The organism is Paenibacillus sp. FSL H8-0260, assembly GCF_045040625.1.
Taxonomy (GTDB): Bacteria; Bacillota; Bacilli; order Paenibacillales; family Paenibacillaceae; genus Paenibacillus_AQ; species Paenibacillus_AQ odorifer.
This window is the reverse complement of the sequence record NZ_CP150298.1, coordinates 115,343-173,013: the sequence shown is the minus strand read 5'-3', so window position 1 is coordinate 173,013 and position 57,671 is coordinate 115,343. Positions and strand designations below refer to the sequence as shown.

The following is a 57,671-nucleotide window of genomic DNA, read 5'->3' as shown; positions in this document are numbered from 1 at the left end:
CCAGACTGCAGCAGAAGGTATTAGCTTCATTCAACCAGTTCACAAAACCTTCTCCAAGATTCCACAGCTCAGCATATTTCAAAATAACCTTTTTGAGCTCATCACCATTCCGGTCAATCAGCTCGCATGGAATGATGATAAAACCTTTAGAAGCCTCCCCATTAAAAGTTTGATAACGTTTGTACAATAAGGCCGTCAGCTTGCCTGGGAAACTACTCTGCGGCGTATCGGTTAACTTGTCGCCAGCTTCAAAAGCAATTCCCGCTTCAGTAGTATTAGACACGATAAAGCGCAGCTCAGGGTTCTCAGCCAGCTTCATATACTCCTCATGCTGTGAATAGGGATTAAGCGTCCGCGTAATACAATTAATTACCTCGTGTTCTTTTACAGCCGCTCCGTCTTTAATGCCTTGCAGATAAAGGGTATACAGCCCATCCTGATCATTCAGCATTTCTGCCAGTCCGTTAGCCAATGGCTGTACAACAACCACTCCACCATTGAAATCCGTTTTTTGATTCATGGTATGAATCTGCCAATCTACAAAGGCGCGCATGAAATTGCCTTCGCCAAATTGTAGAACCTTCTCAGGATACTGCTTGTAAGCTGTCCAATTATCACTATTTAATCTTTTCATATTAACGCCTCCTAATAGTAAATGCACACGATAAACTTATTAAATAAACTATATAAAATCATATTTATATTACTAATTAATTAAATATATGCACACGTGAAAATTTTAAATAGCAACCCTTTACGAAGGTAAAGGATTAGGCTGCTATGCGCAGCCTCTACTTCTGCAACTTCCTGACTGATTCTCTGGCAATAAGCTCTGTCTCGATCGAGATTCGCCCGTCTTTTTCTGAGGGTTCCTTGACCAAGCTTAACAGCTGGCGAGCGCCTTGCTCACTAATCTTCTCAATAGGACGTTTGACCGTGGTGAGTGAAGGATTGGCAAAAAGTGAAAACCCAATGTCGTCAAAACCAACAACAGAGATATCATTTGGCACCTGCAGCCCTCGCTCAAACACGCCTTTCATAGCCCCGATCGCCATATCATCATTGGAGCAAAACACAGCAGTCGGTGGCTTCTCGAGATCCAGCAGCTTGCCCATCGCCTCATATCCACTTTGCATATCATAACTACCGCTTATCATGTAGTCATTACGAACAGGGATATTATGGTCAATCAAAGCTTTTATAAAGCCATCTCTGCGTTCCTGTGTGGATTTAAAGCCCTCGACACCTTCAATAATTGCAATGTCTTGATGCCCGTTTTCGATCAGGTATTTGCCTGCATTATAAGCACCTTCCCGGTCGTTCGAGATGATGTTGATAATGGAACGGTCATCAATTTGCCGGTTCAGCACAACGATTGGAATGCCTTGCTGGACAACATGGTAAATGAATTTATTATCTGCTTCACTCTGGCTCATTAGAATAATTCCATCAAAACGTTTGCGATGAATAGAGGAGTAATCCGCATAATCGTCGATCCCACGGATGAACAGATTGTACTCTACATCTATGACCCTATTTACACCACGAATCGTATCAGAGAAGAAACCAGAAGTTGTGCCGTTGGCAATACTCGTGAAGAACAGACCAATGGTATAGGATCGCTGCATCACAAGGCTTTTGGCATTGTAATTAGGGACGTAACCCACTTGCGCAGCGATCTCGGCAATTTTTTTACGTGTGACCTCTTTAATTAGTGGACTATTGTTAAGTGCTCTCGATACAGTTGTATGCGATACATTCGCCAATTTGGCGATATCCTTGATTGTAGGTGCCATGGGTCAACCTTCCTTATTAAACGGGTTTGGCTCTTCCATGTAAGGATATCATAACGATTACCTAGTCACCAATGCCTGTTTCGAGAAATTAAAATAATGATCAGCGTTATTGTAACAGATGTTCTCAATCATACTGCCCATTAACTCCATATCATCCGGGGCTTCTCCAGCTTCAACCCAAGAGCCTACTAGATCACACAAGATTCTTCTAAAGTACTCATGTCTGGTATACGATAAAAAACTTCTGGAGTCTGTTAACATCCCAACAAATTGGCTAAGTACGCCTAGATTAGCAAGTGTCTTCATCTGTTCCAGCATGCCGTCTTTATTATCGTTGTACCACCATGCGGTTCCGAATTGAATCTTCCCTGGAATACCGCCGCCCTGGAAGCTGCCCATTAGACTGGCAATAACATGATTATCATTAGGGTTCAATGAGTACAAAATGGTCTTAGGCAACGCATTCTCACGATCCAGCGCATCGAGCAGACCCGCCAAAGGCTTAGCAATCACGCCGTCATTGATAGAATCATAACCCGTGTCAGGTCCGAGACGTCCGAACATTACGCTGTTGTTATTCCGTAGCGCATGAATATGGAATTGCATCGCCCAATCCAGCTCGTTATACAATTTGCCGAGGAATACTAGCGTGAATCCTTTATATTTCTTTTCTTCACTCTCACTTACAGTGCCTTCATAAAGTGCTTTAGCGAATATAGCTGTAGCTTCCTCCAAGGTAGTAGGCTCAAACATTACCGCATCCAAAGCATGGTCAGATACACGGCCGGCTCTGGCGTGGAAGAATCTCACTCTGCTCTCCAATGCTGCAAGAAACTGTCCGTAATTCTTAACAGCCATTCCCGAAACTTCGCTTAGCTGAGCTACCCAAGGCTGGAAGGTAGGACGGTTGATTTCAAGCGCTTTGTCTGGTCTGAATCCCGGCACAACGCTAGCATTGAACCCACTCAGATTACTGATTTTCTCATGATATTCCAGATTATCTACAGGATCATCGGTAGTACAAACCGTAGTTACCTTCGATTTAATGATCAAATCTCTTGCTCCGTATCCTTCACCCTGTAACTGTCTATTCACTTCATCCCAGATTTTTGGTGCGTTAGCTTCATTCAGCAACTCATATACACCGAAGAAACGTTGCAGCTCCAGATGCGTCCAATGGTATAGCGGATTCCCGATAATCATCGGAACCGTTCTAGCCCAGGCTAAAAATTTATCATAATCACTGGCATCGCCAGTAATAAATTTCTCTTCTATACCGTTAGCGCGCATCACTCTCCATTTATAATGGTCGCCATACAGCCAAGCTTCGGTGATATTGTTGAACGTTTTGTTCTCATAAATTTCTTTTGGACTGAGGTGGCAATGATAATCGATAATGGGCATGTCTTTCGCATGATGATGAAACAGCTTAATTGCGGTCTCGCTCGACAATAAGAAGTTCTCATCCATGAATTTTTTACTCATGAGGTTTGCTGCTCTCCTTTAAGTTCGAATGGGAGTTACACAAAGTTTAACGTGAACATTTATTCAATCGGTCGATTTCTTAATAAATATTTTAAACTTAAAATTATTGCTTATAATAGGGTTTGTGTAAATTGTTCACGTTAACATTATATCTTCATTGTAAACGTATTTTTAAAATGCGCAAGTCTTTTTATAAAGACATTGTTACAGTTATTTTAACTTCCGAGCGGTAATAAATAAACAACATATTTAATATCTGGACACGGCCCCGCCAATATTGAAAAAAGCAGGCAACCCTTTAGAAAAAGGATAACCTGCTTATATGTCATCGACTACGATTTCTCGCAAAATTAACTATCCAGTGTTTCGCTCCAGTCATGCACCATCGTGCCCTCTAGGTACTTCTCAGCATCCATTGCTGCCATACAGCCAGATCCCGCTGCGGAAATTGCCTGACGATAACGGGTATCCTGCACGTCGCCACAAGCGAATACGCCCGGGATGTTCGTTTCTGTCGTTCCAGGGTTGACCACAATGTAGCCGTTGGTATCGGTCGTAATTTGCCCCCCTAAAAATCCGGTGTTCGGCGTGTGCCCAATCGCGACAAACACTCCGTCCGCTTCGATGAGTTCATCAATTCCCGTCTCATTGTTGCGAACCGTCAGTCCCTTAACGCCAGACTCGTCGGTTGTAACCTCAAGCGGTGTACGGTTAAGAGCCCACGATACCTTACTGTTATCCCGTGCGCGAGCCTGCATAATCTTCGAAGCCCTAAGCTCATCACGACGGTGAACCAATGTTACATTAGAAGCGAACCGGGTTAAAAAGCTGGCTTCCTCCATCGCTGAATCTCCACCACCGACGACAATAATCTTTTTGCCACGGAAAAAGAATCCGTCACAAGTAGCACAAGTGCTGACCCCACGGCCCACATTCTCCTGCTCCCCGGGGATTCCTAAATATCTGGCAGATGCGCCGGTTGAGATGATCACTGACTCCGCCTCTAATACTCCCAATCCATCTACAGTCACTTTAAATGGACGCTGTGAAAAATCAACTGAATCCACCCAACCATTCTTAAATTCAGCCCCAAAACGTTCAGCCTGCTTGCGCATGTTGTCCATTAAATCCGGGCCTAGAATTCCTTCAGGAAAGCCTGGGAAGTTCTCGACTTCTGTCGTCGTTGTCAGTTGTCCACCTGGTTGCATACCTTCAATCACAAGTGGGTTTAGGTTAGCACGTGCCAAATAAATTGCAGCAGTAAGCCCGGCTGGGCCTGTTCCGATTACAATCGTTTTGTACATAACAGTGGCCTCCTCACAATAGGGTTTATTTAGAAGAAACGGGCCCTTTTTTGGCGAGCATAGACGCCTTCGATGTCCCTATAAGGAACATTAGCGTTACGCAAGACATATAAAAAGGGCTCCGTTTCTACGAAATACTACATGATCGATTTAGATATTCTCGGTAAATGGCGGAAGGCTGTCGCTCACACTTCCCTCGAAACTACATTCCTCATCTATGCGCCGAGCATAACGACTGACCATAGAAACGGAAACATTGTAACGCTGGGCTACTTCACGGTAGGTGACCGGCAGGTTATGCGTTTTAGCGATTAGATATTCTAAGGCAGCACACCAGCCATTCGCATGACGGATAAACGGAACATCCGGATAAAGGCTGCTCAGAAATTGCTTCCACAGTAATTCAGCATCTTTTTTGTGGATTGCATCATATCTTCGATCCATCATACTAAGGGTCTGGTCGATAACTTTCTGCCAATCCTCTCTCCATTCCGGCAGTCCCTTCAGACGCGGGGAAGAGGTTTCTTTGACTTCCTGAAGCACATTCTCTTCAGGAACACTTCCAATCAGCCGCTGCAGACTAAGAAGTGCCGCTTCTTGCAGCTTTTCTTCCTGCAAGGGCTGCTGCTTTAGAAGTCCTTGCAGAATTTCGGACATCTCTTCATCTTCGATCCACCGCAGAGCTTCTGTAACCTGAAGCTTCGTATTGGCATCCCCGTAGCGGAGCGCCCAGAAGAAGGAAGAGCGAAGCAGCGGATTGTTCCGTACCTCTTCGGTAAAGCTGCCCTTGTTGTCCTTCCACAGCTTCAGCTGCTCCTGAAAAGGAAGCTGATAGTTGTAGCTGACCAGCGACAGCGTTTTACCTTCCCCCTGCGCCTGCTGCAGCTGAGCAAGAAAAAATCTCGGCACAGCCGATTCCGGATCGAGCTTAGCCGCCTTCTGCCAGCAGCGCTGGGCTTCTGTATACAGGCCACTATTGCTGGCAGCTGCCGCACAGTAATGATAGAGACTGGCGTCGCCACCGACCTCTTCATCCTTCAACAGACGTCTAAAATGGCCATAGGCGGTTCTATGGCGTCCCAGAATCCCCATGGTGGTGGCCATTTTGAACAGATGCTCCTGATGAAACGGAATGGTGGTCTCCAGAAGGTGTAACAATCCATCCAGTTGCCCGCGGTCACCTTCATACTGAAGGAAGATCGCTAAGTTACAGAGTGCATGCAAATTCCCGGAATCCAGCTCCAGCACCCGCATAATACATTCCTTAGCTTTGGTAAAACGACCCATGTAAAAATACGCTAGGGCTAGGTTGTTATGTGCCGCCAGGAAGTCAGGCGTATTGCTCACAATCTCTTCAAGCAAAGTGACGGCTTGTGTAAACTTGCCCTCCTCCAACAGTGCTCGGGCTCGCTCATGCTCTATTACACCTTCCCGGCTTCTAATCCGGATAAGTGGAGCAGGACGGTCCAGCTCATATTGCAGCAGCTCCATCAATTCTTCCGATTCGGCCAGAAATTCACCGTTCACATCTTCTTCGAGATAAGTGACGAGTGAGCGTTCTGCCTCCTCATAGCTTTCCATATTGGCGAAGTTGTTAGCCATATAGAAATAACATTCCGTCATTGCCGGATCAATATTCTCCAGTACATGGGTTAAAATGTCGTTGGACGCTTCATAATTACCCATTTCTGATAATACGCCAGCCACGTTGCAATGATTGACCGGATTCTCCGGCTCGTACTCTACAGCTTTGCGAAAATTCTTTAATGCCTTATCATATTGAAAGCGATCCAAGGACCGAACGGCTCTTTCAAAGAAAAAATTGGCATTCAGAGTTACAGGAATCACATTATCATTCCCCAGTTCATACTCTGAAGTTCTCTCAATCATGGAAGCAAGGCACCTCCCTTATAAGAAGCTTCCTTATACTAACGAAAAATAGGAGGGCGGCGCCCTATGGGGTATGCCGGAGCTCCATCCTTAATCGCTATTCCGTTCCCTTATTGGGCGCGGGTATCTCCACACAGTATACCACATGTGACAGCGAGAATCTCAAGTTGAGAAAGACTCTACCACTCTGCTTACAACATCTTTTTTGACAAAAAATAAAAAAGACGGGGAATTAAATTCCCGCATCTCTAAATAGCTTATCGATTGAACCACCCTCAAGGATGATGTGCGTAGCCTGGGCAAGCATCGGTGCAACAGACAATACCGTAAACCGACTTGAATGGTCATCAGGCAGTGCAATAGAATCTGTCGTAACCACTTCCTGAATAGAAGGATGGTCAAGCCGCTGTAGCGCGGGCCCTGAGAATAATCCGTGCGTCGCGCAGACAATACTGTCCTTCGCACCTCTCTCCTTCAGACCTTCTACCACATTCACAATGGTCGTCCCAGTATCGATCAGATCCTCAATAATGATAGGTGTCCGTCCCTCGACATCACCAATGACATGAGTGATTACCGATTCATTATGGGCTGGGCGCTTCTTGATCATAATGGCAAAAGGTGAATCCAGCTTATTCGCCAGCTTCTCAGCCATAGACGCACGCCCTGCATCCGGGGAAACAATGACCAGATCAGACATTGCCTTGGCTTTCAAATGGCTGCTGATCAAATCGAGTGCAGTCAGATGATCGACCGGAATGTTGAAAAAGCCTTGAATCGCCGCTGCGTGCAAATCGATGGTGATTACGCGGGTTGCTCCAGCGGTCGTGAGCACATCAGCCACCATCTTAGCCGAGATCGGTTCACGAGGTGCGGACTTCCGCTCCTGCCGAGCATATCCATAATACGGCACAATAATGTTCACTGTACGAGCTGAAGCCCGTTTGGCAGCATCTATCATCACCAGCAGCTCCACGAACATCTCATTAATGGGATGCGAAAGGGATTGCACCAAAAATACGTCGCAGTTCCGGATGCTTTCTTCGTAATGCACGTAAATCTCGCCGCTCATGAAGCGGGTCAGCTTTATCTGCCCCAATTCAACACCAAGTCGCTCCGCAATATCAGCCGCTAACTTTGGATTCGACGAACCGGAAAAAATACGTAATTGTTGATGATGCATAATACCCTCCTGCGGATTATAAATTATTATAGTTTGAACTGAACAGTGGTACGGCGGCGTCCCTCAAATACAGCCAGCTCACGAAAACCAGTCTGCCAAAGCATACTACGCGCCTCTTGCAGCCCGTCCCCCAGCTTGGCAGGATCATGTGCATCGGAGCCTAATGTCAGCGGTATGCCGAGCTTTAGGGCCTCCTGTAGCAGATGCTCGGCCGGGAACATCTCAGCGCAAGGCTTCGTAAGTCCGGATGCATTCAGCTCCATGGCGATTCCGCTATCCGCTATAACCTTTAAGGTCTCTAGCTCCAGCGCCCTTACCTCAGCCGTGCCCTCCGGTGTTTGTGGGCCATAACCGAACCGTTTAATAACATCCATATGTCCTATAATATCATATAATCCCGATAACGCCGACTTCTTTACCGCATCGTAATAAAGACGATATACCTCTAGCGCATCTTTGCCTTCCCAACCATGAACCTGGCGGTGATCCGTAATATCCCACTCCCCAAGAAAATGTACAGAACCTATAAGATAATCCCATGGATACGGCGACAAAATCTCGCGGATTTGCTCTTCATAACCTTCGATATAATCGGCTTCCAGCCCCACCCGCAGATCTATGACTCCACGGTAACGCTCCTTTAAGGTTAGACATTCCTCCACATAACGAGGCAGTTCAGCCATTGGCATAGCCATTTCAGGATAATAGCTGGCGGGATCTACGTGGATGAGCGGCAAGTGGTCGGATAATCCCAGCTGCTGAAGTCCAAGCTCTATCCCGCGCTGTACATACTCCTCAAGCTTACCCACGGCATGGCCACAGCGTTCATGATGCGTGTGGTAATCAATGTGCATCACTCAGTCCTCCCTTAGTACTGATCCCGGCGTGGGCGTTCGTGACGGGTACTCAACTCTTCCATAATCTCATCCAGTGGAAGCTTGCGCTCTTGCAGCAATACCAACAGATGATAGATCAGATCACTGACCTCAAGGCGCAGCTCGGCGTTATCTTTATTTTTGGCGGCAATTATGGTCTCGGAAGCTTCCTCGCCTACCTTTTTGAGGATCTTATCCACGCCTTTATCAAACAGATAAGTGGTATACGCGCCTTCCGGGCGTTCCACTTCCCGTTCAGCAATCACACGCTCCAGCTCACCAAGAACAGCAAAACGCTCACCATCCGTCAGACTAGACACTGATTTCGAAGCATCCGTTGTTGGGTTATTCAAAGGAATCTCACGGAAAAAGCATGACGTAGCTCCAGTATGGCAAGCTGGTCCTTCAGGCACAACCTTCACGAGTAGTGTGTCGCTATCACAATCATAGGATATGGAGGTAATAGCTTGTGTGTTGCCTGAGGTTCCGCCTTTATGCCAAAGTTCGCTGCGTGAACGGCTCCAAAACCAAGTCTGACCACTCTCCAGTGAGAGCTGTAACGATTCGGAGTTCATATAAGCAACCATAAGTACCTCTAAACTGCTAGCATCCTGAACAACGGCAGGCACCAGACCCGCTTCATTCCAGCGAATGCCTGCCAGAGCTTCTTTTTGGCTTAATGTGGTATTGTTTTGTGTTTCGCTCATCGGATTTCTACCCCTTTTTGCTTCAAATCTGCCTTTAAATCATTAATTGCAATCTCTTTATAGTGAAAAATGGTCGCCGCAAGTCCCGCATCGGCTTTCCCTTCCGTAAATACATCGTAAAAATGCTCCTTCTTCCCAGCGCCGCCAGAAGCAATCACAGGAATACTGAGCAAATCGCATACTGCCGAGGTTAGCTTCAGGTCGAAGCCGTCTTTTGTGCCATCTGCATCCATGCTAGTGAGCAAAATCTCGCCTGCGCCCAGCTTCTCAGCTTCTTTAGCCCAAGCCAGAGCACGGATGCCGGTGGGCTTACGCCCGCCATGAGTGTACACTTCCCATTCACCAAAAGCCTCATTATATTTAGCATCTATCGCTACTACAATACACTGGGAGCCAAATCGGCGAGCACCGTCCAAAATTAACTGAGGATTAGTGATGGCTGCCGTATTAATGCCGATTTTGTCTGCGCCTGCACGAAGAATTCTTTTCATATCATCAGTTGTAGAGATCCCTCCACCCACTGTAAAAGGAATAGCAATCTCACCAGCGGTCTGCCGCACAACCTCGATCATCGTTGCTCTACCTTCTACGGAAGCCGATATATCGAGAAACACAAGCTCATCTGCGCCCTCGCGGTCATACAGCGCCGCTAGCTCTACCGGATCTCCAGCATCACGCAGATTCACAAAGTTAACGCCTTTGACTACCCGTCCATCCTTAACGTCAAGACAGGGGATGATACGTTTTGCTAACATTATGAAATCCCCCTTTCTTTAAAAAGCGTTTCAAGCACCTAAAGTGTGTCCGTCCCCCTAAAGCCCTCTTAGCCCCCAGGGGGAGCCCAAGGGCCCCTGCGCTTTGGAAACCTTCATTGTTGGCATGGCGGATCATAGCCCATCCGGCTGAACCATAGCCCACACGGCTGAACATGTGCTATGATCGCTAACCCCTTCGTAGCCAGCTTCCTTGACCCATAACACCTTCATGTTCCGCGGTTTTGGCCCTTATGTGGTCGGAAGGGCTCACGCCACCTGCAAGCCCACGAGTATTTAATTGCACAACGTGCAGTTATTTTATCACCCTTTTTGCAAGCTACTCTTTTAACTGCATTTCGTACAACTAAATCTGGGGATGAGCTTATAAATCAACTCATCTCTGAGTTATAGCTGCACGAAATACAACTAAATTAGCTAATCAGCTCTAAATGTGAAAAATAGCTGTATAAAGTACACTTAAATCATCATCCGAGGAAAAATACCCTTCCCGCCGCCTCATTACGCCTATTGTAGCAGATTGTGCAGCGGGTTTTAGCTAGCGGGTAACCTCTATCTTCACAGGTATTAAAATTTCACCGGATCCCTCGTTGAAACAGCGCCCAAGTCGTTACGCCATTCGTAATGAGATGAGATTTTTGCAAAGTGAAAACACATTAGCTAGTTGGGTTTGTTGCTTTATTGGCCAGCTGGTTTGTTTTAGCTCTTTTGTTGGTATATTGGTATATTGGTTTGTTGCTTTGTTATTAAGCCCTTTTGCTGGTTTGTTCGTTTAACTTTTGCTAGTTTGCTTCTCTGTGCGTTCATTTAATTATTATTAGTTACTCATTTACTGTTACGTCTATTTCTTTTATCCACTGCTCATGGCTTGCTCAACTGTTGTCTTTTTGTTCATTCGCTCGTTTATTAATTAGTTTGGTGATTTAGTGATTTTTGTTCACTACGTTACTGTTAAGTCTAATTCTTTAACCCACTGTTGGTTCTGTCTGTTTCATTGATCCACTATTCCTTGGCTAGCTCATGTCGTCTTTTTGTTCATCCGCTCATCAATTAGCGCGCTCGCCCAACGCTATTTCTGCCCAAGCGCTCGCAAAGCTCCAGAAAGATCAATATTGCCCGTATATAACGCCTTGCCAACAATAGCTCCGCCTACACCGCTGCCGCTGTGCACGTTCAGACGCAACAGATCATCAAGACTGGTGACTCCGCCGGACGCGATCACAGTTTTACCGCTGGCCTGCGCCATGGACAGGATACCGTCCACGTTCGGTCCCTGCATCATCCCGTCGCGGGAGATGTCGGTGTAAATGAATGTCTCGGCTCCTTTTGCCGCCAATTCCTTGGCAAGAGCTTCAGCACGTACTTCAGAGGTGTTCAGCCAGCCGTGTGTCGCAACATAACCGTTGCGCGCATCAATGCCGATCGCGACTTTATCGCCGTATTTTGCCAATACCTCTTCGGTAAAAGCATGATCATTAATCGCAGCAGTACCGATAATAACGCGGCTAACGCCAAGTCCGAGCAATTTCTCTACGTCCGCAAGATTGCGAAGACCGCCACCCACCTGCACAGGAACGTTAGCATTAGCAGCAATAGCACCGATAATCGCATCGTTCACAGGATGACCCGCTTTCGCACCATCTAAGTCCACCAAATGAATGAACTTTCCACCTTGCTCTTCCCATGATTTTGCCACCTTTAGTGGACTATCATTGTATATCGTTTCCTGATTGTAATCCCCCTGCTGCAGCCTGACGCATTTTCCATCCCGGATATCAATCGCCGGATATACAATAAAAGAAGACATTTGGCGCTCCCCACTTTCGTTACATTATATTTATAGCGTGACTTACGCCCGCTCTCTCTTAATCTTTAAAAAATTACCCAGCAGCTTGATTCCCAGCTCTCCGCTTTTTTCCGGATGGAACTGCATACCGAACACATTATCTTGCCCGACAATAGCTGTAACTGGGTAACCATAATCTGTGACGGCCAGCAGATCACTCTCTTTTGCTACAAGCGCGTGATAAGAGTGGACAAAATACACATGCCCCTCCTCAAGGCCAACAAAAAGCGGATTCTCCGGCTGTCTAAAGCTAAGCTTGTTCCACCCCATATGCGGCACCTTATAGCCATCTCTAGGAGCGAACCGCACCACTGAACCCGAGAGAATATCTAGCCCCTCATGGCTGCCATGCTCTTCACCGGTGCTAAACAACAGCTGCATACCAAGACAGATCCCAAGCAGAGGCTGCTCACCAGCGGCTACCTGTTTGACGACAAGATCCAAACCATTCTCCCGCAGATGCCCCATCGCATCGCCAAATGCACCGACACCTGGCAGAATGACACTATCAGCAGCGAGAATTTGCTCGGCATCACCCGTCACTACACACTCATAACCGAGACGTTCTACCGCCTTACTCACACTGTGCAGGTTGCCCATGCCATAATCGACGATTGCAACAGTCATCCTACAGCACTCCCTTCGTAGAAGGCACACCCTTCACACGGGGATCAATCAAAGTTGCCTCATCCAGCGCCCGTCCAAGCGCTTTGAATACAGCCTCAATCATGTGGTGTGTGTTAGAACCGTAGTGTACGATAACATGTAACGTAATCCGTGCTTCGAGCGCGAACTTCCACAGGAACTCCTGAACAAGCTCCGTCGAAAAGCTGCCCACCTGCTGTGAAGGATAGGTTGCACGATATTCAAAGTGCGGGCGATTGCTGATATCGATCACAACCTGCGCCAACGCCTCATCCATCGGTACAAAAACACTCGCATAACGTTTGATTCCTTTTTTATCACCCAGTGCTTCGTGCAGTGCCTGCCCTAGGCAGATCCCAATGTCTTCAACCGTGTGGTGGTCATCAATCTCGATGTCTCCACGTGCCTGTACAGACAGGTCAAATTGTCCGTGCTTCGTGAACAGATCCAACATATGATTCAGAAAAGGAACATCCGTCTCCAGCTCTGAAACTCCACTTCCATCTACGTTAAGAGACAACTTTATATCCGTCTCGTTTGTTTTACGGCTTAATCCAGCTTGGCGCAGGGCCTGTTCGTTATTGTTCTCCATATCCGTCTCCACCTTTTCCTTCGTTCTTGAGTCGAATCTCAATGGCTCGTGCGTGGCCTTCTAAGCCTTCGCGACGTGCCAGCTCTATAATGGTCTTCCCATCACGCAAGAGTGCTTCCTTACTGTAATAGATCAGACTTGATTTTTTAATAAAATCATCCACATCCACTGGTGACGAGAAACGTGCGGTCCCATTGGTTGGGATAATATGATTTGGCCCGGCAAAATAATCACCCACGGGCTCGGAGCTATACGCTCCCAGGAAGATGGCTCCAGCATTCTCAATGCTGCCTACGAGGCCCATAGGATCTTCGACAACAATCTCCAGATGCTCTGGTGCCAGTCTATTCACTACGGAGATCCCTTCCTCCATAGATTCCACAACAATGATCGCGCCGTAATTCTCTACCGAAGAACGGGCGATCGCCTGACGCGGCAGCTCTTGCAGCTGACGCTCCACTTCGGCCGCCACGTTATCCGCCAGGCTCTGCGATGGCGTGACCAGAATCGCCGAGGCCATCTCGTCATGCTCGGCCTGCGAAAGTAGATCCGCTGCGACATAAGCCGGCTCAGCGGTCTCATCTGCCAGCACGACAATTTCGCTTGGACCCGCGATACTGTCGATATCCACGGCGCCATATACCTCGCGTTTAGCCAGCGCAACGTATATGTTGCCGGGCCCACATATTTTATCTACCGGCGCTATGCTCTCCGTACCAAAAGCCAAAGCAGCTACCGCTTGTGCTCCGCCCACACGGTAGATTTCATTCACACCTGCTTCTGCGGCAGCAACCAGGATATAAGGGTCAATCCCTTCCTTGCCGCCGGTGGATGGCGGAGTCACCATGACGATCTCCGGCACACCCGCGATCTGTGCTGGGATCACGTTCATCAGCACCGAGGAGGGATAAGCTGCTTTGCCACCAGGTACATATACCCCTACCCGCTTCAGCGGACGAATAATCTGCCCCAGAATCGTGCCATCCGGCTGCAAATCCATCCATGAATTCCGTTTCTGTCTGGCATGGAACGCCCGGATATTGGCTGCAGCTGCTTGAATGGCAGATACGAAAGATTGCTCTACTCGGCCATACGCTGCCTGAAGCTCTTCCGGCGTTACCCGCAGTTGATTCGGCGTAAGTGCAACCCGGTCAAATTGCTCCGTATAGCGAAGAAGCGCTGTGTCTCCTTCTTTTTTAATGGCGGCCACAATTTCCTTTACCGCCTGATTTTGCTCTGGCGTACCATACTCCACTTCCCGCTCTAGCTTAAAGTCCTTGCTCGACACAACCTTCATCGCTGGTTCCTCCCTTTACCCCTAACATCTGTTGCCGCCTACCGCAAATTAGGTTGCCCTATAACTGCCTGTAGTCGGTCACACAGTTGCTGTATCTCTTCATTTTTCATCCGATAGCTCACACGATTTGCCACCAGGCGGCTTGTAATTTCGAATATACTCTTCATTTCGATTAATCCGTTGTCCCGCAGCGTTTGCCCGGTCTCTACCATATCCACAATACGATCGGCCAGACCAATCAGTGGTGCAAGCTCGATGGATCCATTTAGCTTCACTACCTCGACCTGTTGCCCCTGCTCCCTAAAATACCTTGAAGCTACATTCGGATATTTCGTCGCTACACGCTGCTGAATTCCCGGCTGCCAGTTCGGCAATCCGATGATCGACATCCGGCAGCGGGCAATGCCAAGATCAAGCAGCTCGTATACATCACGATCTTCCTCCAGCAAAACATCCTTGCCCACGATCCCAATATCCGCCACGCCATATTCTACATATGTAGGTACATCTACTGGTTTCGCCAATATAAACTCCATCCCTGCCTCAGGCAGCGGAATAACAAGCTTGCGTGATGCCTCACCGTCCGGTGGAATCGGAAGACCTGCCTGGCGGAACAGCTCAGCAGCCTTTTCGTAAATCCGGCCTTTTGGCATAGCCACCTTCAATATCTGTGCCATTGTTAAGTTGCCTCCTTTTCCATCTCCATGCAAAATTTATGTTAATCGCTTTTTGTACTAGCGATATCCTCAGCCATGCTCACTTACAAAAGATACGAATGTATAGATCTCACCGTACCGTACACCCTCTGCTTCAACCGTGTCCGTATCCAAACGCTTCACCGTTTCAAGCTCTTCTGGACCTGCAGCAAGTCTAGTAACGACTGCATGACCCTCTGACCGCAGGCGTGTTGCCTCTTCCAAGCCTTCTTTTCTGCGAATCGCATCATATTGGATCAAAATAGGCAGCTCTTCCTCTTCGGCCACTCCAGTTACACCATCCAGGATGCGATTCGTTTTTAAGGAAAATCCTGTGGATGGGATCGGACGCCCAAACTGTTGCAGCAGATTGTCATATCTACCACCACTGCATACCGGAAATCCTAACTCCGCTGCATAACCTTCAAAAGTCATGCCTGTATAATAGGAAAAGTCCCCGATCATCGTCAGATCAATCAGTACATGCTGTGATACGCCGTAAGAGACCAGCACCTCCCACACCTTGCACAAATGATCAATCGAATGACGCGCGAGCGGATGATTGCTCAGCTCTAGCGCCTGTCCACAAATCTCCTTGCCTCCGCGCAGACGCAGCAGCCCATCCAGTTCGTTCTTCTGCGCTTCTGTAAGATCCAGCCGCCGTAAAGTCTCCCGGAAAGAAACATAGTCACGGCCCAGCAAATGACTTTTCAGCTCCTCTTGAGCCTCAGGCAGTTCAGGAAGTGCCTCTTGAAATAACCCATTCAGAAAGCCTACATGCCCCATAGCGATCTTAAAAGACTTCACACCCGCGGCTTGCAGCGAAGAAATAGCAAGCGCAACTACCTCCGCATCGGCTTCAGGTGAATCATCACCTACCAGCTCTACACCTGTCTGGAAGAACTCCGCTTCCCGCCCCGCTTCTTCCTCAATGGCACGGAATACATTCGCGTGATATGACAGACGCAATGGCAGTGGCTCATCCTTCAATAGAGAGGCAACAACACGGGCAACCGGGGCAGTCATTTCTGATCGAAGCACCAAAGCCTGACCACGATTGTTAAGTAATTTATAGAGCTTCTGGTCCGACGTAGAGCTAGCCACGCCAACTGTATCGTAATATTCCAACGTTGGAGTCATCATTTGCTGATATCCCCAGCGACTCATGCAATGCAGTACATCGTTCTCAATTTTGCGCAATTTCGTTACGGCCCGGGGCAGATAGTCCCGAACGCCAGACGGCTTCTCAAATCCCTTTGGTTTGGACATCTTCATTGTTCACCTCGTCAGTTATCATTAGATACTGTTTATGTTTACTTTACTATGGTAAAGTGGTAGCAAATTAAAGTATTTTCAATATCGTATCATGTTCACTGCTTTTTCGTCAATCAAACCCTTAGTCGAGCGTTTGGCATTTTCTTTATTTTTGCCTCCCCGCTTATCGAATACTATAATGAGCTAATACGATTGTACTTCATAATTTTGTAATTGGTGTTCTAAAAATATACTTTCAACTAGAAAGAAGGGCTAACGCTTGACTAAATCCTATATGATTGGCGTTGATATTGGTACTACAAGTACAAAGGCAGTTCTCTTCGAGGAGAATGGAGCCATAGTTGCACAAGCGAATATGGGTTATCCCTTGCATCAACCCTCCCCTTCTATAGCGGAGCAGGACCCAGAGCAAATCCTACGTGCAGTCTTTCATACCCTCTCTAATGTCATGCGGCAAAGCGCCGTAACTCCAGATAAGATCCTATTCGTCTCCTTCAGTTCAGCCATGCACAGTGTCATTGCAATTGATCAGCTGGGTAAACCACTTACTGCCTGCATCACTTGGGCTGACAACCGTAGTGCCGGATCTGCACTTCGCCTGAAGAACGAGTTCAACGGACATGAGTTGTATTTGCGCACAGGAACGCCTATTCATCCTATGTCACCGATTACCAAGCTAATGTGGCTTCGGGAAGAGCAGCCTCAGTTGTTTCAACAAACCTATAAATTCATTTCTATAAAAGAATACATATTCGCTCGGCTGTTCGGCGAATACATCATCGATCATTCCATTGCCTCTTCTACAGGCATGCTCAACCTTGAACTTTTGGAGTGGGATCAAGAGGCCCTGGAGATAGCCCATATTTCACCAGGTCAACTCTCACGGCTTGTTCCCACCACAGAGATCATGCAAGGCCTGCTTCCCGGTCTAGCAGAGGAGCTACTACTGCTCCCGACGACACCTTTTGTCGTAGGAGCCAGTGATGGCGTCTTGTCCAACCTTGGCGTAGGCGCGATTAAACCCGGTGTAGTGGCCGCAACGATTGGAACAAGCGGAGCGATTCGCACCGTAGTGGATCACCCGCTTACCGACCCTAAAGGACGGACCTTCTGTTATAACTTAACCCCAAAACATTGGGTGATCGGAGGGCCCGTTAATAACGGTGGTATGCTGTTCCGCTGGGTACGGGATGAGTTCGCTGCTTCTGAAGTCGAAACCGCCAAACGTCTTGGCATTGACCCTTACGAGGTTCTAACGCGCATCGCGGAACAAGTTCCGGCAGGTAGCGGTGGTCTTCTATTCCATCCTTACTTAACTGGTGAACGGGCACCGCTGTGGAATCCTGATGCTCGTGGCTCCTTCTTCGGCCTTTCTATGAATCACCATAAGGAGCATATGATTCGCTCGGTACTAGAAGGCGTAATCTTCAATATGTATATGGTTCTGCTGGCTATGGAAGAGCAAATCGGGCGTCCTAGCAAAATTCTGGCTACAGGCGGCTTCGCCCGTTCCTCAATCTGGCGGCAGATGATGTCTGATATTTTTGATCAAGAGGTCATCATTCCGGAGAGTATCGAAAGCTCCTGCCTCGGAGCAGTAGTGCTTGGTCTATACGCAACGGGCCGTGTGGACTCCTTCGATGTTGTATTCGACATGATCGGTTCAACTTACCAGCATGATCCGATTGATGAACATACCAAAGTGTACAAGCAGCTGCTGCCGATTTATATTTCCGTCTACCGTAGTCTGGAAAGCCAGTATCAAGCTATTGCGGAGTTTCAGCGGGAACAAGCTGGAGAATAGACAAAAAATAAAAGCGCCGGTCAACCCGCATATACGGGAGACCGGCGCTTTTATATTACCTAGCAGTAGACTATGTGCTTATGGAGCCTGTTTTTGCTTTCTTTTGTGCGCCTGATCCGAAAATAATCCAAGACGCAGGCACATACCGGAAGACGAGAGCCACTGCCAGCCATGAAACCAGCAGCGCAACAAGCCATCCTCCTACAATCGCTGCGATGTACGCAAGAGAACCCCCGTGAAATGGTAATTTTCTATAGAAATACAGCAGCATAGGGTGCAATAGATAAATTCCGAAGGAGCATGCTCCCACAGATACCAAAAGTCTTGTCAGCAAGCTACGACCCGCCCCATAGAGCAAGAAGGAGATTTGCAACAGCACCACACAAGAGAGCAGCGCATGTAGATTAGAGAAACCCTCATACCATAAGCTGTTGATGACAGTTTTTTCCGTGTAATTGTTAAACCATAGCTCAACATGAACAACCCCTGCTACAATCCATAACAACCACAACGTAATCCAAACCGGACCTTTACCGGCGCGCCAGCCTTCACGTGAAGGCACTAACCATTTTTTCAAAGAAGAGTAATACACTGCAACCCCAGCACCCAGCAGGAAATACGAGAAATAAGTGATCGCCAGACTCCCCTTGGATAACTGCCAATACCCGTGATTGGTCATGTATTTATTCAGCAACACAAAACCCCACTGTAGTAATAACCCGATCAGCGGCGCCCAAGCCGCCAGATGACGAACCTTTTGCAAACACCACAAAATGAGCGGAAATAACACGTAAAACTGAATAATGATAATAATATAATACAGATGCGTATATGCCGTTCCTGTCCATAAATACTTCCATAGCTTAGAAGCCATCTCCCCCGGAGGTAAGCCCCAAGTATTCCCGGCATTCATTTTTAACGCAAAATACAGCAGTGAAAATACTACATAAGGCACAATAATATAAAGCAGCCTTCTAGTGTAGAACTTTCCTAGCGTTTTGCCACCCAGCGGACGGTCAATATAGTTATAGAAGAGCACGAACCCACTCAAAAATATGAATGAAGGTACGGCGAACTGGCTGAATTTATTAATAAATAAGAACGGATGAAACATGTTTGTACCTAGTGTCTCCGCCAACGTTCGTGAAGTAGCATGAATAGCCAGCACTGCAAAAATAGCAATCGCCCGAAAAATATCCAGCTGCGGAATTCTTTCTTTTTGTCTCATAATCTTTCCTCCTGTTAAGCTCCGCATCGAAATGATGCCTTTTTAATCAAATATTATGAAGGCTACTTCCCCACGTTTAAGCGTGTGCGTGTATCAGACCTTCTTCTAACGCTATTTCTCCTGCTGCACGAACCCCTTTGCCCGTTCCTCAGAGATATAACCTGACTTTTCCTGCGGATTGGATTCCAAAGAGCGAGGCACGCTTCCAAAAATAATCCATGAACCCGGAACTCGCCGGAAAGCAAACTGCACAATAAGCCAGCTCCCTCCCAGTGCGACCACAAGCCCTCCGTAGATGAACAAAACATATGTTAGCGACTCTAGGGGAATCTGATATCGGAACCTGCGATATACCGCCAGCAATAGCGGATGAACCAAATATATCGCAAATGAGAGTTCACCCAAACGTGTTAAAAAAGCAACAATCCCGCGAGAGGCCTTACGGTAGATCAGGAATGTAGCATACAACAGAACCAATGCTAATAACATCGTATGGACATTCCATAATAGCTCGTACCACAGCGAATCCGTCCACACCCCAAAATGGCGGGCCACATACCAAAGCTGCACATGGATAAAGGCTGCAATTAACCACCCGCTCACTAACAGGGCAGTCCATCCCTTTTGCTTGGCAGTTAGCTCCCTCCATGGCTTCATCAGCCACGTCTTCACCTTCTCAAAGTGAATCGCGATATAAGCACCCATCATATAATAAGCCAGATAAGAGATCGCCAGGCTCCCTTTTTCAACAATGTGCAGTTCGTATTTATTCCAGAAAATAAACCCCCACTGAAGTGCCAATCCGAGCGGAACCGCCCATTTAATTAAAAAGCGGGAACTCTGGAGTAGCTTAAGCAGTACTGGAAAAAGCAAATAAAACTGAATGCTGATAAATACAAAATACAAATGCGCATATGCGGAACCTGAGAATAACGCTCTAATAAAGCTGTACAGGTTGCCACCGAGGTTCTGGGTCAATCGTCCGTTCACATATAAGGTTAGTGCATAATAGCCCATAGAGGCTAGCAGATAAGGTAATAAAATATACTTTAATCGACGACGGTAGAAATTAATAATCAAGCTGCGTGTCACAGGACGCCCATAATAATTATAAAACAATACGAAGCTGCTCAGAAAAATAAATGAGGGCGTACCGAATTTAAAGAAAATGTTGATCCAGTTCAGCCAGTAATAATAAGGGGAATGCAGTGCCTGCTCTCCAGCCGCAAAAGATGAGGAATGCACATGCAATACGCCTAAGATCGCTAATGCTCTGAAAATATCCAGCTGGGGCAGCCTTTCCTGTCTCGCAGTGTTCATATTATATTCCTCTTCTCTACTATGATGGTTGTTCATAGAGACGCTAAGCGGAATGTGGAAACTGAAAATACCAGGAAGCCTGCACCTGCTGATTTTACATTCTGATATTTGAAGCTGAATGCCTAGCGTGGGATTCGCCTTATCACTAACGCTAATTATATCGAATGTATCTGTTCTAAAAACTTAAGAAGAACTTAAAGTTTCCTTAATAATCTTCTCTAAGACGCAAGAAACCCTGCAGAACCTGCGCTAAAAAAACGCAATATGTAACTGCAGGGTTAAAAAAGCATCGTTTACACTTGTTCCGCATGTTCTTCCGTTGAAGAGGGGCGCAGCTCTCGCAGAGGATTGCCTCCGACAAAAGAGCCAGCCGCCACATTTTTGTGCACCACGGAGCCAGCAGCTATAACTGCCCAATCTCCAATGGTTACACCGGGAAGAATCGTTGTATTCGCGCCGATCAATACATTTTCACCGATCACCACTTCGCCCAGGCGATATTCCTTGATCAGATACTCATGCGCCAGAATCGTCGTGTTATAACCAATAATAGAATTCTCACCTACCGTTATTTTCTCCGGAAAAAACACATCCACCATTGCCATAAGACCAAAAGCCGTGTGTTTACCAACCTTCATCCCCAGCATCCGTCGATAGATCCAATTCTTTAACGGTAGAATCGGACAATAGCGGGCAATCTGAATAAAAATAAAGTTGCGGACACCCTTCCAAGGGCTGACCGTACGGTAAATATACCAAAGTGAGTTATGACCTTCTACTGGATAACGGGTTACGTTTCTCACGATTCATTCGTTCCTCGCTCCATAATTTCTATAATATCCTTCATGTTATGGATGATAAAGTCCGGATCATACTTGCGGAGCGTATCCTCGCCCTTCAAAGACCAAGATACTCCAGCAGCGTATACACCGGCAGCTTTGGCTGATTGAATATCAACTGCACTGTCACCTATCATTAAGGTTTTGCGAGGATCAACACCAAGATTGTGGACCGCTGTCAGAACGGGCTCCGGATGTGGCTTTGGTTCAGTAACATCGTTCACAGTCACAATCGTATCCATGTACTTAAGCAAATCGAACCTTTCCAGGGTCTTGATCGTTGTTGGACGGATCTTAGTAGTTACAATCCCAAGTTTGATCCCACGACGCGAGAGCTCCTCAATAGTCTCCTTTACAAGCGGGAAAGAACGCACTAACTCATCATGATGCTCATTATTATAAGAACGATAGGACTTTTCTAACGTACCATTTACATCCTCTAGTCCAGAGAATACTCTCATCTGTTGCTGAAGGGTTGTTCCCATATGCGGAATTATCTCTTCTCTGGTCAGTGGAGCCAGACCATTGTCCTTCAGCGCGTACATAAATGAACTAATGATTAGCTCATTCGTATCGACAATCGTTCCATCCAGATCAAAAAGAACGCATTCTATCATAAGTTTTACTGCTCCTTCTTATCTCCATCCGCTGGCTGTCCTTGCTCAGGTTGTGTTCCTTGACGAGTTTTCTGCGGTGTATTTACTGCGCTTTCTGGCACTACAGTATCTGCTTGGATCGGTTTAGTACATACGATAGGGTCAGAATAATGTGCTTTAGGCTCTCCGGTTACTCTGCGAATAACGATCAGCAATATAGCTGCCACAATAATCAGTAGAGAAAGCAGCTGAGAAATACGAATATTACCATAGGCAGGATCCAAATATCCTTGTTCAAAACCTAACCATTCCATCGGACTCCATAAGCCGTTTATAAACGAAGCCAGTCCTGCACTTCCGTTAAACGCTAAACTGTCAGTACGCACAGCCTCGATGAAGAACCGACCGATGGAATACCATATAAAGTAAGACATGAAGATTTCTCCAGCACGTACAAACTTCTGACGACGGAGAACCATCAATAACGCAATCCCTAGTAAGCTCCAAAGAGATTCATACAGGAAGGTCGGATGATGAAAAGCATCCCCTATGTACATTTGATTAACGATGAAGTCAGGCAAATGCAGTTTATCCCGTAAAAAAGATTCCTCAACTACGCTGCCGTATGCCTCTTGGTTGACAAAGTTTCCCCAGCGGCCAATCATTTGACCCGCCAGTAGTCCAGGTGCGCAAATATCAACAATACGCCAGAAAGGGTAACCCTTATAACGGAAATAAATAATTCCGCAAATAATCGCTCCTATTAATGCGCCGTAAATGGCGATGCCGCCATTCCAGATCTTAAAGACGTCTATCAGATTATGCTTATAATCGTCCCATTTAAAAGCTACAAAATAAATCCGTGCCCCTATAATTGCCGAGGGTACACCCAGTAGCAGCATATCCATAAAGAATTCTTGCGGGATTCCGAACCGTTTGCCCTCGCGGATCGCAAGAAATAATCCCGCGAGTGCACCGACCCCTAGTATTAACCCGTACCAGTGTACAGGTAGTGATCCAATTGAGAATACAATAGGATCTATTGCTAATGGGAACATTGTCTCACACTCCTAATCGAGATCGTCCATATCCTCAGATATGGTCGCAGTTAACTTATTCGTAAACTGCAGGGCTGCATTAAAGCCCATTTGCTTCAGGCGATAGTTCATCGCAGCAACCTCAATAATAACGGCAAGGTTACGTCCTGGACGTACAGGAATGGTTACAAGTGGAACATCGGTATCAATAATCCGCGTTGTTTCCTCATCAAGTCCAAGCCGGTCATACTGCTTGTCTTGCTGCCAAGCCTCTAATCTAACGACAAGTGTAATCCGTTTATGATTACGGATAGCACCCGCACCAAAAAGTGTCATTACGTTAATGATACCTACTCCGCGAATTTCCAACAAGTGACGGATCAACTCAGGGGCTGTACCATGCAGCTGGTTATCTGAAGTCTGGCGGATTTCCACGGCATCATCAGCGATCAGTCTATGTCCACGTTTTACAAGTTCAAGGGCTGTCTCACTCTTACCAATACCACTACTACCAGTAATCAGCATACCTACACCATATACATCACAGAGCACACCATGAATCGTTGCTGTAGGGGCTAATCTCCCTTCTAAGAAGCTCGTCAAACGGCTGGAGAAAATAGTCGTAGCCATCGAGCTACGAAGCACAGGAAGTCCCTTTTCATTACTTATATCAATTAACTCCTGTGGCACATCCAAACTACGGGTAATTACGATACAAGGGGTATTGTCATTACAGATTCCACGAAGCCTACTTTTACGTTCAGCTTCAGGCAGCATGGAGAAGAATGCGAGTTCTGTCTTACCTAATAGTTGAACACGTTCTTCCGGATAATATTCGAAATAACCAGCAATCTCTAGTCCAGGGCGATTCAGGTCATCGACCGTAATAGGTCGTTTTAGACCTTCCTGGCCGGAAATAACCTCTAATTGAAAATGTTGTACCAATTCAGATACTTTTACTTTCTTAGCCATGTAAATTCGTCCTTTCGTCACCTGCGGTATATGTCCGCTTACTGCGTCCGGTTGACAGCGATCTCATTACAATTCCGGAGGTAATTCTCCTGCTATCTTAATTGATAACGCTTGTGAATGCAATCTTAACGCCTATCCATTACGACCCTAATTAAACAATAAAGCCACCCTTTCGGGTGGCTTTATCAAGAGAGAAAAGATCCTGCGATCTTATCCCAACAGAATGTTAACTTCGGATTCTTTATCGAAGAAGTGAACTTTGTTCATATCGATAGCCAATTTTGGCTTGCTGCCTTCGCGAGTAGTGGAACGTCCATCTACACGAGCGATTACAGTAGATTTACCAAGGCCGCTCAAGTAAAGGAGCATTTCGTGACCAAGGTTTTCAGTTACATCAACCAATGAAGTAAAGATTGTGTTCGGGGAAGCTTCCAAGAATACTGGCTCTTCATGGATATCTTCTGGACGAACGCCCATAATTACTTCTTTGCCAATGTAGCCTTTGCTGCGGATGATTTGAGCTTTTCCGCCTGGTACTTCAACATCAAGGTTCTCAGCGCGGAAACGGATAGAACCGTTTGCTTCGGACAAAGTACCATTGATAAAGTTCATTGTAGGGGATCCGATAAATCCAGCTACGAACAGGTTAGTTGGTTCATTGTACAACTCTTCAGGGGAAGCAGCTTGTTGAATGATACCATCATACATAACTACGATACGGTCACCCATTGTCATAGCTTCTGTTTGGTCATGCGTTACGTAGATACAAGTGGTTTCAAGGCGTTTAACCAGTTTAGTGATTTCAGCGCGCATTTGACCACGAAGTTTAGCATCCAAGTTGGAAAGAGGCTCATCCATCAAGAAGACTTGTGGATCACGTACGATAGCGCGTCCCAAAGCGACACGTTGGCGTTGACCACCGGAAAGTGCTTTTGGTTTACGATCTAGCAAATGTTCGATATCGAGAATTCTAGCAGCTTCACGTACTTTCTTGTCGATTTCATCTTTCTTCACTTTACGAAGTTTCAAACCGAAAGCCATGTTTTGGTATACGCTCATATGCGGATACAGGGCGTAGGATTGGAATACCATCGCGATATCGCGGTCTTTAGGTGCAACGTCGTTGACTACACGATCGCCAATGTACATTTTACCTTCGGAGATTTCTTCCAGACCAGCGATCATACGCAAAGTTGTGGATTTACCGCAACCGGATGGTCCAACCAATACTAGAAATTCCTTATCTTTAATATCAAGATTGATATCCATTACTGTTGCTTTATCTGAACCCGGGTATTTTTTGAAAATATGCTCTAAACGTACGCCTGCCATTGTATTTCCCCCTCGAGTTAATTATTGATTAATTGAAAAATTCTTTTTTCCTTGTACATTTATATTACCCTAGACGGGACACGGTGGCTATTTGTAACGTTCACAAAAAACCTATTTCCTTTTCGTCACTTTATACAAAAGCATAGTAAGCTTCACAATAGCAGCGTCCCCAAAGCTACGCACATCGGCACCCGTCTCCTGTTTTATCTTGTCCAGACGGTATAAAAGCGTGTTGCGATGAATATATAGCTTCTTGGCTGTTTCACTTACATTACAATCCATCTCAAAAAACGTCTCCAGGGTCATCAGCATCTCTTTATCCGATAATACGGAAGAATAGTCGCCAATCTGTCCAAGTAACTGTTTACGCCGTGCATCAGGAATGCTGTTAACCAAACGTTCCAAATGCAGCTCCCAAGGTAAATGAATATATTCACCCACTTGGAAAATACGTCCGAGTACAATGGTCTCCCTCAGCAAGGCCACGGATCCCGTCAATCCCTTAACAGGGACTATAGCCGGAGCTACAGCCAAATGGAATACACCTACCCATTCGCTGGCTATCAGTTCGTGTAAGCCCATACTGGTCTGAGCCAGAATTTCATCTACACTCTCTTCTTCCTCATCCTTATCATCTCCGCCCGTGAGTAGTTCCTTCCGGGCCAATATTAACCATTCTTTTTCTTGAAGAGGTATAAGCAGAATTTCATTCTCAAAATAGCTGCGCAGCAGCTTCATTAAGGAACGATAAGTGATCTGCGGGCTATGTGCATTCTCACTGCTAAGTAGGAATGGAACCATATCTCCGAATAAACGTCCCTTTAGAGCCATCTCATCGGGTATCTCAGAGTCATTTTTCTCTTGCTCCAGTTCGGTGTTCAACCAGATACCCAGCTGCCGAGCCTCCGCTTCCCCTTCTTCTCTAACCCCAGTAGCTTTTAGTGCAATTGCAAAGTTTCGAACTGCATAATTCACTAATTGTATTTCCAAAGAGTTAAGTCCATCCAATTCCACCCAGACAGCGGTTACACGTCCATCAGTCTCATATAATGGTGCCCAAAGATGACCCTCATGGATTACCGGCTGTTCCTGTGCTTCCAATCCCATAATAAAAAGAGAAGCTGAATGTTGCCTACCTAACTGCTTGATTCCGGTTTTCTTTCCGGTGAGCTGCTCTAACTTTTTCCGCAATGTTTCGCTATCCATAGTCACCATACTCCACCACTTTTGCTCTTTTCGCCTATTTTAGCATATTCTCTAATATTATGTTAATCACTACAGCAGCGCGCTACTATAATACGACATAAAAACACAAAAAAAGCCACCACCCTAAGGTGATGACTTTCTGTTTGGGATGAGCCATGAAGGACTCGAACCTTCGACACCCTGATTAAAAGTCAGGTGCTCTACCAACTGAGCTAATGGCTCATAAATGGTGGGGGATGATGGATTCGAACCACCGAACACGTACGTGAGCAGATTTACAGTCTGATGCGTTTGGCCACTTCGCTAATCCCCCAAAAAAGGTGGCTCGGGACGGAATCGAACCGCCGACACGAGGATTTTCAGTCCTCTGCTCTACCGACTGAGCTACCGAGCCATAAGATTACATGACAATTAAGCGGAAAAGTCTTACACTTCCCACTCATTTTGTGGAAAAAATGGCGGAACCGACGGGATTCGAACCCGCGGTCTCCTGCGTGACAGGCAGGCATGTTAGGCCAACTACACCACGGTTCCGCATTAATAAAAAATGGTGCCGGCGAGAGGACTTGAACCCCCAACCTACTGATTACAAGTCAGTTGCTCTACCAGTTGAGCTACACCGGCACGGTGTAAAAGCAATTCTAAAAAGATGAAAATGGTGGAGGCTGAGGGGATCGAACCCCCGACCCTCTGCTTGTAAGGCAGATGCTCTCCCAGCTGAGCTAAGCCTCCAGGTATTATGGTAGCGGCGAAGGGGATCGAACCCCCGACCTCACGGGTATGAACCGTACGCTCTAGCCAGCTGAGCTACACCGCCACAATAATTAGTATTGCTATGGATTGAAAATGGCGGAGAGAGTGGGATTCGAACCCACGCACCGCTTACGCAGTCTAACCCCTTAGCAGAGGGTCCCCTTATAGCCACTTGGGTATCTCTCCAAACGATATCAGTACCACAGCAATCCAAACAGGAATTTGACTCCCTGAAAACTGAATCCGAAACGAATCTGCATTCTACATATAGGATAAGCCCTCGACCGATTAGTATTGGTCAGCTCCATGCATTGCTGCACTTCCACCTCCAACCTATCTACCTCGTCGTCTTCAAGGGGTCTTACTAATTGGGAAATCTCATCTTGAGGGGGGCTTCACGCTTAGATGCTTTCAGCGCTTATCCCGTCCGTACGTAGCTACCCAGCCATGCTCCTGGCGGAACAACTGGTGCACCAGCGGTACGTCCATCCCGGTCCTCTCGTACTAAGGACAGCTCCTCTCAAATTTCCTGCGCCCACGACAGATAGGGACCGAACTGTCTCACGACGTTCTGAACCCAGCTCGCGTACCGCTTTAATGGGCGAACAGCCCAACCCTTGGGACCTACTTCAGCCCCAGGATGCGATGAGCCGACATCGAGGTGCCAAACCTCCCCGTCGATGTGGACTCTTGGGGGAGATAAGCCTGTTATCCCCAGGGTAGCTTTTATCCGTTGAGCGATGGCCCTTCCATGCGGTACCACCGGATCACTAAGTCCGACTTTCGTCCCTGCTCGACTTGTAGGTCTCGCAGTCAAGCTCCCTTATGCCTTTGCACTCTGCGAATGATTTCCAACCATTCTGAGGGAACCTTGGAACGCCTCCGTTACTCTTTAGGAGGCGACCGCCCCAGTCAAACTGCCCGCCTGACACGGTCCCCGTACCCGATAAGGGCACTAGGTTAGAACCTAGATACGATCAGGGTGGTATCCCAACGGCGCCTCCACCGAAGCTTGCGCTCCGATTTCTACGGCTCCCACCTATCCTGTACAGATCGTACCCAAATTCAATATCAAGCTGCAGTAAAGCTCCATGGGGTCTTTCCGTCTTGTCGCGGGTAACCTGCATCTTCACAGGTATTAAAATTTCACCGGATCTCTCGTTGAGACAGCGCCCAAGTCGTTACGCCATTCGTGCGGGTCAGAATTTACCTGACAAGGAATTTCGCTACCTTAGGACCGTTATAGTTACGGCCGCCGTTTACTGGGGCTTCGGTTCATAGCTTCGGGTTACCCCTAACCACTCCCCTTAACCTTCCAGCACCGGGCAGGCGTCAGCCCGTATACTTCGCCTTGCGGCTTCGCACAGACCTGTGTTTTTGCTAAACAGTCGCTTGGGCCTTTTCACTGCGGCCCCCTCGTGCTATTCACACTACCGGGGCACCCCTTCTCCCGAAGTTACGGGGTCATTTTGCCGAGTTCCTTAACGAGAGTTCTTCCGCGCGCCTTAGAATTCTCTTCTCGCCTACCTGTGTCGGTTTGCGGTACGGGCACCTTCTCCTGGCTAGAGGCTTTTCTTGGCAGTGTGAGATCATGACCTTCGCTACTATAATTTTCGCTCCCCATCACAGCCCAGCCTTAACGATGTGCGGATTTGCCTACACATCAGCCTCACTGCTTAGACGGACATCCATCAGTCCGCGTCACTACCCTCCTGCGTCACCCCATCGCTCATAGCGGATTACGGTGGTACAGTAATTTCAAACTGTTGTCCTTCGACTACGCCTTTCGGCCTCGCCTTAGGTCCCGACTTACCCTGAGCGGACGAGCCTTCCTCAGGAAACCTTGGGCTTTCGGCGGATCAGATTCTCACTGATCTTTTCGTTACTCATACCGGCATTCTCACTTGTGTAGTGTCCAGCGCTCTTTTCAGTACACCTTCAACCCCTACACAACGCTCCCCTACCCCAGATGCAAAGCATCTAGCCATAGCTTCGGTGGTGTGTTTAGCCCCGTTACATTTTCGGCGCAGAGTCACTCGACCAGTGAGCTATTACGCACTCTTTCAATGGTGGCTGCTTCTAAGCCAACATCCTGGTTGTCTGTGCAACTCCACATCCTTTCCCACTTAACACACACTTGGGGACCTTAGCTGATGGTCTGGGCTGTTTCCCTTTTGACAATGGATCTTAGCACTCACTGTCTGACTCCCGGCAATAAGTATATGGCATTCGGAGTTTGACTGAGCTTGGTAATCCTTGCGGACCCCGCACCCAATCAGTGCTCTACCTCCACTACTCTTATACCGAGGCTAGCCCTAAAGCTATTTCGGGGAGAACCAGCTATCTCCGAGTTCGATTGGAATTTCTCCGCTACCCCCACCTCATCCCCGCACTTTTCAACGTACGTGGGTTCGGGCCTCCAGTGCGTGTTACCGCACCTTCACCCTGGACAGGGGTAGATCACACGGTTTCGGGTCTACGTCCACATACTCAATCGCCCTATTCAGACTCGCTTTCGCTGCGGCTCCACCTTCTCGGCTTAACCTTGCATGTTAAACGTAACTCGCCGGTTCATTCTACAAAAGGCACGCCATCACCCATTAATAGGGCTCTGACTTTTTGTAAGCACACGGTTTCAGGTTCTATTTCACTCCCCTTCCGGGGTGCTTTTCACCTTTCCCTCACGGTACTGTTTCACTATCGGTCGCCAGGTAGTATTTAGCCTTAGCAGATGGTCCTGCTGGATTCATACGGGGTTTCACGTGCCCCGCACTACTCGGGATCCGTCTCGGAGAGAATACAGTTTAGGTTACAGGGCTTTTACCTCTATCGCGGGCCTTTCCAGACCTCTTCACCTACCATATTCCTTTGTAACTCCATGTGAGACGTCCCACAACCCCAAGAGGCAAGCCCCTTGGTTTAGGCTGTTCCGCGTTCGCTCGCCGCTACTGACGGAATCACTATTGTTTTCTCTTCCTCAGGGTACTTAGATGTTTCAGTTCCCCTGGTCTGCCTCTACACACCCTATGTATTCAGGTATGAGTAACTGCGAATTACCACAGCTGGGTTTCCCCATTCGGACACCCCCGGATCAAAGCTTGCTTACAGCTCCCCGAGGCAGTTTCGTTGTTCGCCACGTCCTTCGTCGGCTCCTGGCGCCTAGGCATCCTCCGTGTGCTCTTATTAGCTTAACCTTGATTTTTCCGCAGGAAAATATCATACGATGACATTCTCTTTGGAATCATCTCACTAATAACATTTACTTGCTTACACAAGTTGCTAAAAGATGTTCTAAAACGCAAATTCGTTTCGGTATCCAGTTTTCAAGGATCAAGTTTAAAAAGTTATTCATTTAAAATTTATGGTGGAGCCAAGCGGGATCGAACCGCTGACCTCCTGCTTGCAAGGCAGGCGCTCTCCCAGCTGAGCTATGGCCCCATAAAATTACTCTATAATGTTATATGGTGGGCCTTGGTGGACTCGAACCACCGACCTCACCCTTATCAGAGGTGCGCTCTAACCAACTGAGCTAAAAGCCCATATAACATATATAACATTGTGAATCAACCAATGAATTGGTTGTCCGCTTGGCAACGTCCTACTCTCCCAGGACCCTTCGGTCCAAGTACCATCGGCGCTGGAGGGCTTAACGGTCGTGTTCGGGATGGGTACGTGTGGAACCCCTCCGCTATCGCCACCAAACGCATACGAAAGAGACTTGCTCTTTCAAAACTGAACACGAGTGAGTGTTCGAACCCGAAGGTTCTATTGTGGAAGCTTAGCTTCCGATTTGAATGTTCTCATTGCAGAGAACGATTCTCCATAGAAAGGAGGTGATCCAGCCGCACCTTCCGATACGGCTACCTTGTTACGACTTCACCCCAATCATCTACCCCACCTTCGGCGGCTGGCTCCCTTGCGGGTTACCCCACCGACTTCGGGTGTTGTAAACTCTCGTGGTGTGACGGGCGGTGTGTACAAGACCCGGGAACGTATTCACCGCGGCATGCTGATCCGCGATTACTAGCAATTCCGACTTCATGCAGGCGAGTTGCAGCCTGCAATCCGAACTGAGACCGGCTTTGATGGGATTGGCTCCACCTCGCGGCTTCGCTTCCCGTTGTACCGGCCATTGTAGTACGTGTGTAGCCCAGGTCATAAGGGGCATGATGATTTGACGTCATCCCCACCTTCCTCCGGTTTGTCACCGGCAGTCACTCTAGAGTGCCCAGCTTAACCTGCTGGCAACTAAAGTTAAGGGTTGCGCTCGTTGCGGGACTTAACCCAACATCTCACGACACGAGCTGACGACAACCATGCACCACCTGTCTCCTCTGTCCCGAAGGCCGCCACTATCTCTAGTGGATTCAGAGGGATGTCAAGACCTGGTAAGGTTCTTCGCGTTGCTTCGAATTAAACCACATACTCCACTGCTTGTGCGGGTCCCCGTCAATTCCTTTGAGTTTCAGTCTTGCGACCGTACTCCCCAGGCGGAGTGCTTACTGTGTTAACTTCGGCACCAAGGGTATCGAAACCCCTAACACCTAGCACTCATCGTTTACGGCGTGGACTACCAGGGTATCTAATCCTGTTTGCTCCCCACGCTTTCGCGCCTCAGCGTCAGTTACAGCCCAGAAAGTCGCCTTCGCCACTGGTGTTCCTCCACATATCTACGCATTTCACCGCTACACGTGGAATTCCACTTTCCTCTTCTGTACTCAAGCCACCCAGTTTCCAGTGCGACCTCAGGTTGAGCCCAAGGTTTAAACACCAGACTTAAATAGCCGCCTGCGCGCGCTTTACGCCCAATAATTCCGGACAACGCTTGCCCCCTACGTATTACCGCGGCTGCTGGCACGTAGTTAGCCGGGGCTTTCTTCTCAGGTACCGTCACTCCGGTAGCAGTTACTCTACCGGACGTTCTTCCCTGGCAACAGAGCTTTACGATCCGAAAACCTTCATCACTCACGCGGCGTTGCTCCGTCAGGCTTTCGCCCATTGCGGAAGATTCCCTACTGCTGCCTCCCGTAGGAGTCTGGGCCGTGTCTCAGTCCCAGTGTGGCCGTTCACCCTCTCAGGTCGGCTACGCATCGTCGCCTTGGTGGGCCGTTACCCCACCAACTAGCTAATGCGCCGCAGGCCCATCCCTCAGTGACAGATTGCTCCGTCTTTCATTCTTCTCTCAGGAGAAAAAAGAAATTATCCGGTATTAGCTACCGTTTCCGGTAGTTATCCCAGTCTGAAGGGCAGGTTGCCTACGTGTTACTCACCCGTCCGCCGCTAAGTCATTTTGAAAGCAAGCTTTCAAAATGACTCCGCTCGACTTGCATGTATTAGGCACGCCGCCAGCGTTCGTCCTGAGCCAGGATCAAACTCTCCAATTAGTATTGAAAAGAGCGATATGCTCATTTTGAAACATCTGACGAGAAAATCAATTCTCTAATTTTGGATTTCACTTACGTGATTTCCCACTCACTCGTTGTTCAGTTTTCAAAGATCAATGTCTCATCTTTCGTCGTCGTTGCTTGTCAGCAGCGACCTTTATAATATATCACAGCGCCTTTGTTTTCGTCAAGCATTTTTTTAATTTCTTTTTTTGCTTGACCATTTCAGCAAGTTGTTAATCAACAGCTTGTCCAAACGGGCGAGACTTAATGTATCATATTTTTCAAAGCCACGTCAAGCATTAAAATAAAATTATTCTTAATCCGAGTAACATAACCACGCCAGGAAGCCCAAGAACCGTTACTGCGCCTATAGTTGCAGGGTTCAAAGGGATATACACCTGCGTGAGCAAACCTGAGAAGTTCACTACATATATCCCGAGTGCAGCCAATACCAAATGAACCCCAAATAAACTTAGCCACCCAAAACCCAGCTTTTTTCTAAATACAACTAAACCTAATAAGATAACGGATAATATCAATACGCCCATAGCTATCATTCTAAGCATGTAGATCCCCCTTATACAATTATTTATAAGCCCTTATATTTGACTGCTGTTCAACCCCAAGCTTTTTGCATGTTTGAGATGTATCTGATATTTACGTTCTGCAGCCTCCAAAATATATATCGCGTAATCTATCTGATCCTGTCCCAACGCCTCGTCGAACATCAGGTACGCCCTCTCCCACTCTGAATGCGCCTTACGGACCTCTAAGAGGGTTTCCCATCCCTCACTTTCCTTTTTGCCTTGTTCCTTATCCACTCCCCACCACAGCTCTCTCCACCATCCCATTTTAATTCCTCCTCAGAATAATTTTGATCCAAAATACACATCTCGTTATTCTCATTCATATCGGGATAGGGACAAACTTAGAACAAAAAAAAGGAAACCCTAGGGCTTCCTTTTTAAAAAATACCACTATAGAGCTGCTAGAATAGCTCGCGACGGCCTTCCAACGCTTTGGACAAGGTAACTTCATCAGCGTATTCAAGATCGCCACCTACAGGCAAGCCATGAGCTATCCTGGTGATTTTAATCTCAAACGGCCGAACAAGACGAGAAATGTACATCGCCGTTGCTTCTCCCTCAATGTTGGGGTTAGTCGCCATTATAAGCTCGCTTACTCTCTCATCACTCAGACGGGTCAATAATTCTTTCAGGCGAATATCATCAGGGCCGATACCTTCCATAGGTGAAATAGCACCCTGAAGAACATGGTAATATCCATTAAACTCCTTGGTTCGTTCTATAGCCACCAAATCCTTAGAGTCTTGAATCACACATATCACTGAAGGATCTCTAGTTTTGTCCTGACATATCTTACATGGGTCCGTATCCGTAATATTACAGCAGACCGAGCAATAGTGAAGATTGCGTTTGACGCTTACTAGCGCTTTTGCAAAATCAATGACTTCATCCTCTTTCATGTTAAGCACATGAAAAGCTAACCGGGCGGCTGTCTTCGGTCCAATCCCGGGCAAACGCGTAAAAGCATCGATCAGCTTAGCTAGCGGTTCGGGATAATACAAATTAATAATTCTCCTTTAGACTGAAGTGGAGTGGGCTATTAGAACAAGCCTGGGATCTTCATTCCACCAGTGAATTTACCCATGTCATTGTTAGCAAGCTCTTCAGCTTGAGTCAATGCATCATTTACAGCAGTGATTACAAGATCTTGCAGCATTTCAACATCTTCCGGATCAACGGCTTCCGGTTTAATTTGAATAGACAGCAATTTTTTGTGGCCGTTTACTTGAACAGTAACTACGCCGCCACCTGATGAACCCTCAATAACCTTGCCTCCGAGTTCCTCTTGAGCTTTAAGCATTTGCTCCTGCATTTTCTTAACTTGCTTCATCATTTGGTTCATATTATTCATACATCGTCTCTCCTTTGGAATGCGCAATTAGCGCTAGTAAGTTTATATTACTCTTTTATGACAACAAGGTCTTCTCCAAAAAGCTGGATAGCCTCATCAATCCAAGGTTCAGGTTTAGCTTCTGCAGTATCGTGTTCATGCTCCAGCTGCAGTTCTTCTTTGCCAGTCTGTCCCACAGACTTCTGGGCAGCTTCATTCCAGTCACGAAGCATCATGGTTACAAGTCTATAAGGTTTGCCTAGACGCGCTGCAAGCACACTCTCAATAACCTGTCTGTTTGCCGGCTTCTCAGTAGTATCGCGGTGAATCGTGTTCTTGAATGCAACAAGTACCGCATCCTCCATAATCGATACTGGCTCACCGTCTACAAACCATGCATGAACCGTTACCTTTTCCTCTTTTACTCCCTGCAGGACAAGGCTCCACTGTTTATAGATAGCTGCAAAATCGGGACTATCCTTACCAGCAATAAACTTATCTACGTTAGGAGGCATTTTCGAGGCTGAAGAAACCCGCGGTGTTGGAACCGCGTGCGATTTCGGTGCAGGAGCACCATCACGCCCTCCTCCGGAAATACCACCGGATTGCATTGCCTGTTCCAGCTTCTTCTCCAGTGCTGCGATCTGTCTTTTGAGAAGATCAAGTTCACCAGAGTCAACGCTCGAATGATTCGCGCTTACTCCGGCATTTGTTTCACCTAACGGAGCAAATGCGGCGCTCTGACTTACCTCTTGCTGCAAGCTGCAAAGCTTCATCAGCGCCACTTCAAACAGTGTCTGAGGATGTGTTGCGTATTTCATTTCACCTAGGTATTTATTGATTGTATCTACAATCTGAAATAGACGCTCCCGAGAAAATGCGGTGGCCATATCTTTAAATTCAGCAGGATTCAGCACCCTCTCTGTTAATTGATCGGCCTCGGGTACCATCTTAATCATCAATAAATCACGGAAATAATACATGAGATTCTCTAGGCATTTATCTGCACTTTTACCTTCATGCATAAGCTGCTCAACGAGCTCCAGAAGAAGACCCATATCACCTTCTAATATGGCAGTGGCAAGACGTGCAAATTGCTCGGAGGGAATTCCCCCTGTCATTCCTAACACTTGCTCGTACGTAACATTACCATCTGTAAAGGATGAAATCTGATCCAGCAAGCTCAATGCATCACGCATACCCCCATCAGATAGACGGGCAATATACTGCAATGCGTTGTTATCCGCTGTAATCCCTTCCTTCTCACAAATAGCAGTCAGATGGGCGGTCTGTTCTTCTAACGCCACTCTACGGAAGTCAAAACGCTGACAACGGGAAATTATTGTCGCCGGCAATTTGTGAGGTTCCGTTGTCGCAAGAATAAACATCGCATGTGACGGCGGTTCCTCCAAAGTCTTTAATAGAGCATTAAAAGCTTCTGTCGTCAGCATATGCACTTCATCAATGATATACACTTTACGGCGCACCTCGGTAGGTGCATACTTCACCTTCTCACGCAGATCACGAATCTCCTCTACGCCCCGGTTTGATGCCGCATCTATTTCCTGCACATCCATTACATTACCCGCAGCGATTCGCAAGCAGGATGGACATTCGTTACAAGGTTCCGGACCTGGCCCACGTTCACAGTTAACCGCTTTAGCTAAGACTTTAGCAGCACTTGTCTTACCAGTTCCCCGCGGACCGCTGAACAGATAGGCATGCGAAACCCGCTGTTCACGAATTGCGTTCTGCAGCGTTTGGATAATGTGCTGTTGTCCAACCATGTCTTGAAACGACTGCGGCCGCCAAGCACGGTACAGCGCGATATGTTCCACTATGCATTACCCTCTCTTAAGCTGCCGCTTTCCCGGCATTTGTCGCAAATTTATTATACTATATTCATCGGCTATTGACCAAAAACAAAAAGCATCTTTGCTTGTGGCAAAGATGCTATGATAAACAGAATTATAAACCGTGCACCTGTTATTGATGGCTACGATCCAAGCGGCAACCCTACATGACTGCTCGAGTTAGGCCACCCTCCGGCACAAGAGTAATCTTACTTATGGCTGCTTCCTTCCGGACCTGACCAGGTTCATAAGCACTCATTGCGGAGGACCCAACTGTCAACACAGCCCGTAGGAACCAAGGCCTCACATCGATAGCACCTCTAACAGGAATTCAACCTCGCTACAGCGGATTGCGAGTTACAGGGCACCGCTACCTCCCCGTCTAGCACGGCGAAGATAAGTATAGCTCACGCTCGGACAAAAATCAACTCTAAGACATAAAATGAGCCCCTCAGCTATACAGCTGGGGGCTCAATCTAACTGTTAAGCCGCAAAGCGACTGTTCAAATTAGATACCATATTTCTTCTTAAATTTATCAACGCGACCGCCGGCATCCAAGAACTTCTGCTTGCCAGTGAAGAACGGATGGCAGTTGGAGCAAATTTCGACACGAAGCTCTTGTTTAACAGAGCCAGCTTCGAAAGTGTTGCCACATGCGCAGGTTACCTTAGTTACATTATACTTTGGTTGAATTGCTTCTTGCATTTTGAATTTCACCTCTCATGCCCTAAGCCTCATGCGGACCCAGAGTTATATGATTACACTGTGGTATTTTAGCACGAAATATCAAATTGGGCAATATGTTTCATTTTTACATTTTAGCTGCTTAAATATTGATTCCCCGCCGCTTAGCCCGCGCCATATCTGCTGGTGGCACATGTGTATAAGAGCCTATAACTACATCCGGCAGTTCATCGCGGAAAATATCAAGCATCGTCTTCATCCCAAGGATTTCACCCTGGGCAGGAGGAATCAACTCTAAATAACTCTCCGGGTCAATGTTTAGATTGCGCATCTGAATAAGCTTCAGATCAGTACGTCTTACAAACTCCAGCATCGCTTCAATCTCTTCTTCGCGATCAGTCACTCCAGGGAAGATCAGATAATTGATCGATGTGTAAACGCCCTGCGAAGCAGCGTATTTCAAAGATTTCTCTACATTGGCCAATGTATAACCGCGTGGTTTGTAATAAGCATTATAATGGTCATCAAGGGCACTGATTGTGCTGACACGCATCAAATCGAGCCCAGCATCAACGATTCCTCGCATATGATCGCTTAATCCCGCATTGGTGTTGATATTGATATAGCCCATATCAGTAATCGAGCGCACTTCACGAATAGCTTCTATAATAAGTTTTGCCTGCGTGGAAGGTTCCCCTTCACAGCCTTGTCCAAAGCTGATAATCGATTCAGGCGTCTTTAAATGCTCCAACATAACTTGTGAAATTTCGTTGACCGTAGGCCGGAAATTCATCCGAGTCTGCGGAGATACAAAGCCGCTATCATCAGGTTGCTCAGAAATACAGCCAAAACATCCAGCATTACATGAATAAGAGACGGGCACACCGCCCTCCCAACGCCCTAAAAAGGTATTGGAGGAAGTCAGGCATTCATAGCCAAGCGCACAGTTAGAAAGATGCTCATAGAGGCGGTTATCAGGATATTTGGCTGTCATCTCACCAACACTGACTTCAAGATCTTCTTTGTCACAATTAAGTGGATTCCATTTCTCTGGATTATCGGTAGGGTCTGCCGCAACATAGAACCCGCCATCCTTCCACACTACAGCCGAATACCCAAACAGAGGAAGCTTATAAGACTTATCTGTCTTCACATAACCAGGAAGACATAGACGAGTGTAGCCTTGCGGCAGCAGCGCTCCGACAGCCTGCGAACCTTCCGGCAAAGACATCATTTCACCCGTCTCAGGATTCATACCCACAGCACGTGTACTAGGCAAGCCCACGAGCGTAGCACCTTCTGGTAATGGAATTAATTCTTCCTCCAGCATTTCAACAATCATATCCCCACTACGGGCTAGCCCGTACAGTTCAGGATGATCATATACGTTTCCTTGCCCGTCGGCATATACCAAATACATGTTAGTCTCCTCTTATTATCAATTCTCAAGTTGTAGGTACTGAAGGTGTCTTCGCCCGTGTGGTACGACGAGCAGCTGTACCGCTGTTGGAGGTGCCTCCGTTACTTGCAGTCCCGTTTGGTGTTGTTTTTGCCCCAGCAACGTCAAAGGATGCCAAGAACTCAGCATTAGTCTTCGTATCACGCAGCTTTTTGATGAATCCCTCCACAAAATCGTAGGACTCGTTCATATTTTTGCGAATCGCCCAAATCGTATCCAGTTCTTCTTTGCTCAAGAGCACTTCTTCGCGACGTGTACCTGAACGACGAATATCGATAGCTGGGAATATCCGGCGTTCCGCCAATTTGCGGTCCAAATGAAGCTCCATATTACCGGTACCCTTAAATTCTTCATATATAATATCATCCATACGCGAGCCAGTATCTATTAATGCTGTTGCCAAAATAGTTAATGAGCCGCCTTCTTCCACATTCCGTGCAGAACCAAAAAACCGCTTCGGCCGGTGAAAAGCCGCCGGGTCAATCCCCCCGCTAAGTGTACGTCCAGATGGTGGAACCACCAGATTATAAGCACGCGCCAGACGCGTAATGCTATCCAAAAGAATAACTACATCCTTCTTGTGCTCAACTAAACGAAGTGCCCTTTGCAACACAAGCTCAGCCACTTTAATATGATTCTCTGGAAGCTCATCAAATGTCGATGCAACCACTTCGCCTTTTACAGAACGCTGCATATCGGTTACTTCTTCAGGACGTTCATCAATCAGCAATACAAAGAGCTCAATCTCAGGATTATTAGTGGAAATACTATTGGCAATTTCTTTTAAGAGGAGCGTTTTTCCTGCTTTTGGAGGTGCTACAATCAAACCCCGCTGCCCCAAACCTACAGGAGCGAGCAAATCCATTATTCGGGTAGACAAATGAGTAGGGGATGTTTCAAGCGGTAGCTTGTCTTGCGGATAAAGTGGTGTTAATGCTGGAAAATGAAGACGCTCCGCTGCACTAGCAGGGTTCTCGCCATTAACTGCATTGACTTGAAGCAGGCCAAAATATCGTTCATTTTCTTTTGGTGTCCGACATTTACCAGACACAAGATCTCCGCTTCTGAGATCAAACTTACGAATTTGTGAAGCTGAGATGTAAATATCTTCAGCACTGGGCAAATAGTTAATCGGCCTAAGAAATCCATAGCCCTCAGGCAAAATTTCTAGTACGCCTTCCATAAACATGAGACCGCTCTGCTCTGCCTGTGCCCGAAGGATCGCAAAGATCAGTTCCCGTTTCTTCAGCTGTCCGTAATAAGGAATCTGGTATTTCTTGGCCAGCTTATATAACTCGGTCAGCTTCATTTCTTCCAGATCGGAAATTTGAAGATCCATGTAATAACCACCTATTCAATTTTTAAATGAGTTCTTCCTAGTCTATCTACTAGGCAAAAATATGATTCTATTAAAATGCTCATTAGGTTAGTATTACCCCAAATGGAAGGAAATATGCGGTTTGGCCGCAAATTAATACTCCTTCCAAGCGGGATATCCTAATATTATTCATTCTCACGCCAAACATGAGCACCAAGTTGCCGAAGGTTGCTCACTAAATTATCATAACCACGATCAATATACTCTACGCCGGTCACTTCAGTAATACCATCTTCTACTGTTAACCCGGCAATAACAAGGGCTGCACCCGCACGCAGATCAGCTGCCTTTACTTTAGCAGCATTAAGTTTACTGCCCTCAATAATTGCAGATCGGCCTTCAACACGAATCTTTGCGCCCATTCTTACCAACTCTGGCACATGCTTGAAGCGGTTGCTGTAGACGAAATCGCTAAGCACACTAACCCCTTCTGCCTGTGTCAGCATACTTGTCATAGGAGATTGTAAATCTGTAGGAAATCCAGGATAGGTCAGTGCTTTAACATCTGCATGTTCATAATTAGCTCTACCTATAACTCGGATACTTTCATCAAGCTCTTCAATATCCACGCCCATCTCTAAAAGCTTGGCTGTTAAGGCTTCCAAGTGCTTAGGAATAACATTATCTATCAACACATTACCACGCGTAGCCGCAGCGGCAATCATATAAGTTCCTGCTTGAATCCGATCGGGAATAATGGAATGACGGCAACCGTGCATTTCCGAGACCCCTTCGATCCGGATGGTTTCTGTACCAGCGCCTTTAATAACAGCGCCCATAGAGTTCAATAGGGTAGCTACATCTATAATCTCAGGCTCTTTAGCCGCATTTTCAATAATTGTAGAGCCTTTGGCTCGTGAAGCCGCCAGCATGATGTTTATTGTGGCACCTACGCTTGATACGTCCAGATAAATCTTCGCACCGCGTAGCTCTTTTGCATATAAGTGGATAGAACCATGTTCGTTGGTAACTGTTGCTCCCAAAGCCTCGAATCCCTTGATATGTTGATCAATTGGACGAGGTTCAAAATTACAGCCACCAGGAAGACCTATTGTCGCTTCTTTGAATCTTCCAAGCAGAGCTCCCATCATATAATACGAAGCTCTAAGTTTCTTAACCGGCCCATTGGGCATTGGAATAGATACAATACGTGAAGGGTCAATTCTCATCTGATTGCCTGACCAGGATACATTAGCGCCAAGCTCTTGCAAGATTTCGGAGTAAACGGCTACATCACTAAGGGACGGTAAATTATCCAGAACAACTTCAGATTCGGCCAAAATTGCCGCAGGAATAAGCGCGATGGCACTATTCTTTGCTCCACTGATGGTTACAACGCCCTCTAGCGGACGTCCACCGCCAATCATTAATTTTTCCATAGATTTATCAATTTCCCCCTACGTGTATTGCAGCTGGGTGGGCAATACGTGCTGTGGACTTTTAGTGATGAAAATGGAAAGACACCGGCTAAGCGGTGTGCTTTCCTCATCAAACTATTCAACTGGACAGAGTAATAGCCCTATCCTTTAACAAATTGCTTGTCCACCTGAGGCGGAAGCTACAATGATTAGGCTTTGTTGTTGGATCCAAATTCGCGAATTTTACCAATAACGGTTTCTTTGATTGCATCACGGCCTGGTGCGATGAATGTACGTGGATCGTAAGCATCAGGTTTAGCAGCTAGAACTTCGCGAACCACTTTTGCGAACACGATTTGATTCTCAGTGTTCACGTTGATTTTGGAAGTACCCAGGGAGATGGCTTTCTTGATGTCATGTTCAGGAATACCTGTACCACCATGAAGAACCATTGGGATGTTAGTAGCGTCACGGATTTCTTCCATTTCTTTGAATCCGAGGTTAGGCTCGCCATGGTAAGGTCCATGAACAGAACCAAGTGCAGGAGCCAGGGTGTCGATACCTGTTTCTTTCACAATACGTACGCACTCATCAAGCTTAGCATACATGATGCCGCCGATAACGTCGTCTTCTTGTCCACCAACAGTACCTACTTCAGCTTCTACAGAAACGCCTTTAGCGTGAGCATATTCAACGACTTTTTTAGTCATATCGATGTTCTCATCGATTGGGTGATGGGAACCGTCGATCATTACGGATGTAAATCCAGCATCAATTGCTGCTTTACATTTATCAAAGCTAGATCCATGGTCAAGGTGGATAGCTACAGGAACAGTGATATTCATGTCAATAATTAGACCTTCAACCATTTTAACAACAGTAGTGAAGCCGCCCATGTGGCGTGCTGCGCCTTCAGATACACCAAGGATTACTGGTGATTTTTCTTGTTCAGCGGCACCAAGAATAGCTTGAGTCCACTCCAAGTTGTTAATGTTGTACTGACCTACTGCATATTTTCCTTCAAGTGCTTTGTTCAACATGTCTGTCATAGATACTAATGGCATGGTTTCATCCTCCTAAGAATGTTGGTTGGCTATGTTTTTAAACCGACATCACATACAGGCTTATTATAGCACATCCTGTGTCAAATACTAAATAGGGTAAACAAAAAAATGTCCCGGTGGGACGATTTTTATCCAGCCCATATAACAATTACACTCATCCTCTTCGGAGTCACCACGCGAAATAGGACCGATACAGAAATCACCGTTCTAACTGCATTGATCCACAGACTTGTTATGAAGATGCATGTTTACCGCTACGCGCATTTCGTCTATGTCGAACGGCTTTGTAAAATGCATTAACGCCCCTAGCTTGGTCGCCTCCTTAATCATGTCCAGTTCACCATATGCCGTCATCATAATGACCTTAATGGACGGATTGATCTCCTTTAGATGCTTCAGAATCTCGAGTCCATCCATTCCCGGTATTTTCATATCGAGTAAGACCAAATCGGGTGACTCGCTGCGAACAATGTCTAATGCCAATTTTCCGTTAGCCGCTTGAAATGTTGTATATCCCTCACTATTGAACACTTCCATAAGAAGAATCCGGATCCCATTCTGATCATCGACAATTAATACTTTCTTCTTTTCCATACGATACCCTCCCAGAAATTAAGGCAGATTGACTATACCGCGCTCTCCACAGCGACCGGCCCCTTTAGAAACTACTCCATACGAAACCTATTATTCGTGCTTTACTGTCCAAATCCTGCTAATTGGATAAAATGGGTAAATAAAGAGTCTAAAATGAAATAAATGTCAGTTACAATATTTCTATTAAAGGGTAATGCAAAAAGAGAGCCTTCGGATGAAGGCTCTCTTCGACTATTTAAGAACCGAGGGTTCTTTCTGTCTGTGTATAAATTATTGCTGCTCGGAATGCGTCAAAGAGGCTTTGACAAATTCACGGAATAGCGGTTGCGGGCGGTTCGGTCGTGAAGTGAATTCCGGGTGGAATTGAACCGAGAGAAACCACGGATGCTCTGGAAGCTCTACGATCTCAACTAGACGGCCATCCGGAGAAGTTCCGGAGATAACCAGTCCTGCTTTTTCAATTTCGTCACGGTAAGCATTGTTGAACTCATACCGGTGACGGTGACGCTCATATACCAGTTCATCATCATAGCAAGACATTGCCAGAGAGTCCGGAATAATCTTACAAGGATACAACCCAAGACGCATAGTGCCGCCCATATCTTCAATATCTTTTTGCTCAGGAAGCAAATCAATCAATGGATATTGTGTATTTGGATCGATTTCGGAGCTGTTTGCACCTTGTAGTCCAAGAACAGAACGGCCATATTCAATTACAGAAACCTGCATTCCAAGGCAAATGCCAAAGAAAGGTATCAATTGCTCACGGGCATAACGAATAGCGGAGATTTTACCTTCGATTCCCCGATCACCGAAACCACCAGGAACAAGAATACCGCCAATACCACGCAGCATTTCGTCCACGTTCTCATCCGTAATTTCCTCTGCATTCACCCAGCGGATCTTAACCTCTGCATTCGCAGCAAAACCTGCGTGTGAAAGTGATTCAACAACGCTCAAATAAGCGTCATGCAGTGCTACGTACTTACCTACAATTGCGATTTCTACTGTCTTCTCTAATTTCTGAATCCGGCTAAGCATACTTTCCCATTCGCGCATATCTGGCGCAGGTGTTGTAAGCTTCAAATGATTAACAACAATCTCGTCCAATCCTTCATCACGAAGGTTCAATGGAACTTCATATAACGTCGAAGCATCGCGGCATTCCACAACAGCATTAGCATCAATATCGCAAAAGAGTGCGATTTTGGCTTTCATATCTGCGGAAAGCTCATATTCCGTACGGCACACGATGACATTCGGTTGAATACCGATACTGCGCAGCTCTTTAACGCTATGCTGTGTCGGCTTCGTCTTCACTTCTCCAGCAGCCTTGATATAAGGAATCAAGGTTACGTGGATATACATCACATTTTCCCGGCCAATATCACTCTTGATTTGACGAATCGCTTCCAGGAACGGAAGACTTTCAATATCCCCTACAGTACCGCCGATCTCTGTGATAACAACATCAGAGTTGGTCTCGCGGCCCGCGCGGAACACGCGTTCTTTGATCTCATTCGTAATATGCGGGATAACTTGTACAGTTCCACCCAAGTACTCTCCACGACGTTCCTTGCTGATTACGGATGAATAGATCTTACCTGTCGTCACATTGCTGTTCTTCGACAGATTGATATCAATAAACCGTTCATAGTGCCCAAGGTCAAGGTCAGTCTCTGCACCGTCATCCGTTACGAAGACTTCTCCGTGCTGGTAAGGGCTCATTGTTCCAGGGTCTACGTTAAGATACGGATCAAATTTCTGAATCGTTACCTTTAGACCTCTGTTCTTGAGCAGCCTGCCCAGCGAAGCGGCGGTAATGCCTTTACCCAGGGAAGACACAACGCCACCCGTTACAAAAATATACTTTGTCACTGTAAAACCCTCCTAAATAAAGTCCAAACATAAAAGCGGCACATGGTGTTTATCGTAACCCGTTTTACTATCATCAAAACAGGGGAAATCAAAAGTTTAATTCACCGGGGAAAACATAAACGGTCATCCCTCAAATTCCATTAATCTACAGCTACTTTGCATCTAAAAAAACAAAAAAGTGACACCCGTAGAACCGGGGCACTTTTTATTTTAGAAAACACGTTTATTAACTTACATGATAAGCCCATGCAATAGTTTACTCTGACGATCCCCCACTGTCAAGGGAGGAATTATGCCACAGACAAGACTCTCTGATTATTGATCTTACTTGTCATCCTCGGAATCTTCATCGTCGCCATCTTCTGCATCGTCTTCGTCCGTATCGTCTTCGTCTATGTCATCTTCATCGATCACGACATCTTCGTCGACTTCTTCTTCGCTGTCGTCGTCAGAATAGAGGTCGTCGCGATCTTCATCGATAGCGTCGAAATCCTCTTCTTCAGCTGTGTAGTTTTCTTCTTCATCAGCAAAATCGTCATCTTCTAAATCATCGTCTTCATCGTTGATGATGCGCACCCGTTTAGTGTTACCAACCGGATCATCGGAGCGCTCAAGAGGATACCAGCGTTTCAGTCCCCAAAGGTTGGTTCCGACACAGGCAAAACGCCCGTCAATGTTAATCTCGGTATATAACTGGGCAATAGTATCTTGGCTTTCTTGATCGGTCATGCCGCGTAACTTGGCTACCTCGACCATCAGATCACGGTAATAATACGGTGTATTGGCTGCTTTAAGCACCAGAAAGGCAAGATCCACCATTGGCATTTCTTTAACTTTCTCAGGGTCTAGCTTTAAATTGAGTGGCGTACTCACTAAAGGACACTTCCTCTCACGCATTGTTCACATTACGGTTTATTTCAATAATATCCATTAACAAAACTAAGTAAAACCTATTTAACAACAAAATGCAAGTCAAATGCAAGAACCGCCCAACAGAAAAAGCCTCCTGCTTATTATCCATACAGGAAACCTGTCTTCATCAAGAAGAGTTGATATGTAATTGTAGCAAGGTTCGCCGCACCCAAAGTTTTTAGAAATGGGATTTAAAAAGGCGGAGGAAGACCTCCGCGCATGACTGTATCCACGCCAAGGATCGGCTCCTTACGGGATGTTACAAAGAGAGTTTTAATCTCTTCTGTTTATTTTATGTAAAGCGCCGTCTTTTGACACGCTGGGCAGCCCATTTCCTTAAAAAAGGGCAAGTTCCCATTCGGACCCCTCCCTCCGCTCATACAATATGGCAGCAGGGCACCGAGGAGGGACAGCGAAACCTATGGACTATTACAAATTTTGGAACATGCTTCTTGAAGAAATATCGGTTGCTCCCAAAAATGGTGAGCGGCGTATTCTTACCTTCAACGATCCCCGCCAGTATGCCGGAGCTTTCTCCCAATGGAAGGCTCTAAAAGCAAAGCAGCCCGAGCTGCGGCAAGTACAGGTATCTCCGCTGATTCGGGCCTTCTTCGTGCCCGCTGCCGCCGGAAAGCTGATGAACCGATTTACAGACCTTCTAAATGTCGAAGACGATCTGCAAATCCAAATCCATTCCATAGCTAACGAAAAAAGCGGAATTGCAGCGCTCCCATGGGGGGTGAAAGCGATTCATGCTCCTCAGGCATGGTCTAAATCAACCGGAGTTCACGTCAAAATCGGCGTCATTGACACCGGCGCGGATTACCGTCATCCCGATCTGAAGCATTCATTAGCCACTGGAGTCAACCTACTACACCGCGGAATGCTGCCGCTGGATGATAATGGGCACGGAACTCATATCGCCGGAACCTTAGCGGCAGCAGGGGGGAATCGCGGAATGATGGGAGTGGCGCCGCGAGCGCTGCTATATCCAGTCAAGGCTTTTGATCATAGTGGATCAGCCTATGTATCCGATATTGTGCTAGGTATTGATTGGTGTGTGCAGAACCGAATCGACGTCATTAATATGAGCTTTGGAATGAAGACTAGAAGCAAGGCGCTCCACAATGTGGTTATAAAAGCGTATCGGGCCGGAATCGCCGTCATTGCCTCCTCTGGGAATGACGGCAAACGTGGCGGGGACTATCCTGCACGTTATCCCGAGACGATAGCCGTGGGCGCCATCGATAAAAGACACCGGGTTGCCGGCTTCAGCAATCGCGGTTCATATATCGATGTATACGCGCCCGGCGAAGGCGTGCCCTCCTGCTGGCTGAAGGAGGGCTACAAAGAAATGAGCGGCACCTCCATGGCGACCTCGCATGTCACGGGAGCCGCAGCACTGCTGCTCGCACTGCGACCGGGCCTCACGCCAAGGGAGCTGAAGCTGCTCTTGCGCCGCACCGCGTCCCCGGTGCGGCTGCGTAAGGGGCAGCGCCGCGCATCCCTAGGCGGCGGCTCTGCCGATGCCCTACGCCTGCTGAGAGCAGGAGTAAGGGCGAAGCGTTCGGTCTCCGCGAACGTGTAGACCCGCCCGGGCACCGGGTGGGTCACTCTGACGTTAGCGCAGCTGATGCCGGTGCGAAGAACGGCAGCAAAGAAAAATCCGCCCCCCAGGAAACCGGAAGGCGGATTTTTTGTCGTTTGCTGTTGATTTACATGCGATCCGGTGCAGAAACTCCGACAAGACGCAGTACATTGGCAATAGTAGTACGTGTTGCGCCCAGCAGTGCAAGACGCGCCACGGTTTGAGCAGCATCCTCAGTAATTACACGTTCAGCTTTGTAATAACTGTGGAACATCGCAGCCAGCTCATATACATAACGGATGAGGCGATGTGGAGCATAACCTTCAGCCGCAACAGCGATTTCTGCCGGGAGCTCACCAATTTTGCGCAGCAGGTCATATTCATGCACTGCTGTCAGCTTGGAGAAGTCAATTTCCGCGTAATCAGGGATAGAAATCCCTTGCTCCTCTGCCTGACGGAAAATACTGCAAATACGCGCATGCGCATATTGAACATAGAATACAGGATTTTCATTAGAAGTAGAGATCGCCAAATCCATATCGAAATCAAGATGAGAATCCATGCTGCGCATGGTGAAGAAATAACGAATCGCATCGATTCCTACTTCCTCCATCAAATCTTCCATCGTAACCGCTTTGCCGGTACGTTTGGACATTTTGACCTTTTCACCATTCTGGAACAGGCTGACCATCTGAGCAATCAGAACCACTAACTTCTCAGGATCATTGCCAAGTGCTGACATTGCCGCCTTCATCCGCGGAATATAACCATGGTGATCAGCGCCCCAAATGTTAATCATTTTATCGTAACCACGGCCATACTTATCGCTGTGATAAGCAATATCCGGGGTAAGGTAGGTATATGTGCCATCATTTTTGATCAAGACACGGTCTTTATCATCCCCGTATTTTGTCGTTTGCAGCCAGGTTGCCCCATCTTGCTCGTACACTTCTCCACGATCACGGAGCTCGTCCAGCGAGCGCAGTACTTCTCCGTTCTCATACAGCGAAGTTTCACTGAACCAGATATCGAAGTTTACACGGAAAAGACCTAGATCACGTTTAATTTTATCCAACTCTTTATTAAGTCCATAGGTCCGGAAAAAAGCAGCGCGCTCACTAGGGCTCATCTCGAGCAAGGTATCGCCCTTTTCTGCCACAAGCTCCTTCGCAAAACCCTTAATATCCTCACCATGGTAACCATCTTCCGGCATTTCTGCCTCTTGACCCAGCTCCTGCAGGTATCTGGTTTCAATGGATTTACACAGATTAGCCACTTGGTTACCGGCATCATTAATATAATATTCCCGGGTCACCTCATAACCTGCATAATCGAGCACATTACACAGCGCATCACCGACAGCAGCACCACGGGCATGCCCTAAATGTAGGCTACCCGTTGGATTGGCACTGACGAACTCCATTTCAACCTTCTGACCTTGACCCAGATTAATACGGCCATAGTCATCCCCCTGCTCAGCAACAAGGCTGATGATTGGGTACAAGTAATTCTTAGACAGGGTAAAGTTAATAAAGCCTGGTCCTGCAATCTCCGCTTTCTCAATAGAAGCTCGGCTCGTATCCAAATGCTCAATAATAGCTTCAGCAATCTGGCGTGGATTACGTTTAGCAATTTTGGTCAGCTGCATAGCAGCGTTCGTAGCCAAATCACCATGCGCCTTATCTCTTGGTACTTCAAGTACAATATCCGGAACCTCTTCCGGTGCAACCAGCCCAGCATTCACAATCGCATCGGCGATGGCTTCTTTTACCCGTTCATTTACAAGCTCTAACGGATTCTTACTATGTGTCATAATTTCGGTTCCTCCTGTATATGCAAACTAATAGCGAACTTTCCTGTCAATTCCTCGTAAACGTACAAATCATATTCCCAGGCAACCGTTAAAGAACGCCCTTCGCGCACAACTTCCAGCTTGTTCGTTTCCGTAGAAAGATTGAACTGAGTATATGGCGAGCGGTAGAATCCTGGCAGACGCCGTCCAGCTTCAAAGCTCTGCTCCGACTGAATCCCGCCATGGCGGATTAGCTTCAGTTGATTGCCTGCAATCTTTATCGTTGTACGAACAGAAACTTCCTCTCCGCGAGGACCCTGCTCTAATTCTTCATATTGAATATATAGATGCGGTCCCTTGGATGTTACTTCTCCATTCGCTTCCATAACATTTCGCTGACCATCTTGAAGGCTCACGAGCGTTATAGAGACATCATATTTGTCAGACTGTATTTCAGGCATCACACGTTCCTCCATTCTGCAAGCCTCTGCATTCTGCATAAGAAAAACGTCTAATGGCAAAGCTTAAACATTTTTATATTAATCAAAGGCCTATTTCGCTTTCCCATTGTACACTATAATCCAGTTCAAAGAAGCATTTCAATACAGAATCAAGCATATCTTCATAAGCACATAAAATATTACCATATTGATGATTAAAAGCACACTTTGAACGTCCATTCTCTATGTATATCATTTACTTCGATAATATTTGCACCTACCAAGCACCTATCGGACATAGATGACCCTAAACGCAGGATGATTCCATATTCGGTGTGATAACGGACCCCTTAGTCGCTATTGGCATAAAAAACAACCCATTTGAACCTCTTTCTAGGGAATAGTGTTACTGGAGTCCGAAACCCTATCCCAAAGGCCGAAAATTTGCAAATAACGTCAACTGGGTCCGTACCCCTCCGAGGATGAGGGATCTGATAAGGCCACTGATAAGGGTACTATTCAAGCAAGCAACCAAGGATAAAAAATACAGAGCAGCCTATTTGCGATGTTTACAATACTTCGGACCCTTATATTTTTTATTGAAGAGAATTATTGGGTCATCACTTTTAAAGAAAACCTGCGTTCCCATGAAGCTCCGCCGTCTTTGGTCACATACAAGGAAGAGTAATCAAGCTCATGGATGGCGAGCCAGCCCTCTTTATTACTAGTAAAGGAAGTTACCCCGTCATAACCAGCGAGCTCCGGAAGATTAGCCCATTGCTTACCGCCGTTATAAGAGCGTCCAACTGCCACTTTCTCTGCTGCTGGGGAAAATCCCACTAAAAAAGATGTGCTGTTTCCCACAAGCTGCAGATTCCCGGGTTTGCCAGCGGCTGGCCCTTTATTGAATTCAGCCTTGCCACTGCCTGGCGCAGGTCCGCCGCCGGCAGTTTCCTGAGCGATCACACGATTCCAACTTTTCCCCCTGTTCGCACTTTCATACAGCGAGTAAGAGGTCTGACTCATCCCCGTACCGCCATAGAGCAATACAGCGACCTGATCTCCCTTAGCGGAGATTTGTCCAAACTCGGGCTCGGCAAAAGCCGCCTTCAATGAAAGGCTCCAAGTTCCCCCTCCATCTGTGGTCTTCATTACCCGATATCCGCTTCCCGGCACGATTACAACCGCCCAGCCGGTATTCCGGTCACTAAAATAAGCGCCTCGTGTATTGGGTGGGGTGGAAATTTTACTCCAGCTCAGCCCCCCGTCTTTGGTGTAAAACGTGGCGGCTCTCTCATAAGCAAAACCTTTCTTACTATCGATAAAATTTATTCTTTCAAAGCTGACGGCATTGTTCGAAAGTCTCTTCCACTCCGAGCCACCGTTAGAGGTACCAATTAAATATTGAGCCTGCCCCTCCTCTACAGAAGCAAGAGCAAAGCCATGTACATTATCGGGAAAATCGAATTGTTTGAAGCTCCATTGGCCTTGATAGATCTCTTGAAAATGGCAACCTCCGTCAGAGGTACCAATCATAAATCCATTACCTGCTGCCCGTCCAATATTCCCATTCAAAAACTGAACATCAGAAAAGCTAAGCGGTGTGGATACATCGCCTGAATGCTTGTTTTGCAGGGCCTGTAGCAAGCCGTGATCTCCCGTGCCGCAAGTCGCTGGTGCTGGTGCAGCATGTACAGAAGTTACAGGTGCACTCCAGCCTGAAACCATAATAAGCGTCGCCGAGAGGGCGGTTATTGTCGTCTTATGAATCCTTTTCGTCCATTTCATGATGACACCTCCTAATATGTATATACCCTTACTCACAATCCCTACTCTGTTATACCGCCAGAGAGGATACCCTATCTACCTTAAACAATCACAAAATAGAAACAATTTGTTACCCTCCATATCCCTAATGAATATCCTTCCAGATCCTTCCCCATAATATGAAAGAAAGGAGTCTGGTGCCATGACACGCGAATCAACGAATCCACCGAAACGAAAAAGCCGCTTCCGGCGTTTATTTCGGCTGCTGGCAGCCTTGATCATATTATTTGTAATAACCACCGGAGCTCTGCTCGGTTATCTATATCAAAAAGATCTTCCACCGATTAGCGATGATGTGCGCTCCAAGCTGTTTGACTCCCGGGGCAATGTTCTTGCCACCTTTACCTCAGACGGCCGCAGCCGTGAACCCGTCAAATTAAGTCAAATTTCTCCCCTGCTCATTGAAGCTACACTATCAGTCGAGGATCGTAAATTTTATGAGCATTCCGGATTTGATCTGAAAGGGATGGCACGAGCTGTTCTTGTCAATCTGGAAGAGGGGAACCGGTCGCAGGGTGCTAGTACGCTAACTCAACAGCTCGCACGTAACCTCTACCTATCCCATGAAAAAACGTGGACGCGCAAGGCTAAAGAAGCTGTCTATACGATGCAGCTGGAGATGAAATACAGCAAAGATGAAATTCTGAACATGTATTTAAATAATATCTATTATGGCCACGGTGCTTACGGCATTGAAGCAGCCTCACGGATGTATTTTGGTAAATCTGCAGCTGATTTAGACCTGGCAGAGAGTACCATGCTGGCTGGAATTCCAAAGGGACCTACCTATTATTCACCATACAACCACATCGATAATGCTAAAAAGCGCCAGAGAATCATCCTGACCGTCATGGCGAATTTAGGTAATATCACTCAGGAAGAAGCCGGACAAGCTGTCCAAGAGAACTTAAACTTCAAGCCGCAAGGGCAAAAGGATACGCTTGTAGCTGCGCCTTATTTCCGGGATTATATCCGCAATTTGGCTATAGAATCGCTCCACATCAGTAATGATGAGCTGGAGCAAGGCGGACTAAATGTCTATACCACCCTTGACCCTGACATGCAGCATGCCGCAGAAAATGCCGTTGACACAGAGATGGATCAAACTAGTGATCTGGAGACTGCGCTTGTATCCATCGATCCTCGCACCGGTTACATCAAAGCAATGGTCGGCGGAAAAAATTATCGTACCAACCAGTACAATCATGCTTTGGCCACCACACGCCAGCCGGGTTCTTCCTTTAAGCCGATTATGTATTTGGCCGCACTCTCTTCCAAAGAGATGACAGGACTTTCGGTCTTCAATAGTCAGCCAACGATGTTTCATTATGATAACAACCGCAAAACGTATCAGCCCCGAAACTTTGGGGATAAGTATCTGGGTGAAATTAATATGCGGCAAGCTATCGCAGCATCGGACAATATCTATGCTGTTAATACAATTATGAAGATCGGCGCGGATAAAGTGAGCGAAATGGCTGCGAAGATGGGCATTGACAGTCCACTTCAAAGCGTACCTTCGCTGGCACTAGGCACTTCACCGATCAGTCCGCTTGAAATGGCTGCGGCTTTTTCTGTAATTGGAAACAGCGGTCAGAAAATGCCGACCACAGCCATTCTAAAAATAACCGATTCAAATGGCATGGTCCTGTATGAAGCACCTCAACCCAAAGGAGTAACCGTCGTAGAACCTTCAGCTGCCTATGTCCTGACTCGTTTAATGGAGGGGGTATTCGAGACTGGGGGGACGGGCAATCGCGTGGCTTCCATAATCAAACGTCCGGTAGCCGGCAAGACCGGCACTACGGATACAGATGGCTGGATGGTAGGATTCACCCCGGAGCTATCCACGGCCGTCTGGGTTGGATACGACAAGGGGCGCGACATCGCAACTACCGACGGACGGCGTGCGGCTCCTATTTTCGCCCAATTTACTGAAAAAGCGCTGGAAAATGTCCCTCCAAAAATTTTCCCCATTCCAGATGGAGTGGTCAGCGTATACGTCAATCCGCAATCCGGTAAACTTGCTACAGCAGCATGTCCCGACAAAGAACTGGAAACCTTTATTAGTGGAACTGAGCCCACCGAATACTGCGAATTGCATGGAACTGGCGCCGCTCCTGCTGTCGATGACACACAAAGCAAGGTAGATCCTGCTGAAGAGAATCGTTCCCTATGGAAGAACATTAAACGCTGGTGGTTGAATTAGCCTCTTCATTTATATTGAAGGGGTTTTTCTTTTTTTATAAGTCATATATTGTAGTAACAACAGGATTTCTAAATTCAAATATCACTTGTCGCATAAGGGATGTAACCGTTTTATTTATTATGCTTACCCCATTCTCTTAACTCACAATTACTGCTATAATAGTTATTAGAAACCAAAATATAATGATGTAAATGAGGGACATGGGATGAAGGATACAGGCATGATCCGGAGTTTAGACAGTCTTGGGAGAATTGTGGTTCCCGCAGAAATCCGTATGACGCGTAATATCGACATTGGTGATCCTATCGAATTTTTTGTTTTAGACGAAAAAATCATCGTCCTTAGGAAGTACACCTCGACAGAGTGTACATTTTGCAGAAGCCACGACCATGTCACCTACTATAAAGAGCAGTTTATTTGTAGCAGCTGTCTAAAAGAAATTGTCGATCCTGAACGCATGTCTCAATTGCCAGAGTCACGTGAGGATTTTGTTGTTGAGGCACCAGAGCACAACACCAGCATCCGAAAGTCGAAGACAGAGGAAATGTGCCAACGTCTGGAACAAGCTATTGAAGATCATCCCTATGCCAACCAAAAAGAACTTGCAGAAATCCTCGGGATTAGCCAAGCCAGAGTGAGTCAGCTCAAACGCAAGCTTAGCAGTACAAGCAAATCATAAATTAAAAAAGCTTCGACGCTCCTGTTTCCGGAGGTCGAAGCTTTTTTTATATCGGATAACCCTTCTGGAGGCTCCTATACTATTCAGTCAGTGCAGCTTTAAGCTCATCTGAGGATGCATTCCACCATGCTTCATTATGAGAGATCAGAAGGGATTTGAGCGCCGACTTCTCAATGGCTCCAAGCCCTGCCACATCGATCTTGCGTTTAAGAGCTGCATCCAGCTTATTGACATGCTCGGCAAGAATTTTCCATCCGCGGCGCGCTTCTGTATCAATCCACATTTCACAGGCTGTGATTCCACCATAAAATTGAGCTTCCAATGTACGGTCTACCGCTACCCATACCACCCAAACCTGTCTTCCATTCGGTACATCTTCACGATTCATGGAAAATTTAATTCCTTTTTCCACCTTGCTCTTGGCATGCATGGCACCGATATCAATAACCGCCACATCACCATCAATAATGACAGGTGAAACGTTGTTGAGATCTATAGAGCCTGCTCCAAAGCCTTTATGTTTACTTTTAGCGTTCACAATATTTAAGGCAATCTGTTTCTTGCCCTCCGGTTGTATGTTGTCCACGAGTGCACACCCTTCCTCTTACGAATAATTTAATTTTAGCTAATAATGCGGCGATTGCAAACATATACATCCCGTAGATGCTTGTCACGGGAGGAATCACACTATGAAGTCACTGTCATTAAAGTACATCATCTTTGCGACCCTGGCCATCCTCGCGCTGCTGGGAGGAGGAATATGGGCCTTTTCAGGAGATAGCTCAACAGCTTCTGTTACTAGCTTTGCTTCAAAAGAGGCCAAGTCCTCCAGCGGCACAGCGCCTGCAGCCGTACCACAGCAGGTATTGCCTGAGAGCGCACCCGTCCCGGCAGAGGAGGCTTTAAGCCAGCGGGTAGTCGAGTATCACATTGATGTCCAGCTTGTTCCTGACACAGAAACCTTAAAAGCTTCTGAGACAGTAACCTGGACACACCCCGGAGTAAAGCCAGTAAGTGATTTATATTTTCACATGTATCCAAATGCATTTGCCTCATCAGATACCACCTTTATGAAGGAATCCGGGGGGACGCTCAGAGGCGACAGCATGCCTGAGAACGGCTTCGGAAATATGACGCTGACCGATCTGCGCACGACAGAAGGAACTTCGCTAATGCAAAGAGTGCAATATGTCCAACCTGATGACGGCAATATCAACGATAAGACACTCCTAAAGGTACATCTTCCTCAGCCTGTTAATGGTGGGGAAAGTGTAACACTTAAGCTTCAGTATGAAGTCCAGCTGCCCAAAATCTTTGCTCGCATGGGTGCTTCAGGTAACTTCGTTATGGCTGGGCAATGGTTTCCTAAGCTTAGTGTATACGAGCCTAAGGGCACGCGCGGAGTTAAAGAAGAAGGCTGGGACCTGCATCAGTATCACGGAACTTCTGAGTTTTACAGTGATTTTGGCATCTTTAATGTAACGATTTCCGTTCCTTCCAACTATACGGTGGCAGCGACCGGATTTCCTGTAAAAAATGCCAAGCTCAAACAAGATCAGAAAATATATCAGTTCTACGCCGATGATGTCCACGATTTCGCTTGGGCTGCATCCCCTGATTTTACAGTAGCAGAGGAAGCTTTCTCTACGCCGGAGGTGCCTGGAGTGCGAATTAAGGTGTATCTCGACCCTCTGCACAAAGACTTACAAGAGCGTTACCTTCAAGCTGCCAAGGCTGCCCTGACCTACTTCAGCAAATGGTATGGCCCTTATCCCTACTCTACGCTGTCTATTATCGTCCCACCTAAGGAGGGAAACGGCGCGGGAGGAATGGAATATCCTACCCTTATTACAGCCTTTGGGGCCGCGGATTCTTCTCCAGATACCTCACTTGAAAGAACCGTCATTCATGAGATCGGCCATCAATACTTCTACGGTATGGTAGCCAGCAATGAATTCGAGGAGGCTTGGCTGGATGAAAGCTTTACTTCCTATGCCGAAGACAGACTTATGGAACAAGAATACGGTATCAAGTCTAATTTGCCTTTACAGGCCAGCCTGGTAACTATACCTGAGCCGTTAAATCTGGAAACGTGGAAATATGCAGGGGCGGATTCCTATAGCCGAAATGTTTATATCCGCGGCAAGCTTGTACTTAAAGATATCGAACGCCAGGTAGGTACCAAAGCAATGAACAACATCATGTCCTCCTACGCTCGTAAGTTCCGTTTCCAGCATCCCGCTACGGCAGATTTTCAGAAAGTGGTTGAGAAGGTAACCAAAAAATCATGGCAGGCATATTTCGATGATTACATTTATGGCGATGGGGCGCCTGACTTCTCAGTAGATACGATTACTTTTAAAAAAAATAACAGCGGCGATGCTCAAAGCTACGAATCATTAGTGAAGATTTCAAATAAAGGGAGCCATTACGTTGATGTTCCCGTGAAATTCACATTCGCCGACAGCTCTTCGGTGCAGCGGGTCTGGAACGGTGAAGGAGCAGAGACTACGTTTCAATTGTTAAGCGATAAGCCTCTTCTCTCTGCTGAGATTGACCCTGAGCATTCCATCTTATTGGAGAGCAAACATTTAAACAACTTTAGGCTGGCGGAAATAGAGCACAAGACGCTCTCTCGCTGGACGTTAAGTGTAACTAAACTACTTGAAACCGTGCTCGGAACTCTTGTCTGGTGAGGTGAATGATTGTGAGAACATCGATAACCCGCGGCTGGCAAAGCATGAAGGAGCAATTTTATATTTTAATTCTGCTCTTCATCTACCGACTGCTCTGGGGCTACTTTATGTATGGTTTCATCCGATCTGCTATTATTCCAATTCTACTGCGCTATCCAGATAAAGACGCCGGCGGCAGCGGTATGGGCAGACTGTTGTATTATATCGAGGGACAGTTCAGCTTGAATACTGACCCTGCGATACGCACTTGGTTATGGATGCTTCTAGGACTTGTTGTCTTGCGACTTCTGCTTTCTCCTTTCATAAGGGCAGGATTGCTGCATGAGCTCCACCAGGAGCGAAGGGGCGAGCGCGGACTGTTCTTTTTCCCCGGCATGAAGATCTATGGACTACCTGTCTTAGTCTTTAGCCTAATCGAATGGGTTCTGACCCTGCTGCCGCTTTACTGGCTTGCTCCAAAAATGTACGGGCTGTTCTTATCCTCTTTGTTTAACTACACTTTGTT

At 46.8% G+C, this 57,671-nt stretch carries 46 protein-coding genes, 10 tRNA genes, 3 rRNA genes and 1 other RNA gene (2 of these 60 running past the window's edge); 6 read left to right on the top strand and 54 right to left on the bottom strand.

Annotated features, from left to right (window positions below; genetic code table 11):
- The 15 genes from MHI51_RS00845 to MHI51_RS00775 all read right to left on the bottom strand — a co-directional run.
- Window positions 1-634, bottom strand: partial view of a tagaturonate reductase gene (locus MHI51_RS00845; RefSeq protein WP_076219202.1) — the 5' end (the start) only. The gene continues 836 nt to the left of window position 1, outside the view; 634 of the gene's 1,470 nt are visible here — the first part of the coding sequence; the start codon lies at window positions 632-634; the stop codon falls past the left edge of the window.
- 157 nt (window positions 635-791) lie between these two features.
- The gene (locus tag MHI51_RS00840) at window positions 792-1,796 is read right to left on the bottom strand and encodes a LacI family DNA-binding transcriptional regulator (protein WP_076126848.1); all 1,005 of its coding nucleotides are present in this window, start codon (window positions 1,794-1,796) and stop codon (window positions 792-794) included.
- Between the two features lie 57 nt (window positions 1,797-1,853).
- Window positions 1,854-3,281: a glucuronate isomerase gene (gene uxaC, locus MHI51_RS00835; protein ID WP_341000903.1), complete on the bottom strand. Its 1,428-nt coding sequence runs from the start codon at window positions 3,279-3,281 to the stop codon at window positions 1,854-1,856.
- A 350-nt stretch (window positions 3,282-3,631) separates the two neighbouring features.
- Window positions 3,632-4,585, bottom strand: coding sequence for a thioredoxin-disulfide reductase (trxB, locus tag MHI51_RS00830; protein WP_036687084.1), 954 nt, complete (start codon window positions 4,583-4,585; stop codon window positions 3,632-3,634).
- 150 nt (window positions 4,586-4,735) lie between these two features.
- The gene (locus MHI51_RS00825; protein WP_076277720.1) at window positions 4,736-6,475 is read right to left on the bottom strand and encodes a tetratricopeptide repeat protein; all 1,740 of its coding nucleotides are present in this window, start codon (window positions 6,473-6,475) and stop codon (window positions 4,736-4,738) included.
- A gap of 232 nt (window positions 6,476-6,707) precedes the next feature.
- Window positions 6,708-7,658, bottom strand: a complete 951-nt coding sequence (locus tag MHI51_RS00820; protein ID WP_036687083.1) for a ribose-phosphate pyrophosphokinase — start codon at window positions 7,656-7,658, stop codon at window positions 6,708-6,710.
- Between the two features lie 26 nt (window positions 7,659-7,684).
- Window positions 7,685-8,512, bottom strand: coding sequence for a histidinol-phosphatase HisJ (gene hisJ / locus MHI51_RS00815; protein ID WP_340394808.1), 828 nt, complete (start codon window positions 8,510-8,512; stop codon window positions 7,685-7,687).
- A 14-nt stretch (window positions 8,513-8,526) separates the two neighbouring features.
- Window positions 8,527-9,240 (bottom strand): bifunctional phosphoribosyl-AMP cyclohydrolase/phosphoribosyl-ATP diphosphatase HisIE, encoded by a 714-nt coding sequence (hisIE, locus tag MHI51_RS00810; RefSeq protein ID WP_076220888.1) that lies wholly within the window; start codon window positions 9,238-9,240, stop codon window positions 8,527-8,529.
- Window positions 9,237-9,995, bottom strand: coding sequence for an imidazole glycerol phosphate synthase subunit HisF (hisF, locus tag MHI51_RS00805; protein ID WP_036687077.1), 759 nt, complete (start codon window positions 9,993-9,995; stop codon window positions 9,237-9,239). Before hisF ends, hisIE begins: the two co-directional genes overlap by 4 nt.
- A 1,087-nt stretch (window positions 9,996-11,082) precedes the next feature.
- Window positions 11,083-11,820 carry a 1-(5-phosphoribosyl)-5-[(5-phosphoribosylamino)methylideneamino]imidazole-4-carboxamide isomerase gene (gene hisA / locus MHI51_RS00800; protein WP_076126839.1) on the bottom strand — a complete coding sequence of 246 codons (738 nt, stop codon included), beginning with the start codon at window positions 11,818-11,820 and terminating at the stop codon, window positions 11,083-11,085.
- 42 nt (window positions 11,821-11,862) lie between these two features.
- Window positions 11,863-12,486 carry an imidazole glycerol phosphate synthase subunit HisH gene (gene hisH, locus MHI51_RS00795; protein ID WP_076126837.1) on the bottom strand — a complete coding sequence of 208 codons (624 nt, stop codon included), beginning with the start codon at window positions 12,484-12,486 and terminating at the stop codon, window positions 11,863-11,865.
- A gap of 1 nt (window position 12,487) precedes the next feature.
- Window positions 12,488-13,096, bottom strand: a complete 609-nt coding sequence (gene hisB / locus MHI51_RS00790) for an imidazoleglycerol-phosphate dehydratase HisB (protein ID WP_036687073.1) — start codon at window positions 13,094-13,096, stop codon at window positions 12,488-12,490.
- The gene (hisD, locus tag MHI51_RS00785) at window positions 13,083-14,393 is read right to left on the bottom strand and encodes a histidinol dehydrogenase (RefSeq protein ID WP_076126836.1); all 1,311 of its coding nucleotides are present in this window, start codon (window positions 14,391-14,393) and stop codon (window positions 13,083-13,085) included. The genes hisB and hisD overlap by 14 nt, the downstream gene beginning before the upstream one ends.
- A gap of 38 nt (window positions 14,394-14,431) precedes the next feature.
- Window positions 14,432-15,070, bottom strand: a complete 639-nt coding sequence (gene hisG, locus MHI51_RS00780; RefSeq protein ID WP_036687062.1) for an ATP phosphoribosyltransferase — start codon at window positions 15,068-15,070, stop codon at window positions 14,432-14,434.
- A 69-nt stretch (window positions 15,071-15,139) separates the two neighbouring features.
- Window positions 15,140-16,357 carry an ATP phosphoribosyltransferase regulatory subunit gene (locus MHI51_RS00775; RefSeq protein ID WP_076219570.1) on the bottom strand — a complete coding sequence of 406 codons (1,218 nt, stop codon included), beginning with the start codon at window positions 16,355-16,357 and terminating at the stop codon, window positions 15,140-15,142.
- 280 nt (window positions 16,358-16,637) lie between these two features.
- Between MHI51_RS00775 and gntK the strand changes: the two genes are divergently transcribed.
- Entirely contained in the window at window positions 16,638-18,167 is a 1,530-nt protein-coding gene (gntK, locus tag MHI51_RS00770; protein ID WP_076277742.1) for a gluconokinase, read from the top strand.
- A 70-nt stretch (window positions 18,168-18,237) separates the two neighbouring features.
- Here gntK and MHI51_RS00765 read toward each other — a convergent pair whose 3' ends face one another.
- From MHI51_RS00765 to rpoE, 35 genes are all read right to left on the bottom strand, one after another.
- A complete protein-coding gene (locus MHI51_RS00765; protein WP_076219571.1) occupies window positions 18,238-19,395 on the bottom strand; it encodes an acyltransferase in 1,158 nt (385 codons plus the stop codon).
- Between the two features lie 111 nt (window positions 19,396-19,506).
- Complete coding sequence (locus MHI51_RS00760) at window positions 19,507-20,715, bottom strand: acyltransferase (RefSeq protein ID WP_405173487.1); 1,209 nt, start codon at window positions 20,713-20,715, stop codon at window positions 19,507-19,509.
- A gap of 293 nt (window positions 20,716-21,008) precedes the next feature.
- A complete protein-coding gene (locus MHI51_RS00755; protein ID WP_170914218.1) occupies window positions 21,009-21,518 on the bottom strand; it encodes a DapH/DapD/GlmU-related protein in 510 nt (169 codons plus the stop codon).
- On the bottom strand, window positions 21,515-22,171 hold the full coding sequence (gene ppaX, locus MHI51_RS00750) for a pyrophosphatase PpaX (RefSeq protein ID WP_076126829.1): 657 nt from the start codon (window positions 22,169-22,171) through the stop codon (window positions 21,515-21,517). The genes MHI51_RS00755 and ppaX overlap by 4 nt, the downstream gene beginning before the upstream one ends.
- A 5-nt stretch (window positions 22,172-22,176) precedes the next feature.
- Entirely contained in the window at window positions 22,177-23,208 is a 1,032-nt protein-coding gene (lgt, locus tag MHI51_RS00745) for a prolipoprotein diacylglyceryl transferase (protein WP_076126827.1), read from the bottom strand.
- A gap of 12 nt (window positions 23,209-23,220) precedes the next feature.
- A complete protein-coding gene (gene hprK / locus MHI51_RS00740) occupies window positions 23,221-24,159 on the bottom strand; it encodes an HPr(Ser) kinase/phosphatase (RefSeq protein ID WP_036687047.1) in 939 nt (312 codons plus the stop codon).
- Window positions 24,160-24,369: 210 nt separating this feature from the next.
- On the bottom strand, window positions 24,370-25,491 hold the full coding sequence (locus MHI51_RS00735) for an ABC transporter ATP-binding protein (protein WP_076126826.1): 1,122 nt from the start codon (window positions 25,489-25,491) through the stop codon (window positions 24,370-24,372).
- 111 nt (window positions 25,492-25,602) lie between these two features.
- A complete protein-coding gene (locus MHI51_RS00730) occupies window positions 25,603-26,697 on the bottom strand; it encodes a CdaR family transcriptional regulator (RefSeq protein ID WP_076219573.1) in 1,095 nt (364 codons plus the stop codon).
- A 149-nt stretch (window positions 26,698-26,846) separates the two neighbouring features.
- Window positions 26,847-26,919 (bottom strand) — tRNA-Lys (locus MHI51_RS00725).
- Between the two features lie 5 nt (window positions 26,920-26,924).
- Window positions 26,925-27,010, bottom strand: a tRNA-Tyr gene (locus tag MHI51_RS00720).
- An 8-nt stretch (window positions 27,011-27,018) separates the two neighbouring features.
- A tRNA-Phe gene (locus MHI51_RS00715) sits at window positions 27,019-27,091 on the bottom strand.
- Between the two features lie 62 nt (window positions 27,092-27,153).
- Window positions 27,154-27,231: transfer RNA gene (locus MHI51_RS00710), tRNA-Asp, on the bottom strand.
- 14 nt (window positions 27,232-27,245) lie between these two features.
- A tRNA-Thr gene (locus tag MHI51_RS00705) sits at window positions 27,246-27,321 on the bottom strand.
- 32 nt (window positions 27,322-27,353) lie between these two features.
- A tRNA-Val gene (locus MHI51_RS00700) sits at window positions 27,354-27,429 on the bottom strand.
- 8 nt (window positions 27,430-27,437) lie between these two features.
- A tRNA-Met gene (locus MHI51_RS00695) sits at window positions 27,438-27,514 on the bottom strand.
- Between the two features lie 30 nt (window positions 27,515-27,544).
- Window positions 27,545-27,636, bottom strand: a tRNA-Ser gene (locus MHI51_RS00690).
- An 82-nt stretch (window positions 27,637-27,718) separates the two neighbouring features.
- Window positions 27,719-30,644, bottom strand: a 23S ribosomal RNA gene (locus MHI51_RS00685).
- 168 nt (window positions 30,645-30,812) lie between these two features.
- A tRNA-Ala gene (locus MHI51_RS00680) sits at window positions 30,813-30,888 on the bottom strand.
- Between the two features lie 24 nt (window positions 30,889-30,912).
- Window positions 30,913-30,989 (bottom strand) — tRNA-Ile (locus MHI51_RS00675).
- A 46-nt stretch (window positions 30,990-31,035) separates the two neighbouring features.
- Window positions 31,036-31,152, bottom strand: a 5S ribosomal RNA gene (gene rrf, locus MHI51_RS00670).
- 124 nt (window positions 31,153-31,276) lie between these two features.
- Window positions 31,277-32,834 (bottom strand): 16S ribosomal RNA (locus MHI51_RS00665).
- The 16S, 23S and 5S rRNA genes sit together here with 10 tRNA genes alongside, the layout of an rRNA operon.
- A gap of 302 nt (window positions 32,835-33,136) precedes the next feature.
- Window positions 33,137-33,394: a pro-sigmaK processing inhibitor BofA family protein gene (locus MHI51_RS00660; protein ID WP_370510561.1), complete on the bottom strand. Its 258-nt coding sequence runs from the start codon at window positions 33,392-33,394 to the stop codon at window positions 33,137-33,139.
- 42 nt (window positions 33,395-33,436) lie between these two features.
- Entirely contained in the window at window positions 33,437-33,688 is a 252-nt protein-coding gene (locus MHI51_RS00655; RefSeq protein ID WP_076278007.1) for a DUF2508 family protein, read from the bottom strand.
- Window positions 33,689-33,825: 137 nt separating this feature from the next.
- Entirely contained in the window at window positions 33,826-34,425 is a 600-nt protein-coding gene (gene recR / locus MHI51_RS00650; RefSeq protein ID WP_036679922.1) for a recombination mediator RecR, read from the bottom strand.
- Between the two features lie 38 nt (window positions 34,426-34,463).
- Window positions 34,464-34,775 (bottom strand): YbaB/EbfC family nucleoid-associated protein, encoded by a 312-nt coding sequence (locus tag MHI51_RS00645; protein WP_036679924.1) that lies wholly within the window; start codon window positions 34,773-34,775, stop codon window positions 34,464-34,466.
- 47 nt (window positions 34,776-34,822) lie between these two features.
- A complete protein-coding gene (dnaX, locus tag MHI51_RS00640; protein WP_076218777.1) occupies window positions 34,823-36,592 on the bottom strand; it encodes a DNA polymerase III subunit gamma/tau in 1,770 nt (589 codons plus the stop codon).
- 137 nt (window positions 36,593-36,729) lie between these two features.
- An RNA gene (ffs, locus tag MHI51_RS00635) (signal recognition particle sRNA large type) lies at window positions 36,730-36,998 on the bottom strand.
- 117 nt (window positions 36,999-37,115) lie between these two features.
- Window positions 37,116-37,313: a 50S ribosomal protein L31 gene (gene rpmE / locus MHI51_RS00630; RefSeq protein ID WP_036679927.1), complete on the bottom strand. Its 198-nt coding sequence runs from the start codon at window positions 37,311-37,313 to the stop codon at window positions 37,116-37,118.
- Window positions 37,314-37,434: 121 nt separating this feature from the next.
- Entirely contained in the window at window positions 37,435-38,712 is a 1,278-nt protein-coding gene (locus MHI51_RS00625) for a radical SAM protein (RefSeq protein WP_038568079.1), read from the bottom strand.
- Between the two features lie 25 nt (window positions 38,713-38,737).
- Window positions 38,738-40,090, bottom strand: a complete 1,353-nt coding sequence (gene rho, locus MHI51_RS00620; RefSeq protein WP_036679930.1) for a transcription termination factor Rho — start codon at window positions 40,088-40,090, stop codon at window positions 38,738-38,740.
- A 164-nt stretch (window positions 40,091-40,254) separates the two neighbouring features.
- Window positions 40,255-41,508, bottom strand: coding sequence for a UDP-N-acetylglucosamine 1-carboxyvinyltransferase (locus MHI51_RS00615; RefSeq protein ID WP_036679932.1), 1,254 nt, complete (start codon window positions 41,506-41,508; stop codon window positions 40,255-40,257).
- Between the two features lie 188 nt (window positions 41,509-41,696).
- Window positions 41,697-42,551 (bottom strand): class II fructose-1,6-bisphosphate aldolase, encoded by an 855-nt coding sequence (gene fba, locus MHI51_RS00610; protein WP_036679934.1) that lies wholly within the window; start codon window positions 42,549-42,551, stop codon window positions 41,697-41,699.
- A 207-nt stretch (window positions 42,552-42,758) separates the two neighbouring features.
- Window positions 42,759-43,145 carry a response regulator gene (locus tag MHI51_RS00605; protein WP_036679935.1) on the bottom strand — a complete coding sequence of 129 codons (387 nt, stop codon included), beginning with the start codon at window positions 43,143-43,145 and terminating at the stop codon, window positions 42,759-42,761.
- A 270-nt stretch (window positions 43,146-43,415) separates the two neighbouring features.
- Window positions 43,416-45,023: a CTP synthase gene (locus tag MHI51_RS00600; RefSeq protein ID WP_076130377.1), complete on the bottom strand. Its 1,608-nt coding sequence runs from the start codon at window positions 45,021-45,023 to the stop codon at window positions 43,416-43,418.
- 324 nt (window positions 45,024-45,347) lie between these two features.
- Window positions 45,348-45,896 carry a DNA-directed RNA polymerase subunit delta gene (gene rpoE, locus MHI51_RS00595; protein WP_036679939.1) on the bottom strand — a complete coding sequence of 183 codons (549 nt, stop codon included), beginning with the start codon at window positions 45,894-45,896 and terminating at the stop codon, window positions 45,348-45,350.
- Between the two features lie 460 nt (window positions 45,897-46,356).
- Between rpoE and MHI51_RS00590 the strand changes: the two genes are divergently transcribed.
- Complete coding sequence (locus MHI51_RS00590; RefSeq protein ID WP_076278006.1) at window positions 46,357-47,523, top strand: S8 family peptidase; 1,167 nt, start codon at window positions 46,357-46,359, stop codon at window positions 47,521-47,523.
- A 127-nt stretch (window positions 47,524-47,650) separates the two neighbouring features.
- Here the strand turns inward: MHI51_RS00590 and argS are convergent, their stop codons facing one another.
- The 3 genes from argS to MHI51_RS00575 form a co-directional block, all read right to left on the bottom strand.
- Window positions 47,651-49,336 carry an arginine--tRNA ligase gene (gene argS, locus MHI51_RS00585; protein ID WP_036679944.1) on the bottom strand — a complete coding sequence of 562 codons (1,686 nt, stop codon included), beginning with the start codon at window positions 49,334-49,336 and terminating at the stop codon, window positions 47,651-47,653.
- The gene (locus MHI51_RS00580) at window positions 49,333-49,776 is read right to left on the bottom strand and encodes a DUF1934 domain-containing protein (RefSeq protein ID WP_036679946.1); all 444 of its coding nucleotides are present in this window, start codon (window positions 49,774-49,776) and stop codon (window positions 49,333-49,335) included. The genes argS and MHI51_RS00580 overlap by 4 nt, the downstream gene beginning before the upstream one ends.
- A gap of 588 nt (window positions 49,777-50,364) precedes the next feature.
- Window positions 50,365-51,543, bottom strand: a complete 1,179-nt coding sequence (locus tag MHI51_RS00575; protein ID WP_405173486.1) for a hypothetical protein — start codon at window positions 51,541-51,543, stop codon at window positions 50,365-50,367.
- 181 nt (window positions 51,544-51,724) lie between these two features.
- On the opposite strand from MHI51_RS00575, the gene MHI51_RS00570 reads away from it, so the two are divergent.
- Together MHI51_RS00570 and MHI51_RS00565 are read left to right on the top strand one after the other, a co-directional pair.
- Window positions 51,725-53,791 carry a transglycosylase domain-containing protein gene (locus tag MHI51_RS00570; protein ID WP_405173485.1) on the top strand — a complete coding sequence of 689 codons (2,067 nt, stop codon included), beginning with the start codon at window positions 51,725-51,727 and terminating at the stop codon, window positions 53,789-53,791.
- A 205-nt stretch (window positions 53,792-53,996) separates the two neighbouring features.
- A complete protein-coding gene (locus tag MHI51_RS00565; protein WP_038568063.1) occupies window positions 53,997-54,470 on the top strand; it encodes an AbrB/MazE/SpoVT family DNA-binding domain-containing protein in 474 nt (157 codons plus the stop codon).
- Window positions 54,471-54,549: 79 nt separating this feature from the next.
- Here the strand turns inward: MHI51_RS00565 and MHI51_RS00560 are convergent, their stop codons facing one another.
- On the bottom strand, window positions 54,550-55,056 hold the full coding sequence (locus MHI51_RS00560) for a YwhD family protein (RefSeq protein ID WP_036679953.1): 507 nt from the start codon (window positions 55,054-55,056) through the stop codon (window positions 54,550-54,552).
- Between the two features lie 103 nt (window positions 55,057-55,159).
- On the opposite strand from MHI51_RS00560, the gene MHI51_RS00555 reads away from it, so the two are divergent.
- Together MHI51_RS00555 and MHI51_RS00550 are read left to right on the top strand one after the other, a co-directional pair.
- Window positions 55,160-57,166 (top strand): M1 family metallopeptidase, encoded by a 2,007-nt coding sequence (locus MHI51_RS00555; protein WP_342410313.1) that lies wholly within the window; start codon window positions 55,160-55,162, stop codon window positions 57,164-57,166.
- A gap of 11 nt (window positions 57,167-57,177) precedes the next feature.
- Window positions 57,178-57,671, top strand: the 5' portion of a protein-coding gene (locus MHI51_RS00550) for a hypothetical protein (RefSeq protein ID WP_076187222.1). Its footprint extends 337 nt past the window's final position; only the first 494 of its 831 coding nucleotides appear in the window; its start codon is at window positions 57,178-57,180; the stop codon falls past the right edge of the window.

What these genes read in the sequence shown, in the direction of transcription:
- MHI51_RS00840 (WP_076126848.1), bottom strand. Translation starts at nt 1,796, where the DNA reads ATGGCACCTACAATCAAGGATATCGCCAAATTGGCGAATGTATCGCAT.
- uxaC (WP_341000903.1), bottom strand. Translation starts at nt 3,281, where the DNA reads ATGAGTAAAAAATTCATGGATGAGAACTTCTTATTGTCGAGCGAGACC.
- trxB (WP_036687084.1), bottom strand. Translation starts at nt 4,585, where the DNA reads ATGTACAAAACGATTGTAATCGGAACAGGCCCAGCCGGGCTTACTGCT.
- MHI51_RS00825 (WP_076277720.1), bottom strand. Translation starts at nt 6,475, where the DNA reads ATGATTGAGAGAACTTCAGAGTATGAACTGGGGAATGATAATGTGATT.
- MHI51_RS00820 (WP_036687083.1), bottom strand. Translation starts at nt 7,658, where the DNA reads ATGCATCATCAACAATTACGTATTTTTTCCGGTTCGTCGAATCCAAAG.
- hisJ (WP_340394808.1), bottom strand. Translation starts at nt 8,512, where the DNA reads ATGCACATTGATTACCACACGCATCATGAACGCTGTGGCCATGCCGTG.
- hisIE (WP_076220888.1), bottom strand. Translation starts at nt 9,240, where the DNA reads ATGAGCGAAACACAAAACAATACCACATTAAGCCAAAAAGAAGCTCTG.
- hisF (WP_036687077.1), bottom strand. Translation starts at nt 9,995, where the DNA reads ATGTTAGCAAAACGTATCATCCCCTGTCTTGACGTTAAGGATGGACGG.
- hisA (WP_076126839.1), bottom strand. Translation starts at nt 11,820, where the DNA reads ATGTCTTCTTTTATTGTATATCCGGCGATTGATATCCGGGATGGAAAA.
- hisH (WP_076126837.1), bottom strand. Translation starts at nt 12,486, where the DNA reads ATGACTGTTGCAATCGTCGATTATGGCATGGGCAACCTGCACAGTGTG.
- hisB (WP_036687073.1), bottom strand. Translation starts at nt 13,096, where the DNA reads ATGGAGAACAATAACGAACAGGCCCTGCGCCAAGCTGGATTAAGCCGT.
- hisD (WP_076126836.1), bottom strand. Translation starts at nt 14,393, where the DNA reads ATGAAGGTTGTGTCGAGCAAGGACTTTAAGCTAGAGCGGGAAGTGGAG.
- hisG (WP_036687062.1), bottom strand. Translation starts at nt 15,070, where the DNA reads ATGGCACAGATATTGAAGGTGGCTATGCCAAAAGGCCGGATTTACGAA.
- MHI51_RS00775 (WP_076219570.1), bottom strand. Translation starts at nt 16,357, where the DNA reads ATGTCCAAACCAAAGGGATTTGAGAAGCCGTCTGGCGTTCGGGACTAT.
- gntK (WP_076277742.1), top strand. Translation starts at nt 16,638, where the DNA reads ATGATTGGCGTTGATATTGGTACTACAAGTACAAAGGCAGTTCTCTTC.
- MHI51_RS00765 (WP_076219571.1), bottom strand. Translation starts at nt 19,395, where the DNA reads ATGAGACAAAAAGAAAGAATTCCGCAGCTGGATATTTTTCGGGCGATT.
- MHI51_RS00760 (WP_405173487.1), bottom strand. Translation starts at nt 20,715, where the DNA reads ATGAACACTGCGAGACAGGAAAGGCTGCCCCAGCTGGATATTTTCAGA.
- ppaX (WP_076126829.1), bottom strand. Translation starts at nt 22,171, where the DNA reads ATGATAGAATGCGTTCTTTTTGATCTGGATGGAACGATTGTCGATACG.
- lgt (WP_076126827.1), bottom strand. Translation starts at nt 23,208, where the DNA reads ATGTTCCCATTAGCAATAGATCCTATTGTATTCTCAATTGGATCACTA.
- hprK (WP_036687047.1), bottom strand. Translation starts at nt 24,159, where the DNA reads ATGGCTAAGAAAGTAAAAGTATCTGAATTGGTACAACATTTTCAATTA.
- MHI51_RS00735 (WP_076126826.1), bottom strand. Translation starts at nt 25,491, where the DNA reads ATGGCAGGCGTACGTTTAGAGCATATTTTCAAAAAATACCCGGGTTCA.
- MHI51_RS00730 (WP_076219573.1), bottom strand. Translation starts at nt 26,697, where the DNA reads ATGGATAGCGAAACATTGCGGAAAAAGTTAGAGCAGCTCACCGGAAAG.
- MHI51_RS00660 (WP_370510561.1), bottom strand. Translation starts at nt 33,394, where the DNA reads ATGATAGCTATGGGCGTATTGATATTATCCGTTATCTTATTAGGTTTA.
- MHI51_RS00655 (WP_076278007.1), bottom strand. Translation starts at nt 33,688, where the DNA reads ATGGGATGGTGGAGAGAGCTGTGGTGGGGAGTGGATAAGGAACAAGGC.
- MHI51_RS00645 (WP_036679924.1), bottom strand. Translation starts at nt 34,775, where the DNA reads ATGAATAATATGAACCAAATGATGAAGCAAGTTAAGAAAATGCAGGAG.
- rpmE (WP_036679927.1), bottom strand. Translation starts at nt 37,313, where the DNA reads ATGCAAGAAGCAATTCAACCAAAGTATAATGTAACTAAGGTAACCTGC.
- MHI51_RS00625 (WP_038568079.1), bottom strand. Translation starts at nt 38,712, where the DNA reads ATGTATTTGGTATATGCCGACGGGCAAGGAAACGTATATGATCATCCT.
- rho (WP_036679930.1), bottom strand. Translation starts at nt 40,090, where the DNA reads ATGGATCTTCAAATTTCCGATCTGGAAGAAATGAAGCTGACCGAGTTA.
- MHI51_RS00615 (WP_036679932.1), bottom strand. Translation starts at nt 41,508, where the DNA reads ATGGAAAAATTAATGATTGGCGGTGGACGTCCGCTAGAGGGCGTTGTA.
- fba (WP_036679934.1), bottom strand. Translation starts at nt 42,551, where the DNA reads ATGCCATTAGTATCTATGACAGACATGTTGAACAAAGCACTTGAAGGA.
- MHI51_RS00605 (WP_036679935.1), bottom strand. Translation starts at nt 43,145, where the DNA reads ATGGAAAAGAAGAAAGTATTAATTGTCGATGATCAGAATGGGATCCGG.
- MHI51_RS00590 (WP_076278006.1), top strand. Translation starts at nt 46,357, where the DNA reads ATGGACTATTACAAATTTTGGAACATGCTTCTTGAAGAAATATCGGTT.
- argS (WP_036679944.1), bottom strand. Translation starts at nt 49,336, where the DNA reads ATGACACATAGTAAGAATCCGTTAGAGCTTGTAAATGAACGGGTAAAA.
- MHI51_RS00580 (WP_036679946.1), bottom strand. Translation starts at nt 49,776, where the DNA reads ATGCCTGAAATACAGTCTGACAAATATGATGTCTCTATAACGCTCGTG.
- MHI51_RS00575 (WP_405173486.1), bottom strand. Translation starts at nt 51,543, where the DNA reads ATGAAATGGACGAAAAGGATTCATAAGACGACAATAACCGCCCTCTCG.
- MHI51_RS00570 (WP_405173485.1), top strand. Translation starts at nt 51,725, where the DNA reads ATGACACGCGAATCAACGAATCCACCGAAACGAAAAAGCCGCTTCCGG.
- MHI51_RS00565 (WP_038568063.1), top strand. Translation starts at nt 53,997, where the DNA reads ATGAAGGATACAGGCATGATCCGGAGTTTAGACAGTCTTGGGAGAATT.
- MHI51_RS00555 (WP_342410313.1), top strand. Translation starts at nt 55,160, where the DNA reads ATGAAGTCACTGTCATTAAAGTACATCATCTTTGCGACCCTGGCCATC.